Origin of the sequence: Streptomyces liangshanensis, assembly GCF_011694815.1 — a bacterium.
Taxonomy (GTDB): Bacteria; Actinomycetota; Actinomycetes; order Streptomycetales; family Streptomycetaceae; genus Streptomyces; species Streptomyces liangshanensis.
Map to the genome: position 1 here is coordinate 4822098 of NZ_CP050177.1, position 57671 is coordinate 4879768.

Annotated in this window: 46 protein-coding genes, 1 tRNA gene and 1 pseudogene (2 of these 48 cut by a window edge); 29 read left to right on the forward strand and 19 right to left on the reverse strand. The window is 72.5% G+C overall.

Features of this window, described 5'->3' with window-relative positions:
• Positions 1–365, forward strand: the end of a protein-coding gene (locus HA039_RS20915; protein ID WP_167032271.1) for a trans-aconitate 2-methyltransferase. Its footprint begins 547 nt before the window's first position; the window shows 365 of its 912 coding nt (coding positions 548–912); the start codon falls outside the window, past its left edge; it ends in the stop codon at positions 363–365.
• Here HA039_RS20915 and HA039_RS33625 read toward each other — a convergent pair.
• The 3 genes from HA039_RS33625 to HA039_RS20930 form a co-directional block, all read right to left on the reverse strand.
• The gene (locus tag HA039_RS33625) at positions 341–613 is read right to left on the reverse strand and encodes a hypothetical protein (RefSeq protein WP_208298670.1); all 273 of its coding nucleotides are present in this window, start codon (positions 611–613) and stop codon (positions 341–343) included. The two genes, HA039_RS20915 and HA039_RS33625, sit on opposite strands and share 25 nt — an antisense overlap.
• 122 nt (positions 614–735) lie before the next feature.
• Positions 736–1431 (reverse strand): TetR/AcrR family transcriptional regulator, encoded by a 696-nt coding sequence (locus HA039_RS20925; protein WP_167037244.1) that lies wholly within the window; start codon positions 1429–1431, stop codon positions 736–738.
• Positions 1431–2438 carry an acyl-CoA desaturase gene (locus tag HA039_RS20930; protein ID WP_167032274.1) on the reverse strand — a complete coding sequence of 336 codons (1008 nt, stop codon included), beginning with the start codon at positions 2436–2438 and terminating at the stop codon, positions 1431–1433. Before HA039_RS20930 ends, HA039_RS20925 begins: the two co-directional genes overlap by 1 nt.
• 241 nt (positions 2439–2679) lie before the next feature.
• Between HA039_RS20930 and ppc the strand changes: the two genes are divergently transcribed.
• Positions 2680–5409, forward strand: a complete 2730-nt coding sequence (ppc, locus tag HA039_RS20935; RefSeq protein ID WP_167032277.1) for a phosphoenolpyruvate carboxylase — start codon at positions 2680–2682, stop codon at positions 5407–5409.
• A gap of 102 nt (positions 5410–5511) precedes the next feature.
• Here ppc and HA039_RS20940 read toward each other — a convergent pair whose 3' ends face one another.
• The 7 genes from HA039_RS20940 to HA039_RS20970 form a co-directional block, all read right to left on the reverse strand.
• On the reverse strand, positions 5512–5982 hold the full coding sequence (locus HA039_RS20940) for a hypothetical protein (protein WP_167032281.1): 471 nt from the start codon (positions 5980–5982) through the stop codon (positions 5512–5514).
• Between the two features lie 52 nt (positions 5983–6034).
• The gene (gene pth / locus HA039_RS20945) at positions 6035–6631 is read right to left on the reverse strand and encodes an aminoacyl-tRNA hydrolase (RefSeq protein WP_167032283.1); all 597 of its coding nucleotides are present in this window, start codon (positions 6629–6631) and stop codon (positions 6035–6037) included.
• A gap of 92 nt (positions 6632–6723) precedes the next feature.
• Complete coding sequence (locus HA039_RS20950; protein ID WP_167032286.1) at positions 6724–7317, reverse strand: 50S ribosomal protein L25/general stress protein Ctc; 594 nt, start codon at positions 7315–7317, stop codon at positions 6724–6726.
• 212 nt (positions 7318–7529) lie between these two features.
• Positions 7530–8507, reverse strand: coding sequence for a ribose-phosphate diphosphokinase (locus HA039_RS20955; RefSeq protein ID WP_167032289.1), 978 nt, complete (start codon positions 8505–8507; stop codon positions 7530–7532).
• 139 nt (positions 8508–8646) lie between these two features.
• Positions 8647–10116: a bifunctional UDP-N-acetylglucosamine diphosphorylase/glucosamine-1-phosphate N-acetyltransferase GlmU gene (gene glmU / locus HA039_RS20960; protein ID WP_167032292.1), complete on the reverse strand. Its 1470-nt coding sequence runs from the start codon at positions 10114–10116 to the stop codon at positions 8647–8649.
• A gap of 104 nt (positions 10117–10220) precedes the next feature.
• Positions 10221–10294, reverse strand: a tRNA-Gln gene (locus tag HA039_RS20965).
• Between the two features lie 6 nt (positions 10295–10300).
• Positions 10301–11170 carry a hypothetical protein gene (locus tag HA039_RS20970; protein WP_167032294.1) on the reverse strand — a complete coding sequence of 290 codons (870 nt, stop codon included), beginning with the start codon at positions 11168–11170 and terminating at the stop codon, positions 10301–10303.
• Between the two features lie 156 nt (positions 11171–11326).
• Here HA039_RS20970 and HA039_RS20975 point away from each other — a divergent pair, with 156 nt between their 5' ends.
• Positions 11327–12661: a sensor histidine kinase gene (locus HA039_RS20975; RefSeq protein WP_167032296.1), complete on the forward strand. Its 1335-nt coding sequence runs from the start codon at positions 11327–11329 to the stop codon at positions 12659–12661.
• A gap of 94 nt (positions 12662–12755) precedes the next feature.
• Here the strand turns inward: HA039_RS20975 and HA039_RS20980 are convergent, their stop codons facing one another.
• Both HA039_RS20980 and HA039_RS20985 read right to left on the reverse strand, forming a co-directional pair.
• Positions 12756–13247, reverse strand: a complete 492-nt coding sequence (locus HA039_RS20980) for an SUKH-3 domain-containing protein (protein WP_167032299.1) — start codon at positions 13245–13247, stop codon at positions 12756–12758.
• An 8-nt stretch (positions 13248–13255) separates the two neighbouring features.
• Positions 13256–13756, reverse strand: coding sequence for a YwqJ-related putative deaminase (locus tag HA039_RS20985; protein ID WP_167032302.1), 501 nt, complete (start codon positions 13754–13756; stop codon positions 13256–13258).
• A 320-nt stretch (positions 13757–14076) separates the two neighbouring features.
• On the opposite strand from HA039_RS20985, the gene HA039_RS20990 reads away from it, so the two are divergent.
• The 3 genes from HA039_RS20990 to HA039_RS21000 all read left to right on the forward strand — a co-directional run bounded on the left by HA039_RS20990 (position 14077) and on the right by HA039_RS21000 (position 18908).
• Positions 14077–15054 carry an SMI1/KNR4 family protein gene (locus tag HA039_RS20990; protein ID WP_167032304.1) on the forward strand — a complete coding sequence of 326 codons (978 nt, stop codon included), beginning with the start codon at positions 14077–14079 and terminating at the stop codon, positions 15052–15054.
• 5 nt (positions 15055–15059) lie between these two features.
• Positions 15060–17780: an SUKH-4 family immunity protein gene (locus tag HA039_RS20995; RefSeq protein WP_167037247.1), complete on the forward strand. Its 2721-nt coding sequence runs from the start codon at positions 15060–15062 to the stop codon at positions 17778–17780.
• Between the two features lie 228 nt (positions 17781–18008).
• Complete coding sequence (locus tag HA039_RS21000; RefSeq protein ID WP_167032307.1) at positions 18009–18908, forward strand: cellulose-binding protein; 900 nt, start codon at positions 18009–18011, stop codon at positions 18906–18908.
• Between the two features lie 68 nt (positions 18909–18976).
• Here HA039_RS21000 and HA039_RS21005 read toward each other — a convergent pair whose 3' ends face one another.
• Positions 18977–20311 carry an aspartate aminotransferase family protein gene (locus HA039_RS21005; protein ID WP_167032309.1) on the reverse strand — a complete coding sequence of 445 codons (1335 nt, stop codon included), beginning with the start codon at positions 20309–20311 and terminating at the stop codon, positions 18977–18979.
• Between the two features lie 92 nt (positions 20312–20403).
• On the opposite strand from HA039_RS21005, the gene HA039_RS21010 reads away from it, so the two are divergent.
• Positions 20404–21150 carry an SDR family oxidoreductase gene (locus tag HA039_RS21010; RefSeq protein WP_167032312.1) on the forward strand — a complete coding sequence of 249 codons (747 nt, stop codon included), beginning with the start codon at positions 20404–20406 and terminating at the stop codon, positions 21148–21150.
• 54 nt (positions 21151–21204) lie between these two features.
• Here HA039_RS21010 and HA039_RS34125 read toward each other — a convergent pair.
• The 3 genes and pseudogenes from HA039_RS34125 to HA039_RS21025 all read right to left on the reverse strand — a co-directional run.
• A pseudogene (locus tag HA039_RS34125) lies at positions 21205–21810 on the reverse strand (DUF6309 family protein); the annotation flags it as partial.
• Entirely contained in the window at positions 21741–22547 is an 807-nt protein-coding gene (locus HA039_RS21020) for a phytanoyl-CoA dioxygenase family protein (protein WP_208298672.1), read from the reverse strand. The gene HA039_RS21020 and the pseudogene HA039_RS34125, both read right to left, overlap by 70 nt.
• A gap of 119 nt (positions 22548–22666) precedes the next feature.
• A complete protein-coding gene (locus HA039_RS21025) occupies positions 22667–24253 on the reverse strand; it encodes an MFS transporter (protein WP_243869630.1) in 1587 nt (528 codons plus the stop codon).
• Positions 24254–24602: 349 nt separating this feature from the next.
• Here HA039_RS21025 and HA039_RS21030 point away from each other — a divergent pair, with 349 nt between their 5' ends.
• From HA039_RS21030 to HA039_RS21085, 12 genes are all read left to right on the forward strand, one after another.
• Positions 24603–25391, forward strand: coding sequence for an ABC transporter ATP-binding protein (locus HA039_RS21030; RefSeq protein ID WP_167032315.1), 789 nt, complete (start codon positions 24603–24605; stop codon positions 25389–25391).
• Positions 25388–27970, forward strand: coding sequence for an ABC transporter permease (locus HA039_RS21035; RefSeq protein WP_167032318.1), 2583 nt, complete (start codon positions 25388–25390; stop codon positions 27968–27970). Before HA039_RS21030 ends, HA039_RS21035 begins: the two co-directional genes overlap by 4 nt.
• 185 nt (positions 27971–28155) lie before the next feature.
• Positions 28156–28800: an HAD family hydrolase gene (locus tag HA039_RS21040; RefSeq protein WP_167032321.1), complete on the forward strand. Its 645-nt coding sequence runs from the start codon at positions 28156–28158 to the stop codon at positions 28798–28800.
• A gap of 47 nt (positions 28801–28847) precedes the next feature.
• Positions 28848–29969 (forward strand): monodechloroaminopyrrolnitrin synthase PrnB family protein, encoded by a 1122-nt coding sequence (locus HA039_RS21045; protein ID WP_167032324.1) that lies wholly within the window; start codon positions 28848–28850, stop codon positions 29967–29969.
• 1 nt (position 29970) lies between these two features.
• Positions 29971–31125 (forward strand): GHMP family kinase ATP-binding protein, encoded by a 1155-nt coding sequence (locus tag HA039_RS21050; protein ID WP_167032327.1) that lies wholly within the window; start codon positions 29971–29973, stop codon positions 31123–31125.
• Positions 31122–31850, forward strand: a complete 729-nt coding sequence (locus HA039_RS21055; RefSeq protein ID WP_167032330.1) for a class I SAM-dependent methyltransferase — start codon at positions 31122–31124, stop codon at positions 31848–31850. Before HA039_RS21050 ends, HA039_RS21055 begins: the two co-directional genes overlap by 4 nt.
• Position 31851: 1 nt before the next feature.
• A complete protein-coding gene (locus tag HA039_RS21060) occupies positions 31852–34521 on the forward strand; it encodes a pyridoxal-dependent decarboxylase (protein WP_167032333.1) in 2670 nt (889 codons plus the stop codon).
• Positions 34518–36122 (forward strand): hypothetical protein, encoded by a 1605-nt coding sequence (locus tag HA039_RS21065; RefSeq protein WP_167032336.1) that lies wholly within the window; start codon positions 34518–34520, stop codon positions 36120–36122. The genes HA039_RS21060 and HA039_RS21065 overlap by 4 nt, the downstream gene beginning before the upstream one ends.
• Before the next feature lie 4 nt (positions 36123–36126).
• Positions 36127–37440 (forward strand): hypothetical protein, encoded by a 1314-nt coding sequence (locus tag HA039_RS21070; RefSeq protein ID WP_208298673.1) that lies wholly within the window; start codon positions 36127–36129, stop codon positions 37438–37440.
• Positions 37437–38504, forward strand: a complete 1068-nt coding sequence (locus tag HA039_RS21075; protein ID WP_208298674.1) for an ABC transporter ATP-binding protein — start codon at positions 37437–37439, stop codon at positions 38502–38504. The genes HA039_RS21070 and HA039_RS21075 overlap by 4 nt, the downstream gene beginning before the upstream one ends.
• On the forward strand, positions 38501–39397 hold the full coding sequence (locus HA039_RS21080; RefSeq protein ID WP_167032339.1) for an ABC transporter permease: 897 nt from the start codon (positions 38501–38503) through the stop codon (positions 39395–39397). Before HA039_RS21075 ends, HA039_RS21080 begins: the two co-directional genes overlap by 4 nt.
• A 4-nt stretch (positions 39398–39401) precedes the next feature.
• On the forward strand, positions 39402–40256 hold the full coding sequence (locus HA039_RS21085) for an ABC transporter permease (RefSeq protein WP_167032342.1): 855 nt from the start codon (positions 39402–39404) through the stop codon (positions 40254–40256).
• A 1858-nt stretch (positions 40257–42114) separates the two neighbouring features.
• On the opposite strand, the gene HA039_RS21090 is transcribed toward HA039_RS21085, so the two are convergent.
• Positions 42115–42300, reverse strand: coding sequence for a hypothetical protein (locus tag HA039_RS21090; protein WP_167032345.1), 186 nt, complete (start codon positions 42298–42300; stop codon positions 42115–42117).
• A 213-nt stretch (positions 42301–42513) separates the two neighbouring features.
• On the opposite strand from HA039_RS21090, the gene mfd reads away from it, so the two are divergent.
• On the forward strand, positions 42514–46074 hold the full coding sequence (gene mfd, locus HA039_RS21095; RefSeq protein WP_167032348.1) for a transcription-repair coupling factor: 3561 nt from the start codon (positions 42514–42516) through the stop codon (positions 46072–46074).
• Positions 46075–46185: 111 nt separating this feature from the next.
• Positions 46186–46992: an HNH endonuclease family protein gene (locus HA039_RS21100; RefSeq protein ID WP_243869632.1), complete on the forward strand. Its 807-nt coding sequence runs from the start codon at positions 46186–46188 to the stop codon at positions 46990–46992.
• A 68-nt stretch (positions 46993–47060) separates the two neighbouring features.
• On the opposite strand, the gene HA039_RS21105 is transcribed toward HA039_RS21100, so the two are convergent.
• Both HA039_RS21105 and HA039_RS21110 read right to left on the reverse strand, forming a co-directional pair.
• The gene (locus tag HA039_RS21105; RefSeq protein ID WP_167032351.1) at positions 47061–47843 is read right to left on the reverse strand and encodes a hypothetical protein; all 783 of its coding nucleotides are present in this window, start codon (positions 47841–47843) and stop codon (positions 47061–47063) included.
• A gap of 119 nt (positions 47844–47962) precedes the next feature.
• Complete coding sequence (locus HA039_RS21110) at positions 47963–48763, reverse strand: DUF4190 domain-containing protein (RefSeq protein ID WP_167032354.1); 801 nt, start codon at positions 48761–48763, stop codon at positions 47963–47965.
• Positions 48764–48939: 176 nt separating this feature from the next.
• Between HA039_RS21110 and HA039_RS21115 the strand changes: the two genes are divergently transcribed.
• The 8 genes from HA039_RS21115 to HA039_RS21150 form a co-directional block, all read left to right on the forward strand.
• Positions 48940–51042: an N-6 DNA methylase gene (locus HA039_RS21115; RefSeq protein WP_167032357.1), complete on the forward strand. Its 2103-nt coding sequence runs from the start codon at positions 48940–48942 to the stop codon at positions 51040–51042.
• 176 nt (positions 51043–51218) lie between these two features.
• Positions 51219–51923 (forward strand): hypothetical protein, encoded by a 705-nt coding sequence (locus HA039_RS21120; RefSeq protein ID WP_208298675.1) that lies wholly within the window; start codon positions 51219–51221, stop codon positions 51921–51923.
• Positions 51920–53449 (forward strand): serine/threonine-protein kinase, encoded by a 1530-nt coding sequence (locus HA039_RS21125; protein WP_167032360.1) that lies wholly within the window; start codon positions 51920–51922, stop codon positions 53447–53449. The genes HA039_RS21120 and HA039_RS21125 overlap by 4 nt, the downstream gene beginning before the upstream one ends.
• Before the next feature lie 91 nt (positions 53450–53540).
• Entirely contained in the window at positions 53541–53960 is a 420-nt protein-coding gene (locus HA039_RS21130; RefSeq protein WP_167032363.1) for a GtrA family protein, read from the forward strand.
• Positions 53961–54058: 98 nt separating this feature from the next.
• Positions 54059–54715 carry a SurA N-terminal domain-containing protein gene (locus HA039_RS21135; RefSeq protein ID WP_167032366.1) on the forward strand — a complete coding sequence of 219 codons (657 nt, stop codon included), beginning with the start codon at positions 54059–54061 and terminating at the stop codon, positions 54713–54715.
• A 270-nt stretch (positions 54716–54985) separates the two neighbouring features.
• A complete protein-coding gene (locus HA039_RS21140) occupies positions 54986–55975 on the forward strand; it encodes a nucleoside triphosphate pyrophosphohydrolase (protein WP_167032369.1) in 990 nt (329 codons plus the stop codon).
• Positions 55976–56099: 124 nt separating this feature from the next.
• Entirely contained in the window at positions 56100–57338 is a 1239-nt protein-coding gene (locus HA039_RS21145; protein ID WP_167032372.1) for a cytochrome P450 family protein, read from the forward strand.
• Between the two features lie 159 nt (positions 57339–57497).
• A protein-coding gene (locus HA039_RS21150; protein WP_167032375.1) for a LysM peptidoglycan-binding domain-containing protein crosses the window boundary here: on the forward strand, positions 57498–57671 show its beginning. Its footprint extends 828 nt past the window's final position; 174 of the gene's 1002 nt are visible here — the first part of the coding sequence; its start codon is at positions 57498–57500; its stop codon lies off the right edge, out of view.

Below are 57671 nucleotides of genomic sequence, written 5' to 3' on the forward strand. Positions count from 1 at the left end.
ACAGCCCCGCCTGGCGCGACCGCCTGGCCGGCCGGGCCCGCCGCGACGCCCGCGTCCTGGAGCCCGCCGACTACCTGACGCTCCTGGAGGACCTCGGCTGCGAGGCGGACGTCTGGGACACCACGTACCTGCAACTCCTCACCGGCGAGGACGCGGTCCTGGACTGGACGAAGGGGACGGCCCTGCGCCCGGTGCTCACCGCCCTGGAGGGCGACCAGCAGGCGATCGACGCCTTCACCACCCAGTACCGCGACGCCCTGCGCGAGGCATACCCCCCGGGCCCGCACGGCACGGTCTTCCCGTTCCGCCGCATCTTCGCGGCGGCCCGCAAGCCGGTGGCTCAGCGCCGGTTGAGCGCGGCGTAACTCAGGTCAGCGGGCCGTGTGCGGCGTAGACCCGTCCCCAGCAGGTCGGTCATGACGCTGTGGAAAGTCTGCTGAGGGCTCGCGAAGACGAACTCCCCGTCGATCAGCTCCGTACGCCGCGGCAGATCCGGCAGCGTGAGGAGGTCGTCCACGGTCCAGCCGCCCGGTGGGCGGGCCGGCAGGTCGTACTCGTACGGCAGGTCCCACCTGTACGTATCCGCGGGCACGCCGCTCGAAGTTCCTCCCATGGGAGCCATCCTCGGCGGCCCGCCGCGGGCACGTGGCCGAAGTCCCGGAGGTCATCACAACGAGTGACCGCGCGCCCTCCGGGCTGACCTCCCGGAGAGCGCCGCGTCAAGCGAGGACCGCCTCAGGACCGCCGGTGCCCGATCAGCCGCGGCTTCGGCGCGAGACCCTCCAGGCCGTGCCACGCCAGGTTGACCAGGTGCGCCGCCACCTCGGACTTCTTCGGGCGGCGCGCGTCCACCCACCACTGGCCCGTCAGCGCCACCATGCCCACCAGCGCCTGCGCGTACAGCGGCGCCAGCTTGGGGTCGAAGCCGCGGTTCTTGAACTCCGTGCCGAGGATGTCCTCGACCTGGACCGCGATGTCGCTGATCAGGGACGCGAACGTGCCCGTGGACTGGGCGACCGGCGAGTCGCGGACCAGGATCCGGAAACCGTCCGTGTACCGCTCGATGTAGTCGAGCAGCGCGAACGCGGCCTGTTCCAGCAGCTCACGCGGGTGGCCGGCGGTCAGCGCGCTGGTCACCATGTCCATCAGCTGACGCATCTCGCGGTCCACGACCACCGCGTACAGCCCTTCCTTGCCGCCGAAGTGTTCGTACACGACGGGCTTGGAGACCCCGGCCTTCGCCGCGATCTCCTCGACCGACGTGGCTTCGAAACCCTTCTCGGCGAACACGGTCCTGCCGATGTCGAGCAACTGTTCGCGGCGCTCCGCACCGGTCATACGGACGCGGCGAGCACGCCGGCCCGCGGGGGGCCGGGCCTTCTCCGTGCTGCCCTTGCTGTCCGTACTGCCGTCGATCGCCACGATGCCCATCATGCCGCGTTGGAGGATGCGCCCTGGCGCCGGGAGTCCACGCGGTCGGCGCTCGGCCAGCGGACGTCGGACGCCCAGCCGAGCTGCTCGAACCAGCGGATGATGCGGGCGCTGGAATCGACCTGGCCCCGGAGCACGCCGTGCCGCGCGCTGGTCGGGTCCGCGTGATGCAGGTTGTGCCACGACTCGCCGCACGAGAGCACGGCCAGCCACCACACGTTGCCCGAGCGGTCGCGGGACTTGAACGGACGCTTGCCGACCGCATGGCAGATCGAATTGATCGACCAGGTGACGTGGTGCAGAAGAGCCACCCGAACCAGTGAACCCCAGAAGAACGCCGTGAAGGCACCCCACCAGGACATCGTTACCAGACCGCCTACCAACGGGGGGATCGCCAGCGACACGACGGTCCACAGCGCGAACTGCCGGGACACCGCGCGCAGGGCCGGGTCCTTGATCAGGTCGGGCGCGTACTTCTCCTGCGGGGTCTGCTCCTCGTCGAAGAGCCACCCGATGTGCGCCCACCACAGGCCCTTCATCAGGGCCGGCAGCGTCTCGCCGAAGCGCCACGGCGAGTGCGGGTCGCCCTCGGCGTCGGAGAACTTGTGGTGCTTGCGGTGGTCGGCCACCCAGCGCACCAGCGGGCCTTCCACGGCCATCGACCCGGCCACCGCCAGCGCGATCCGCAACGGCCGCCTGGCCTTGAACGAGCCGTGCGTGAAGTACCGGTGGAAGCCGATCGTGATGCCGTGGCACCCGAGGTAGTACATGAACACCATCAGGCCCAGGTCGAGCCAGCTGACGCCGCCCCACGCGAAGGCGAGCGGCACGGCCGCCACCAGGGCGACGAACGGGACGGCGATGAAGAGCAGGAGAGCGACCTGCTCGATCGTCCCCTTGCTGTCCGCGCCGAGAGTCGCGGAGGGGAGCGGGGCGCCGCCGTCGGACGGCGCGGGGACGGAGTGAGGGGGAGTGGATTCTTCGATCACATCGGGGGTTGTGGTCATTGGGGAGCCCCTGGGGTGAGATGCGGCAGATGCCCGGATACGGGTGCGTAACCTACGGCATCGTAAGTATGGCAGCGCCCAACGCCGCGACAAGAGGCCTGTGGATAACGTCGAACGAACGACACCTATCCTTGGTGTGGTCGGACAGCGCGGTCCGCCGGGCCCGCCGCTCGAACACCAGGCCGGTCCGAATGCCCCCAGACCCTCCAGACGTGCTTGAACACTGCAAGGAGCCGCACCTGTGAGCAGTGCCGACCAGACCCCGTCCGCCAGCGCGGAACTGCGCTCCGACATCCGCCGACTCGGTGACCTGCTGGGCGAGACCCTCGTCCGCCAGGAAGGCCCCGAACTCCTCGACCTCGTCGAGCGTGTCCGCGCCCTCACCCGCGAGGACGGCGAGGCCGCCGCCGAGCTGCTCGGCGACACCGACCTGGAGACCGCCGCCAAGCTCGTACGCGCGTTCTCCACCTACTTCCATCTGGCGAACGTCACCGAACAGGTCCACCGCGGACGCGAGATGCGCGAACGGCGCGCCGCCGAGGGCGGGCTCCTCGCCCGCACCGCGGACCGGCTCAAGGACGCCGACCCCGAGCACCTGCGCGAGACCGTCAAGAACCTGAACGTCCGCCCCGTGTTCACCGCGCACCCCACCGAGGCCGCCCGCCGCTCGGTCCTGAACAAGCTGCGCCGCATCGCCGAGTTGCTCGAAATGCCCGTCATCGCCTCCGACCGGCGCCGCCACGACCTGCGGCTCGCCGAGTCCATCGACCTGATCTGGCAGACCGACGAACTGCGCGTCGTCCGGCCCGAGCCCGCCGACGAGGCCCGCAACGCCATCTACTACCTCGACGAACTGCACGCCGGAGCCGTCGGCGACGTCCTCGAGGACCTCGTCGCCGAGCTGGAGCGCGTCGGCGTCGAGCTGCCCGCCGGCACCCGGCCCCTCACCTTCGGCACCTGGATCGGCGGCGACCGCGACGGGAACCCGAACGTGACCCCCGAGGTCACCCGCGAGGTGCTGATCCTCCAGCACGAACACGGCATCACCGACGCCCTCGAACAGATCGACTACCTGCGCGGACTGCTCTCCAACTCCATCCGCTACACCGGCGCCACCGACGAGCTGCTCGACTCCCTCCAGAACGACCTCGCCCGGCTCCCCGAGATCAGCCCCCGCTACAAGCGCCTCAACGCCGAGGAGCCGTACCGCCTCAAGGCGACCTGCGTCCGCCAGAAGCTCGTCAACACCCGCGAGCGCCTCGCCAGGAACACCCCGCACGAGGAAGGCCGCGACTACCTCGGCACGTCCGAGCTGCTCGCCGACCTCACGCTCATCCAGACCTCCCTGCGCGAGCACCGCGGCGGCCTCTTCGCCGACGGCCGCATGGACCGCACGATCCGCACCCTCGCGGCCTTCGGCCTCCAGCTCGCCACCATGGACGTCCGGGAACACGCCGACGCCCACCACCACGCCCTCGGCCAGCTCTTCGACCGGCTCGGCGAGGAGTCCTGGCGCTACAGCGACATGCCCCGCGAGTACCGGCAGAAGCTCCTCGCCAAGGAACTGCGCTCCCGCCGCCCCCTCGCGCCCACCCCGGCCCCGCTGGACGCCGCCGGCGAGAAGACCCTCGGCGTGTTCCACACCGTCCGCCAGGCCTTCGAACGCTTCGGGCCCGAGGTCATCGAGTCGTACATCATCTCGATGTGCCAGGGCGCCGACGACGTCTTCGCCGCCGCCGTCCTCGCCCGCGAGGCCGGCCTCCTCGACCTCCACGGCGGCTGGGCGAAGATCGGCATCGTGCCGCTCCTGGAGACCACCGACGAGCTGCGCGCCGCCGACGTCATCCTCGACGAGATGCTCGCCGACCCCTCGTACCGCCGGCTCGTCTCCCTGCGCGGCGACGTCCAGGAGGTCATGCTCGGCTACTCGGACTCGTCCAAGTTCGGCGGCATCACCACCTCCCAGTGGGAGATCCACCGCGCCCAGCGCCGGCTGCGCGACGTCGCGCACCGGTACGGCGTACGGCTGCGGCTCTTCCACGGCCGCGGCGGCACCGTCGGCCGCGGCGGCGGCCCCTCGCACACCGCGATCCTCGCCCAGCCCTGGGGCACCCTGGAGGGCGAGATCAAGGTGACCGAGCAGGGCGAGGTCATCTCCGACAAGTACCTGATCCCGTCCCTGGCCAGGGAGAACCTGGAACTGACCGTCGCCGCCACCCTCCAGGCCTCCGCGCTGCACACCGCGCCCCGCCAGTCCGACGAGGCCCTGGCCCGCTGGGACGCGGCCATGGACACCGTCTCCGACGCCGCGCACGCCGCCTACCGCGGCCTGGTCGAGGACCCGGACCTGCCCGCGTACTTCTTCGCCTCCACCCCCGTCGACCAGCTCGCCGACCTCCACCTGGGCTCCCGCCCCTCCCGCCGCCCCGACTCGGGCGCCGGACTCGACGGCCTGCGGGCCATCCCGTGGGTCTTCGGCTGGACCCAGTCACGGCAGATCGTGCCCGGCTGGTACGGCGTCGGCTCCGGCCTCAAGGCACTGCGCGAGGCCGGCCTCGACACCGTCCTCGACGAGATGTACGGCCAGTGGCACTTCTTCCAGAACTTCCTCTCGAACGTCGAGATGACCCTGGCCAAGACCGATCTGCGGATCGCCCGCCACTACGTCGACACCCTCGTCCCCGAGAACCTCAAGCACGTCTTCGCGAACATCGAGGCCGAACACGCGCTGACCGTGCGGGAGGTCCTGCGCATCACGGGCGGTGAGAAGCTCCTCGACTCCGACCCGGTGCTCCAGCAGACGTTCTCCATCCGGGACGCCTACCTCGACCCGATCTCGTACCTCCAGGTCTCGCTGCTGGCCCGCCAGCGCGCGGCGGCGGAACGCCACGAGACAGCGGACCCGCTGCTCGCCCGGGCCCTGCTCCTGACGGTCAACGGCGTCGCGGCGGGCCTGCGCAACACCGGCTGACCCGTCCGGAAACGGACATCTGTTCCCAGGGGTACTTCCGCGCCACCCCGGCGCGGAGGTACCCCTTCCGGGTGACAGGGGCGGGAACGCGGCGCGACGCCCTCACAGCGCCAGGAACACCGCCACCAGCACCCCCAGGCCCGCCAGACCCGTCACCCACGCCGTACGCGTCATCCGCAGGCCCGCCCCGATCAGCGGGGACGCCAGCAGCAGCGCGCCGCCGAACGGCAGCCACGCGTGCAGCTGGCCACCCAGCCCCGTCCGCACCACCTCGTGCGTGTCCGGCTTCACCACCACCGGGATGCGCTCGCCCTTCCGGACCGCCACCGACCGCTCCGCGGTCATCCCCGCCCGCGGCCCCGCCGGACCGTCCGGGTCGTACGACCCCGTGCACGACGACGCCGAACACCTGGTCACCGTCAGCGTCCCGTGCTCCCGGCCCTTCGCCAGCACCACGTGCTGCGCCGTCCCCCACGACGACCAGAAACCGGCGGCGAGCAACAGGACGGCCACCCCGCCCAACGCCGTACGGCGGCCGAGGAGGAACAAGCGGTCCGAGGAGCTGGCCTTCATGGGCCGCGATCCTTGGCCATGGCATGGCACGGGGTCAAGTCGGCCCGCGGACTCAGGAGTTGTACGCGCCCTGCGCCCGCTCCAGGCCCTGCGTCACCAACGCCTCCACCGCGTCCGCCGTACGGTCCACCAGGTAGTCCAGCTCCTTGCGCTCCACCGACGAGAAGTCCTTCAGCACGAAGTCCGCCACCTGCATCCGCCCCGGCGGCCGGCCGATCCCGAACCGCGCCCGGTGGTAGTCGGGCCCCATCGCCTTCGTCATCGACTTGAGCCCGTTGTGCCCGTTGTCCCCGCCGCCCAGCTTCAGCCGCAACGCCCCGAAGTCGAGATCCAGCTCGTCATGGATCGCGACGATGTTCGCCGTCCCCACCTTGTAGAAGTCCCGCAGCCCGGCCACCGGACCACCGGACAGATTCATGTACGAGGACGGCTTCGCCAGCACCACCCGGCGGCCCGTCGGCCCCGGAGCGCCGAGCCGGCCCTCGATGACCAGCGCCTGCGCCTTCTGCGCGCGCTTGAACGAACCGCCGATACGTTCCGCCAGCAGATCCGCCACCATGAACCCGACGTTGTGCCGGTTGGCCGCGTACCCCGGACCCGGGTTGCCCAGGCCCACGATCAGCCAGGGGGCGTTGGCATCTGTTGTCATCGGCGCCGCGTCTCCTCGTTGTCTGCCGGTCGTACAGCCGAAAGGGGTGGCCGGCCCGCAGGCCCGCCACCCCGTCACACCTCAGGCCTGGATCAGGCCTCGGCGCCCGCGGTCTCGCCCTCGGCGGTCTCCGCGGCCGGCTCCTCGGCCTGCGCCGACACGACCTGGAGGACGGCGGCCTCGCCGTCGATCGACAGCGTCGTACCCGTCGGCAGCGGGATGTCCTGCGCGAGCACGGTGGCGCCCGAGTCCAGGCCCTCGATGGAGACCGTCACCGACGTCGGGATGTTCGTGGCCTCGGCCTCGACGGTGATCGTGTTGAGGACGTACTCCAGCAGGTTCCCGCCCGGGGCCAGCTCGCCCTCGACGTGCACGGCCACCTCGACGATGACCTTCTCGCCGCGCTTCACCGCGAGGAGGTCGACGTGCTCGATGTCGCCCTTGATCGCGTTGCGCTGGATCGCCTTCGGGATGACCAGCTCGCTGCGACCGTCGATGTCCAGGTCGAGCAGCGCGTTCGCGGTACGCAGCGCCATCTGGAGCTGGTGGGCCGGCAGCGACACGTGCACCGTGTCGGCACCGTGGCCGTAGATGACCGCGGGGACCTTCTGCTCACGGCGGGCACGGCGCGCGGCGCCCTTGCCGAACTCGTTGCGTACCTCGGCGGTGATCTTCAGTTCGGACATGACTGCACTCCTCGTAGATTCTGACAAAAGATGACGGAAAGATGCCGTCACCCGGCCACGACAGGCCTGCTACGAAGAGCGCGTCGATAACGGACCAACCGCACACAGGTGCGGCCTCCCTCGCCGAGCAACTCGGTGAGTCTACCCGGCGGGGAGGCCGCCCCAGAAATCGATCTCCGACCGCGGGCCCGCGGGCCCTCAGACGGTGACCGTCACGCCTGCTCCTCGAAGAGGCTCGTCACCGAACCGTCCTCGAACACCTCACGCACCGCACGCGCGATCGTCGGCGCGATCGACAGCACCGTGATCTTGTCGACCTCCAGGTCACCCGGATCCGGCAGGCTGTTCGTGAAGATGAACTCACTGACCTGCGAGTTCTTCAACCGGTCCGCCGCCGGGCCCGACAGCACCCCGTGCGTCGCCGTCACGATGACATCCTCCGCGCCGTGCGCGAACAACGCGTCCGCCGCCGCACAGATCGTGCCACCCGTGTCGATCATGTCGTCCACCAGCACACACACCCGGCCCGCGACATTGCCCACGACCTCGTGGACCGTCACCTGGTTCGCCACGTCCTTGTCACGCCGCTTGTGCACGATCGCCAGCGGCGCGCCCAGCCGGTCGCACCAGCGGTCCGCCACCCGCACCCGGCCCGCGTCCGGGGAGACCACCGTCAGCTTCGACCGGTCGACCTTCCCCGCCACGTAGTCCGCGAGGACCGGCAGCGCGAACAGGTGGTCCACCGGGCCGTCGAAGAACCCCTGGATCTGATCCGTGTGCAGATCCACCGTCAGGATCCGGTCCGCGCCGGCCGTCTTCATCAGGTCCGCCACCAGACGCGCCGAGATCGGCTCCCGCCCGCGGTGCTTCTTGTCCTGCCGCGCGTACCCGTAGAACGGCACGATCACCGTGATGCTCCGGGCCGACGCCCGCTTCAGAGCGTCGATCATGATCAACTGCTCCATGATCCACTTGTTGATCGGAGCGGTATGGCTCTGGATCAGGAAGCAATCCGCGCCACGCGCCGACTCCTGGTAGCGGACGTAGATCTCACCGTTGGCGAAATCGAACGCCTTGGTCGGAACGATCCCGACACCCAGTTGATCGGCGACCTCTTCGGCCAGCTCGGGGTGGGCGCGGCCGGAGAAGAGCATCAGCTTCTTCTCGCCGGTCGTCTTGATCCCGGTCACAGCACTGTCTCCTCAGACGTGTTGACTGCCGCTGCACCCGCGTGACGCTGCGAGCCAGCCGAATCGTGCAGTTATGCGATGTGCGATAAGCGGATGGGTCGATATCACGGTACGCCGAGATCAGCGCCCCTGTTTCCGGTCAGCTTTCGCCCCCGGCCCCTCCACCCGCCCCGGCGGCCCCCGGACCCGCCGCCTCGGCCGCCCTCGCCGCCGCACTTCCCGGACGCTTCCGCGCCACCCAACCGTCGATATTCCTTTGCTGGCCACGGGCCACGGCCAACGAACCCGCCGGTACGTCCTTCGTGATGACCGACCCCGCGGCGGTGTACGCCCCGTCGCCAATGGTGACCGGCGCCACAAACATGTTGTCCGAGCCCGTCTTGCAATGTGAACCGACGGTCGTGTGGTGCTTGGCCTCACCGTCGTAGTTCACGAACACACTCGCCGCGCCGATGTTCGAGTACTCCCCGATCGTCGCGTCCCCCACGTACGACAGATGCGGCACCTTCGTCCCCTCACCGATCGTCGCGTTCTTCATCTCCACGTACGTACCGGCCTTCGCCTTCGCGCCCAGCCGCGTCCCCGGCCGCAGATACGCGTACGGGCCCACCGTCGCCGACGCCCCCACCTCCGCGCCGTCCGCCACCGTGTTGTCCACCCGCGCGCCCGCGCCCACCAGCGTGTCCTTCAGCCGCGAGTTGGGCCCGACCTCCGCCCCCTCACCCAGATGCGTCGTCCCCAGCAACTGCGTCCCCGGGTGGATCACCGCGTCCTGCTCGAACGTCACGTCCACGTCCACGAACACCGACGCCGGATCCACCACCGTCACCCCGGCCGTCATCGCCCGCTCCAGCAGCCGCGCGTTCAGCAGCCGGCGCGCCTCCGCCAACTGGATCCGGTTGTTGATGCCCAGGATCTCCCGGTGGTCCGCGGCGACCGCCGCGCCGACCCGGTGACCCGCCTCCCGCAGGATGCCGAGGACGTCCGTCAGGTACTCCTCGCCCTGGCTGTTGTCCGTACGGACCTTCCCCAGCGCGTCCGCCAGGAGCTGCCCGTCGAACGCGAACACCCCGGAGTTGATCTCACGGATCGCGCGCTGCGCGTCCGAGGCGTCCTTGTGCTCCACGATCGCGGTGACCGCGCCGCTCGCGCCGTCCCGCACGATCCGCCCGTACCCGGTGGAGTCGGGGACCTCGGCGGTCAGGACGGTGACGGCGTTGCCGTCGGCCGCGTGGGTGGCGGCGAGCGTGTTCAGCGTGTCGCCGGAGAGCAGCGGGGTGTCGCCGCAGACGACGACCACGGTCCCGTCCGGGACGCTGCCCAGCTCCTGGAGGGCGGTGCGGACGGCGTGTCCGGTGCCGTTCTGCTGGGCCTGGAAGGCGGTGCGGACGCCGTCGTACGCCTCGGCCAGGTGCGACTCGACCTGCTCACGGGCGTGTCCGACGACCACGACGAGATGCTCGGGCCCGAGCTCACGGGCGGCGGCCACGACATGTCCGACGAGCGAACGCCCGCAGATCTCATGCAGGACCTTGGGGGTGCGCGACTTCATGCGGGTGCCTTCACCCGCTGCGAGGACGACGACGGCTGCCGGGCGGTTGGCGCTCACGGGAATGCCCTTCGGCTTCGGGTGGTGGACCACCGCAGGATACCGGGGGGTTTCGTGGCGGACATGAGGACGGGTCCTGACCTGGGAGGTCAGGACCCGAACTGTGGCTCCCGGGGAAGGACTCGAACCCTCATGATCAGATCCAAAATCTGACGTCTTGCCCTTAGACGACCCGGGATTACCGCTATGTCCGATTTCGAGGATCGGCTGCGGATGCAGAGTTTACTATGCCGCACCACCACCCCTCGATGCGACGGTACAAGTCGGCTCCCTGGGCTACTCGGACGACGAGGCAACCGCGGTAGCTGTCCCCGACGTTCTTCCTCACGGTCTTCGGGTTGTGCCGCTTGAGGGTGGTCCTCTTGAACGTCTTCACGTCGACGTCGAGCTGGTCCGCCCAGTACTGTTCCGCAGCCGTCACGTCGGCCGACTCATGGATCATTACGCGATAGGAAAGGTGCTCAGGCGCTACTCCGACCAGGTTGAGCCAGGACAGGAAGACGCGAATCACCCCGAGGTCGCTGTTGACGAAGATGACCGTCTCCCGGCGGTCGTAAGGCTTGTCCTTCGTGCCCTCGGCCCAATAGAGGGCGACGCCGGTCATGAACAGTTCTCGGTCGGACAGGGTGCCTATCTCGGCTGTCGCTCGGCTCTTGGTTTCCTGACGCTCCACCTCACGCCGCGCGAGCGTTACCTCCCAGCCCCGCCGCGCGATCGCCGACGCCTCCTCGCGGGTGCGCCTCGGCGGCTTCGGCAGGTCTCGGACCCATAAGGAGATGGAACCCTTCGAGCACCCCAGCTCCACCTGGATCTGGTCGTACGTGAGCCCCTGTAGGCGCAGCTCGCGCGCCTTCTCGCGCAGGTCGTCCTTCGCTCGCGGTCGCTTCGTCCATTCCGGGGCCGGTTCGCCCTCCAGGAGGCGGTTGAGGAGGTCGTTGTTGTCGACGTAGAGCCGGTCGCGGATCTGGCGGCGGCTCAACCCCTCCCGTCGCAGCGCCACCGCCCGCTCCCGGAGTCCCTCGAAGTCGGCATATTTGTTGCTCATCGCTGTCATGGGACAGATCGTCGTACGGAATCCGGACTTCCGGCTCGAATGTACGGGCGATTCACCAGTTCGAGTGATCGCTCTCCCTCTGCTGTGTCCCTCGTCCCGTCCCGCGCGATCCAGGACACAAGAAATTGGGTCGCGCCCGCCCGTAGGCTGGGAGACATGACCACAACGGGGGCACATCAGGACGCCGCGGGCCCGACCGCCCGCGGCTACTGGTGGTGGGAGCGTCGGCGGAGTGTTGTTCTGGACGTGGGGCTGGCCGGTGTGTCGGCCCTGGAGTGCGGGCTGGAGGGGGTCCGGTTCGCGGACACCGCCGTGCTGCCCGTACCGGTGGGGGTGGTCTTCGGCCTGCTGGCCGGTTCCGTACTGCTCCTGCGGCGGCGGTGGCCCGCCAGCGTGGTGCTCGTCTCGATCGCCGTGACCCCGGCGGAGATGGGCTTCCTGATGGCGGTCGTCGGGCTCTACACCCTCGCCGCCTCCGAGCTGCCGCGCCGCGTCATCGCCGCGCTGGCCGGGATGCAGCTGGCGGGGACGCTGATCGTCACGTTCGTCAGGACCCGGCAGAGCGTGTCGCAGGGGGACTTCGACACCTCCCGGTGGTACGTGCCGCTCATCGCGCTCATGATGTCCGTCGGCCTGACCGCCCCGCCCGTGCTCTTCGGGCTGTACGTCGGGGCGCGGCGCCGGCTGATGGAGAGCCTGCGGGAGCGGGCCGACAGCCTGGAGCAGGAGCTGTCGCTGCTGGCGGACCGGGCGGAGCAGCGGGCCGAGTGGGCGCGGACGGAGGAGCGGACGCGGATCGCGCGGGAGATGCACGACGTGGTGGCGCACCGGGTGAGTCTGATGGTGGTGCACGCGGCGGCGTTGCAGGCGGTGGCGCTGAAGGATCCGCCGAAGGCGGTGAAGAACGCGGCGTTGGTGGGCGACATGGGGCGTCAGGCGTTGACGGAGTTGCGCGAGATGCTCGGGGTGTTGCGGGCGGGGGAGCAGGTCGCGGCGCGCAAGGCCTCGGACGCGGGGCCGTCGCTGACGGTGCCGTTGGCGGCGGTGGGGCTGGCGGCGGCGGCCGCGGCGGCCGCGGCGGCGGAGGACGGTCCGGGGATGGGGGACATCGAGGCGCTGGTGGGGCAGTCGCGGGAGACGGGCATGGTCGTGGAGTTGGCGGTGCACGGTGAGTCGCGCGCGTATGCCCCCGAGGTGGAGCAGACGGCGTACCGGGTGGTGCAGGAGGCGTTGACGAACGTGTTGAAGCACGCGTCGGGCGCGAAGGTGGTCGTGCGGTTGGCGCATCGCGAGGCGGAGGTGGCGATGCAGGTGGAGAACGGTCCGTCGGACCGTGCGGCGCAGGACGCGGGTCTGGGGCTGCCGAGCGGCGGTAACGGTCTGGTGGGGATGCGGGAGCGGGTGACGGCGCTGGGCGGGGTGTTCGTCTCGGGTGAGACGGACGCGGGGGGTTTCCGGGTGTCGGCGGTGTTGCCGTACCGGGCTGCCTGAGTGCGGGTGCGGGTGCGAGGTGCGGGGTGCGTGCCGGGCTGCCTGGGTGCCGGTGCGGCCTCGGTGGAGGGTCGCGGTCGGCGTCCGCCCGGGGTCAGGCTTCCGTCTCGGTCAGCCGGGTCGGGAGTTTGCCGGTGATCAGGGTGCCCAGTGCCTGGTCGATGTCAGGGCCGAGGAACCAGTCGCCGGTGTGGTCGATGCTGTAGACGGCCCCGGTGTCGTCGATCGCGAGGATTCCCTGTCCGTCGTCCTCGCCGAGGGGGCTCATCCCGGTTTCGAGGGAGCGCCCGAGGTCGGAGAGGGTGCGGGCGAGGTGGATGCCGGCCAGCGGGTCGATGCGGAACGCGACGGGCGCTATCTGGCGGCCGGGTCCTGGCGCGGTGACGCGCAGCCCGCCGAACTCCGCCCAGGCCTCGACGGCGGCGGGGAACACGGCGTGGGTGTGGCCGGCGGGGGTGATGTGGGCGCGGAGGGTGTCCGCCCATTCCTCGGCCTGCTTTATGTCCCATCGTCCGGGCTGCCAGCCGGCGTCGCGGAGCGCGGCGTCGATGGGCACGGGGAAGCGGGTGGTGGAGAGGTCGGGCATGGCGCGGCTCAGTTCTTCTCGGTGGGGTCGACCGCCTGCACGCCGAAGTGGGCGAGCATGGCCGTACAGGACCGGCACGGCGGCGCGTAGCTGCCGTGGAGGGGGTCGCCGTCCTCGCGGATGCGGCGGGCGGTCAGTTTGGCCTGCTTGAGGGAGCGGCGTGCCTCGCCGTGGGTGAGGGGTTTGCGCCGGGCGCGCTTGGAGCGGTTCTCCTCGGTGGCGGTGAGGTGGCGGGAGAGCAGGATCGCTTCGGGGCAGCGGCCGGTGAACCGTTCCCTCTGGGCGCTGCCGAGCGTGTCGAGGAAGTCCTGGACGAGGGGGTGCAGCGTCGGCGGCCGGTCGGCCTTGCCCGCGGTGCAGGTGAGGGTTTCGCCGCGTACGGTGAGCGCCGCCGCGACGGCGGGCAGGATGCCGTCGCGGCGTTGCCGGAGGGCGGGTGCCCGGTGCGGTTCGGTGCTGCTCCAGCTGAGGCGTGGGTCGCCGGACGTGTCGGTCGGTGCTGTGTGCAAGGTGCTGTCCCTCCCGTGCCCGCGGCGGGAAGCCGCTGGTGTCACGCCCCCGTGTTGAGGGGACAGCCTGCCAAATGTGACGGGCCGTGGGAAAGCTGGGGCATGAATCGGGCGCTCCGGGGCATGAATCGGGGGTTTCTGTCGGCTCTGGGTCACCTCGCTGTGACCGTTGGTCACGAGGTGGGGGCGGGTGTGGCGGGGAGTGCGGCGGGGGGTGTGCGGGGGGTGCGGAGCGTCTGGGTCGCCTCTTGCCCCACGGCATAGGCTGTCCTGAACCAGGGCTGTGCTGAACCAGCCGGAAGCAGCAGGGGGCAACCGCCATGACGACAGGTCGGCTCGGGCAGCAAGCCGCGCCACCGAACGCGGCCTACGCCGGGCAGGTCGTGCATTTCCCGGACCCGGTCCGGGCGTCCCGCCACCCGGGGGGTGTGCGGGTGGACGATGACGGCCGTCCGGACTTCGTGCCGTACGCGCGTGCCGCCGCGGAGATAGCGGACCCCCCGGAGGGGTTCGGGGTGGACGAACTGCGGCTCACGGACTATGTGTCGGCGAATGCCGCGCTGGCCGCCGCGGGGCACGAGTTGTGGGACACGATCCCGGCGGTGGCGACGCCGCACGGCTGGACGTGGCATCACGCGCCGGGTTCGCGCCGGCTGGTGCTGGTGCCGGTCGAGGTGAAGGCGCTGTTGCGGCATCACGGTGGTCTGGCGGCGGCGCGGGTGGATCACGCGAAGCGCGGGACGCGGCCGCTCCAGGAGACGAGGCCGGGTCATTTCGGGCTGCCCAAGGGGGCGGTGTCGGTGACCGAGCAGCAGGTGCTGGGGGTCGAGGAGGATCTCGGCTACCGGTTGCCGGGGGCGTACCGCTCGTTCCTGAAGGCGGCGGGGGGCTGTGCGCCGGTGGGGGTGGCGCTCGACGCGGAGTTGGGGCTGCTGGTGGACCAGCCGTTCTTCACGGTGCGTGACGAGGCGGCGTTCAACGACCTGGTGTACGTGAACAAGTGCCTGCGGGACCACCTGACGAAGGACTACCTGGCGGTGGGCTTCGTCCAGGGCGGCATTCTGGCGGTCAAGGTGAAGGGCGACCGGATCGGTTCGGTCTGGTTCTGCGCGTACGACGACGCCCGTGACCAGGACGGCTGGAGTGTCCAGGAGCGGGTGGAGCGGCTGTTGCTGCCGTGCGGGGACGACTTCGACGCCTTCCTGCTCCGTCTGGCGGGCAGTCCGCCGGAGTTGGAGACGGTGGCGAACCTGATGGTGGACGGCGGCTTCGCGCGCGCCGTCCCGGTGGGGGGATGACCGCGATGGTGACCTTCGCGCAGGCGCAGGAGCGCGCCGAGGAGTGGATCAACGGCGAGCTGCCCGGTTATCAGCATCGTGAGGTGCGGGTGCGGGAGTTCGAGCTGGGCTTCGTGGTCTGGGCGGAGGACCGCGAGGGCGGTCCGATCTCGGACGGCGGGCGGCACCGGCTGGTGATCGCGAGGGACAGCGGGGACGCGTCGCTGTGGCCGGCGTTGCCGGTGGGTGAGGTGATCCGGCGGTACGAGGAGCAGTACGGGGCGCCTTCGGACGCCGTGCCCGCGCCGGAGCCGCCGCAGCGCATCGACCTGAACCAGACGTCGTTCCTGTTGACGCCGCCGGAGTGGCTCCAGGAGGCGGCGGACCGGCTGGGCATCCCGGACCGCCGGGAGGGCCAGTCGCCGTCCTCGCCACAGGTGCCGGTGCCGTCCCCGTCGCCGGAGGACGCGCCGACCGATCTTGTACGGGGGTACGGGGACGGCGCGCCCGGCAACGGGTCGCTGGGCGGCAACGGCTCGCTCGGCGGCGGCTCGTTGGCCGGTGCGGCGCCGCTCGCGGCGGGCGGGGGGTACGCGCCCTCGGACGCGGCTCCCGCTCCCGCTCCTGCGGACGCGGCTCCCGTGCCCGCTCCTGCGGACGCCTTCCCGGCGGACGCCGCTCCCACCGACGTGTTGCCCGCCACCGCGGCCCGTACCGAAGTGGCTCCCGCCGACGCCGTGCCGACCGCCCCGCCGTCGTCCGTGCCGATCGGGGCGACGCCGTGGGCCGGGACGGACACGAACGCGGCGCCGGCCGACGGTTCCGTACCGCTGCCGGAGACGGTCTTCGCACCGGCGCTCTCCGGCGCGGATGACGAGGACACTCCCCCGCCGGGCCTGGGCGCTGACGCCCCGACGGCCCTGATGTCGAGCGGTAGCGGGCTGCCGAGGACCACGATCGCGCCGGCTCCGGCGTTCGACGGCGCGGGGGGCGGTCCGGCCGCGGGTCCTGGCGGTGCTCCGGGCGCGACGCCCGCGCCCCCCGGCGGTCCCGCCCCGCCCCCCGGCGCCGGTTCCGGCGTCGGTCCCGCCCCCAGCGCCGGTGACATCGCCGACGCCGCGACCAGCAAGGCGTACGCGCCGCCGCGCGGCGGACGCGGGGGCGGTTCCGCCCCGCCTCCGCCGCCGAGCCCGCCCGGTGTCCCCGGGGCGCCCGGCGGGACACCGCCGACGTCCGGCCCGGGTGCGCCCGGCGTACCGGCGGGCGGCTACCTGCCGACCCAACTCGTCCCGCAGCAGGGCTCCGACGCCCCGAGACCGCCCGGTCCGCCGGGTGTCCCCGGTACGCCCCCGGGCGGGGTGCACCACGCCGCGACGATGCTCGCGGGTCCCAACCCGGTCGGCCCGCCGTCCGGTCCGCCGCAGCCCCCGGGCCCGCCCGGCGCCCCCGGCGCGGGCGCCCCCCAGCCTCCCGGCCCGCCCGGCGTCCCCGGCGCGGGCGGCCCGCAGCAGCCGGGCACGCCCCCGGGCGGGGTCCACCACGCCGCGACGATGCTCGCGGGTCCCAACCCGGTGGGTCCGCCATCCGGTCCGCCGCAGCCCCCGGGTCCCCCCGGCGTGCCGGGCGGCGGCCACGGTCCCGTACCGCCGGGCCCGGTACCGTACGCCCCCGGTCCCGTCCCGCACGGCATGGCACCCCAGGGCCCCGGTCCGGTGCCTCAGGCGCCGGCGCCCGTGCCCCCGCCGTACGGCTACCCGCAGCAGCCCTACGGTCTGCCGACGGTCGGCCCCGGCTACCAGGCCGTCCTGCGCTACCGCGCGCCCGACGGTTCCGAGGCGCAGCTGATCCGCCGCTCGGCGCCCGGCACGCCGCATCCCGAGTGGCAGATCCTGCACGAGCTGCGGGCGATGAACGTGCCGCCGCAGCAGGTCCTCGAACTCCACACGGAGTTGGAGTCCTGCGAGCTGCCGGGCGCGTACTGCGCGCGGATGATCCGGGAGAGCTGGCCGCAGGTGCGGATCACCAGCGTCGCGCCGTACGGGCAGGACCACGCGAGCCGGCAGCAGGGGATGCGGCATCTGCTGACCCACCAGGGCGAGTTGCACCAGGTAGCCGACGGTCCGGCACGCCCCGCGCCGGTGCGGGCGCCGCTGCCGCAGATCCCGCCCGCGCCGCCGATCCCGCCCGAGGGCGTCGCGCAGGAGCTGCTGGGGGCGTTCGGCCCGCAGGGCATCTGCCGGTTCGACCAGCGGGCGGTGTCCCGGCAGGGGGTGCCCGACCTGGTGGCGCGCACGCTCGTGTGGGCGGGGCTGCCGGCCGACTTCGGGCCGTTCTTCTGGGCGCAGCCGGCCCACCCGGTGGTGCCGACGCTGGCGGAGCTGGCGGCGCAGCGGCAGATCCAGCCGGCCGCCGACGCGGGGTCGTACCTGGTGATGGGCAGTGACTTCGGGCGGGCGATCTGTGTCCAGTACGGGACGGCGCACATCATGGCCGTGCCGGTCGAGCCGGGTCCGGGCGGGCAGTCGGTGCCGCCGCAGTTCGTGAACACGGGGCTGCCGGAGTTCACGCGTTCGCTGGCGTTGCTGGGGCGGATGTGGCGGCTGCGGTACGGGCTGACGCCGGAGCAGGCGGGGCGCTGGACGGTCGACTTCCAGGCGCAGCTGGCGGCGCTCGACCCGGCGGCGCTGTCGTCGCCGGAGAGCTGGTGGTCGGTGCTGCTGGAGCAGATGTGGGACGGGCTGCTCTGAAGCCTTCCGGCGTGCTGTACGGATGACCTGGGCGCCCTCCGCGTGATGCGGGGGGCGCCCAGGTCTGTTTGCGGCGCGGCTCCCTCTTGAGCAGCGGATTCAGGCATTCCGCGTAGCGTGCCGCATCCTTGGGCAGGACAGATGGGCGGAGTGTCGCATTATGCGCATTTCGCTTCGATCCAGCAGGATGTGCGCCGGATCGCGTTGTGTGCCGGAAGGGGCTTCCCGATGAGTGCTGCTCAGCCGTCTGTTCACGGTTTCGTGCCCACGCGGGGGCGCGGGTACCACCCGGAGCAGGTGGACCACCAGGTCGCCGCGCTGTCCCAGGGCCGTGACGACGCGTGGGAACGCGCGGCCCGGCTCACCGTCCTCGCCAAGCGCATGGAGGGCGAGGCGGCGCTGCTGCGGGAGCGGCTGGAGGAGGTGCGGGCGCGGGGGCCGCAGACGTACGAGTCGCTCGGCGGCCGGGCCCCGCAGATCATGACGCTGACCGCCGACGAGGGCGACCGGGTGCGGGCCGAGGCCCGCGAGGAGGCCAGGGCGCTCCTCGACACGGCGAGGGCGGAGGGCCGGGAGGCCAAGGAGGCGGCGCGGGAGGCGTCGGAGGCGGTACGGGCGGAGGCGGAGGCGTACGTACGGGACGTGGTCGGCGCGGCCCGGGCGGTGGCGGACGCCGAGCGCGCCGAGGCGCGGGGCGAGGCGAAGGGATGGCGCGGGGAGGCGCTGGAGGAACTGCGGGAGATGCGCCGCCGGACCCAGGCGGTGCTGGAGGGCCTGGAGAAGGGCCACGCGGAGCGGCTCGCGGCGACGGAGCGGGAGATCGCGTCGCGCGAGGCCGAGTGGGAGGTCCGTACCGCGGAACTGTCCGCGTACGCGCAGGCGGAGCTGACGGAGGCGCAGCGCGCGTTCTCCGAGGCGGGCGAGCGGGCCCGGCACGGCCAGGAGGACGCTCAGGCCCGCGCGGCGGAACTGCTGGCGGCGGCGGGCGCGTCGGCGGACCGCGTCCTGCGCGACGCGGAGGGCGCGGCCCGGGCGCACGAGGCGGCGGGGGAGGAGGTGCGGGCCCACATGACCTCGGTCCGCAACGCCCTGGCGGCCCTGACGGGCCGGGCACCCGCGGAGGGCTGAGCGTCCCCACCCCGTCACCCTTGCCCGGCCCCGCCGAGCCCGTCCGGCGGCAGGCGTCGCGGCACGCGTCACAGGGCCTTGAACGCCTCCGTGACCGCCGCGCAGGTGGCCGCGAGGTCGTCGTCGGTGACCGTGGAGGAGACGAACCAGCAGGCCATGGGGAAGGCGTTGGCGTGGACCCCGCGTTTGAGGAGTTCGTGGCGGAAGGTGTGGGACCGGGCCTGGTCGACGTCCAGCAGGTCGCGGTAGTCGCGGGTGGGGCGGCCCTCGGGGGTGAAGACGGTCTGGAACATGGCGCCGACGCCTTGCACGGAGCAGGGGATGCCCTGGTCGTGCGCCGCCTTCCGGGCCGTCTCCATGATCTGGCGGCCGGTGTCGTCGATCCGTCGGACGACGGCGGGATCGCCGAGTTGCCGCAGGGTCTCCAGCGCGGCCGTCGCGCACAGCGGCGAGGCGTTGTACGTGCCGCCGTGCTTGACGCGTCCCGAGGCGAGCGCGTCCATGATCTCCCGGCGCCCGGCGAAGGCGGCGATGGGCAGACCGCCCCCGAGCGCCTTGGAGAACACGGCCAGGTCGGGTTCCACGCCGAAGAGGGCCTGGGCGCCGCCGGGGCCGGTGCGGAATCCGGTGCAGACCTCGTCGAAGATCAGCACGATGTTGCGGGCGGTGCACTCCTCGCGCAGCGCCTCCAGGTATCCCGGCTCGGGCATGGTGCAGGCGTTGTTGGCGACGATCGGCTCACAGATGACGGCGGCGAGTTCCCCGGCGTGGGCGTTGAGCGCCGCGCGCAGCGCGGTCAGGTCGTTCCAGGGGCAGACCACCACGTCCTCCACGACACCCGCGGGGATGCCCGGGGAGTGCGGGACGGACCGTGGTGTGGCGGCGGGACCGGCCTCGGCCTCCGTGGGGCGGTTGGAGATCGCCAGGGTGTCGGACCAGCCGTGGTAGTGCCCTTCGAACTTCAGGATCCGGGAGCGCCCGGTGTGGCCGCGGGCGGCCCGTACGGCACCCTGCACGGCCTCGCTCCCGGAGTTCGCGAAGCGGACGAGTTCCGCGCAGGGCACCATCCGGCAGATCGTCTCGGCCAGTTCCACCTCCGGGACGTTGCAGGTGCCGAACATCGTGCCGGTGTGCAGGACCTGGGTGAGGGCTTCCGTCAGCACGGGCGGGGCGTGGCCGAGAACGGCGCTTCCGTAGGAGATGAGGTAGTCGATGTACTCGTTGCCGTCGACGTCGCGAATCCGGGAGCCGGACCCGCTGGTGATGTAGAGGGGGTAGGGGTGCGGCCCGGTGGAGGTGAGCCGGGAGGACGAGCTGATCCCGCCCGCGAGGGAGTGCCGCGCGCGCTCGAACCACGTCCTGCTGCCGTCCGTGCCGTGCAGGGCCTGTAAGCGGTCATTCATGGTCACTCCTGTTTGCTGGGGTACGGCCGGGGACACGCTTCCGGGTGGTCCGGAACGGCGCCGTGGGGTGTGGCACGAAGGGGTGGTGCGGTGTGGTGAGGACGGCTCTGGTCACGGGAGCGGGCAGCGGGATCGGGCGGGCCTGCGCCCTGGGCCTGCTGGCCGACGGCTGGAGGGTCGTGCTGACCGGCCGGCGCGAGGAGCGGCTGCGGGAGTCGGCGGACCTGGCCGGCGCGGGTGACCGCGAGCGGGCGGTGGTGCTGGCCTCGGACGTCACCGACGCGCGGTCCGTGGACGCGCTGTTCTCGGCCGTGGTGGAGCGGTACGGACGGCTGGACCTCCTGTTCAACAACGCCGCCGACCTCATGCCGTACACGCCCACCGAGGACGTGGAGGTGGCGGACTGGCACCGGGTCATGGACTCGGTCGCCACCGGAACCTTCCTCTGCTCCCGGGCCGCCTTCCGGGTCATGAAGGCGCAGACCCCGAAGGGCGGACGGATCATCAACAACGGGGCCCCTTCCGCCCAGATGCCGCGACCGGACTCGATCGCCTTCACCGCGGCCAAGCACGCCGTGGCCGGCCTCACCCGCTCGCTCTCGCTCGACGGGCGCCGCCACGACATCTCCTGCGGCCAGATCGACATCGGCAACGTGACGCCGGACGACCGCCCGCAGCCGGCCGTCCGGCAGCCCGACGGGTCACTGCGGGTGGAACCCACCATGGACATCCGGCACGTGGTCGACATGGTCCGGGCCATGGCCGCTCTTCCGGCCGGGGTGAACATCCAGTCCGTCCTGGTCATGCCGAGCGCCATGCCGTACGTCGGCCGGGGATAGCCCGTCCCGTACGTCGGCGGGGGACAGACCCTCCCGTACGTCGGCCGGGGACACCGCCTCCCGTACGTCGGCCGGGGAGAGCCCCGCCACGTACGCCTCCAGCAGCCGTCCGGGCGCCGGCCACCCGACCCGCTCCCAGGCCAGCATCCGGTGGAGCCCGTCGAGGTGGATCAGTCCTTCCCGGACGGACAGCCCCTCGTAGTCCGGTCCTTCCACCGCCCTGGTGCTCAGGAACACCGCCGAGGGCTCGGCGTCGGCCTGGCGGCCCAGCTTGCGGGCACACAGGGGATTGGACGCGGTGTACGTGTCCCCGAGGGCGGCCAGCCGGCCGGCGGCGGCCCGCACGGTGAGGCCCGTCCGCGGGATCAGCTCGACCTCCCCGTCCTCGCCCAGATGCCAGGGCAGCACCACCTCGCGGACCTCGGGGACCTCCAGCAGCACGTGGTGCCAGCGGCCGTCCGCGAGGGTCTGCGCGCGGCGGATGTGGGTCTCCGCCTCGTCGTTGGAGTTGGCCGGGTCCCCGGGGTGGTAGGGGTGGTGCAGCGCGAAGTGGTCCAGGACCCGGTCGAAGGACACCTCCCGCAGGACCCTCACGCGGCCCGCCCCGCCCGGTCCGGCTCGTACGCGCCGAAGTGGCGTTCCTCGAACAGCTCCGCCCATCGCCCGTGTCCCAGGCGCCGTTCCCGGCCGGCCGCGAGGATCCGCCGCCAGTACGGCTTGACCGGCGGCCACGGTTCGCCCGTACGGCAGTACGAGGCGTCGATCATGTACCGGCCGGAATCCACGGTCGCGGACGTGTCCCCGGTGCGCCGGGTGTGGAACAGCGCGGAGTGGAGGACGACCACGGAGCCCGGGGGCAGTTCGGTGATCACGACCTCTCCCGGCAGGACGTCCGTGCCCAGGTGCGCGCGGGCGTTCTTCTCCGCGACCTCGTGGTGCGAGCCGGGCAGTACGGCGAGCGGCCCCATGCCCGGCCGCAGGCCGTGGAGGTAGTGGAGCACGTGGACCATCGGGAGCCGCCGGTGGCGCTGGGGCCGTTGCTCGTAGTCGTGGTGCCAAGGCTTGCCCGGGGCCCCGGAGGGGCGGCGGTCGCTGTGGAGGTGGTGGAACACGAAGGCGGGGCCGAGCAGGTTCGTGTCCTCCAGCAGCTCCAGAAGCGGCGGGAACACGACCAGTTCCCCGTGTGCCGTCATCTCCAGCTCGACGGTCTCCGGTAACGGGGACCGCTCGGGGCGTAAGCAGGCGTCGATGGAGCGCTGCCGCAGCCCGGAATCGACCCAGTGGTCGACCTCCCGGGTCAGGCGCTCGACAAAGGGGGCCGGCAGCAGGCCGGGAAGCACCAGGAAGCCGTTCTTGTCGAACTCCCCGATCTGGGCTGCGACATCCGAAGCGATCACGCGGCTGAACCTCCAGTGTTCACCGGTTGGTCGGCCTACTCGGGTAGACCGGGTCCCGCCATCCCTGTCCAGAGCGCTCCGGAGTCATGCGGTGACGCTACGAGTTGGCCGGTCCCCGCCTACTCGTCCGGCAGCACCGGGAACTCGCGCGGCGCCACGAACAGCAGGACCAGGACGCACAGCACCGCCGCCCCCGCCGCGCCCACGAACACGTGGTCCACCGCCGCGTCCACCGCCCGGCGCAGGTACTCCTCCGAGGACGCGCTCAGCGCACCGGGGTGGCTCAGCGCCGAGGACACCGCGTCCAGGTCCCCGGGCAGCCCGGCCTCGGCCGCCGAACCCGCCGAACCCGCCGCCCCGGAGCCCGCCCCGGCCCCCGCCCCCGCCGCCAGGCGCGACGCCAGGACGCCGTTCGCCACCGCCCCGAACACCGCCGCGCCCACGCTCTGCCCGATCTGGCGGTTGAAGAGGATCGACGCGGTCGCCGTACCCCGCTCCGCCCAGCCCACGGACGACTGGACCCCGATGATCAGGGGGAGTTGGAACAGCCCCAGCCCCGCCCCGAGGACCAGCATGATCAGCGCCGGCTGCCACGCCTCCCCGGGGAAGGGCAGCAGCGGGAACGCCAGGAGGACCGCCAGCGCGACGCACATCCCGGTGATCGCGGTCCTGCGGAAGCCGATCCGGTTGTACACGCGGTTGGACAGCGCCGCGCTCACCGGCCAGCTCAGCGTCATCGCGGACAGCACGAAGCCCGCCGCGATCGGCCCGAGGCCGAGGACGGACTGCGCGTACGTCGGCAGGAAGACGGTCGGCGCGACGATCAGCAGCCCGAGCGCGCCCAGCGCGAGGTTGACCGCCGCGATCGTCCGGCGCTTCCACACCCAGCCGGGGATGATCGGGTCGGCGGCCCGGCGTTCGATCAGCACGGTCAGGCAGGCCAGTGCCGCGCTCCCCGCGAGAAGTCCCAGGGAGGGTACGGAGAGCCAGGGCCACGCCACCCCGCCCTGCACGAGCGCGGTGAGCAGCAGCGTCGCGGTGGCGAAGACCGCGAGCGAGCCGGCCCAGTCGACCCGGGGGCGCGGTCCCGCGCCGGGCCTGGCCGGTTCGTGCAGGTGGCGGACGACGAGCCAGAGCGCCACCGCGCCGACGGGCAGGTTGACGAGGAAGATCCACCGCCAGTCCGCGTACCCCGCGAACAGCCCGCCGACCAGCGGCCCCGCGACCGAGGCGCTCGCCCAGACGGTGGACAACTTCGCCTGGATCCTGGGGCGTTCCTTCAGGGGGTACAGGTCCGCGGCGATGGTCTGCACCGTGCCCTGGAGCGCGCCGCCGCCGAGGCCCTGGACGACGCGGAAGGCGATGAGGGCGGCCATGTTCCAGGCGCTCGCGCAGAGGACGGACCCGATGAGGAAGATGACGATGCCGGCGATCAGGACGGGCTTGCGGCCGAGGGTGTCGGAGAGTTTCCCGTACACGGGCAGGGTGACCGTCACGGCGAGCAGGTAGCCGGAGAACAGCCAGGAGAAGACGGAGAATCCGCCGAGGTCGCCGACGATCTGCGGGACGGCCGTGGCGACGATGGTGCCGTCGAGGGCGGCGAGCGCCATGCCCAGCATGAGCGCCGCGACGACGGGGCCGCGCCCGCGCGGAGGGGCGGGAGCGGCGCCGGCTATCGCTTCGGTGTCCTCGGTGCCGCCGCCCACAAGATTCCTTCCCCCTGCACGTATCTGCCGGGGACACCCTCTCACCCCCACCCCCCGCGGCTCCTCCTCCGGGAGGAATCCCCTAGGGGCTTCTCCTTACTTCTGTCCAGGGGCCTGTCCTTCGGGTGGAGGACGCGTAGAGACGGCCGTGGTCTTTAGCTTGGACATACGGCAACGGCGGTCGCCGGTACGGGGGGCGACCGCACCCGGGGGGTGGGGAAAGCCCCCTGGTGAAGACACCGCCGCGCACCAGGGTGCGGGCGGGCGTCGGCCGACAGACTCGGAGCACATCAAGGGGACCCCGTCGCGGCGGACGCGGCGGGGGAACGACTCACTGAGGAGAATGACCGTGACAACGGCTGCAACCATCCCCAGGCACGGGGGCACTGGAGGGCGTACGGCCGTCGCGGCGCGAGCGCGGCAGGTCGTCAAGGCGTACGGGGCGGGCGAGACCCGCGTCGTGGCACTCGACCACGTCGACGTGGACGTCGCCCGGGGGGAGTTCACAGCGATCATGGGGCCCTCGGGCTCCGGCAAGTCGACGCTGATGCACTGCCTCGCCGGGCTCGACACGGTGACGTCGGGGGAGATCCACCTCGACGAGACCGAGATAACGAAGCTCAAGGACAAGCGCCTGACGCAGCTGCGCCGGGACCGGATCGGCTTCATCTTCCAGGCGTTCAACCTCCTGCCGACGCTCAACGCGCTGGAGAACATCACGCTGCCGATGGACATCGCCGGCCGTAAGCCGGACGCCGAGTGGCTGCGGAAGGTGGTGGAGACGGTGGGCCTGGCCGACCGGCTCAAGCACCGGCCGACGCAGCTGTCCGGCGGCCAGCAGCAGCGGGTCGCGGTGGCCAGGGCGCTCGCCGCCCGCCCCGAGATCATCTTCGGTGACGAGCCGACGGGGAACCTGGACTCGCGGGCCGGCGCCGAGGTGTTGGGCTTCCTGCGCCGGTCCGTCGACGACCTGGGCCAGACGATCGTGATGGTCACGCACGACCCGGTCGCCGCGTCCTACGCGGACCGGGTGCTGTACCTCGCGGACGGCCGGATCGTGGACGAGATGTTCCGGCCGACGGCCGAAGCCGTACTCGACCGGATGAAGGACTTCGACGCGCGGGGGCGGACGTCGTGACCGTGGTCAAGACCTCGATGCGCAACTTCTTCGCGCACAAGGGGCGGATGGCGCTGTCCGCCGTCGCGGTCCTGCTGTCGGTGGCGTTCGTCTCCGGCACGCTCGTCTTCACCGACACGATGAACACGACGTTCGACAAGCTCTTCGCCATCACCTCCCCGGACGTGACGGTGAGCCCCAAGTCGTCGGGCGGGGAGGGCGGCCAGCAGTCGGGGACCGGCAAGCCCGAGACCCTGCCCGCCTCGGCCCTCGAACGGGTCGGCGCGGTGGCCGGGGTGAAGTCCGTCGAGGGCGCGGTCAGCAGCGAGAGTGTGACCGTCGTCAACGCGGAGAACAAGAACGTGGGCGCCACGACCGGCGCCCCCACGTTCGTCGGCAACTGGACGCGCAACGACCTGCGTTCGATGGAGATCGCCTCCGGCCACGCGCCGCGCGGTCCCACCGAGGCGATGATCGACGCCGACACCGCCGACAAGCACCACATCAAGATCGGTGACGAGCTGCGCGCGATCGCCGTCACCGGGACCTTCACCAAGAAGATCACCGGCATCGCCGCCTTCAAGGTCACCAACCCCGGCGCGACGGTCCTCTACCTGGACACCGCGACGGCCCAGCGCGAACTGCTCGGCGGCCCCGGCCGGTTCACCCAGCTGCACGTCACCGCCGACGCGGGTGTCAGCGACACGAAGCTCAAGCAGGACGTGACGGCGGCCCTCGGCACGGGGACGTACAAGATCCAGACGCAGAAGGAGGCCGCCGACGCGAACCGTTCCGACGTCGGGTCCTTCCTGGACGTGATGAAGTACGCGATGCTCGGCTTCGCCGGGATCGCCTTCCTCGTCGGCATCTTCCTCATCGTCAACACCTTCTCGATGCTGGTCGCCCAGCGCACCCGGGAGATCGGGCTGATGCGGGCGCTCGGCTCCAGCCGCGGCCAGATCAACCGCTCGGTGCTCTTCGAGGCGGTCCTGCTCGGGGTGTTCGGCTCGGTCGCCGGAGTGGCGGCCGGGGTGGGGCTCGCGGTCGGGCTGATGAAGCTCATGTCGGCCACCGGCCTCGAACTGTCCACCGAGGACCTGACCGTGCGGTGGACGACCCCGGTCATCGGGCTCGTGCTCGGCGTGCTGGTCACCGTCGTCTCCGCCTACATCCCCGCCCGGCGCGCCGCGCGGATCTCCCCGATGGCCGCGCTGCGCGACGCCGGGACCCCCGCGGACGGGCGGGCCGGCCTGCTCAGGGCCGTCCTCGGGCTGCTGCTCACGGCGGCGGGCGGCCTCTCCCTCCTGGTGGCGACGCGCGCCGACGAGGCGGCGGCGGGTTCGCTGTTCCTCGGCGTGGGCGTGGTCTTCACGCTCATCGGGTTCGTCGTGATCGGCCCGCTGCTGGCGGGCGGTCTGGTCCGGGTGCTCAGCGCCGTGCTGCTGCGGGTGTTCGGCCCGGTCGGCCGGCTCGCGGAGCGCAACGCGCTGCGCAATCCGCGCCGTACGGGAGCCACCGGCGCCGCGCTGATGATCGGCCTCGCGCTGGTGGCGTGCCTCTCGGTGGTGGGCTCCTCGATGGTCGCGTCGGCCACCGACGAGCTGGACAAGTCGGTCGGGGCGGACTTCATCGTCCAGCCGTCCGTACCGAACACGCCGATCGTGCCGAAGGCGCAGGAAGCGCTGGAGAGCACGCCGGGCATCGCGCACGTCACCCAGTACCGCATGGTCGACGCCAAGCTGACCTCGCCGGACGGCAAGGCGGAGGACGAGGGCGTCATCGCCGCCGACCCGACGTACGCGCAGGACCTGCGCCGCGAGACCGTCGCGGGGGAGCTGTCGGCGGCGTACGGCAAGGACGCCATGTCCGTCGGGGACGCGTACGCCAAGGACCACGGCGTCAAGGTCGGGGACACGATCAAGGTCGCGTTCAAGGCCGGCGGGACGGCGGAGCTCAAGGTCGCGGCGATCACGTCGGACGACACGAGCATCGACAAGGGCGCGATGTACATCAACCTCACGACCGCCGAGCGGTACGTGCCGGCCGCCAAGATGCCCAAGAACATGATCATGTTCGCGGCGGCGCAGGACGGCAAGGAGAAGGAGGCGTACGCGGCCCTCAAGAAGTCGCTCGCGCCGTACCCGCAGTACAAGGTGCAGGACCAGACCGACTTCAAGCAGGACCTCAAGGACCAGGTCAGCCAGCTGCTCAACATCGTGTACGGGCTGCTGGGCCTCGCGATCGTGGTCGCGGTGCTGGGCGTGGTCAACACCCTGGCCCTGTCGGTGGTCGAACGGACCCGCGAGATCGGCCTCCTGAGGGCGATCGGCCTCTCGCGGCGCCAACTGCGCCGCATGATCCGCCTGGAGTCGGTGGTCATCGCCGTCTTCGGCGCCCTGCTCGGCCTGGGCCTGGGCCTCGGCTGGGGCACGGCGGCCCAGAAGCTCCTGGCCCTGGAGGGCCTGGGGGTCCTGGAGATCCCGTGGCCGACGATCGCGGGCGTCTTCGTGGCCTCGGCCTTCGTGGGACTGTTCGCGGCCCTGGTCCCGGCGTTCCGGGCGGGCCGGATGAACGTACTGAACGCGATCGCGAGCGACTGAGGCCGCCGCGCGGCCCGGAATACGTCATCGTGCGCAAGGCCCGGGAGGGGAGAAGCACCCCCTTCCGGGCCTTGCGCACGACCGGCCCGGGGAATCCCGGGAAGAAAGGGGTTGCACTGCCGGACGGGCAGTGGGTAGGTTCTGGTGTAGACCAATCACGGGGGTGGTTATGCATGGGGGCGACCGTGCGGTTGGCAAAACCGCGGCTTATCGTTCTCGACTTCGACGGAGTTCTCCTCGACACCGAACGCATCGCGGTCGAGGAATGGCAAAGGATTCTTCACCGGGAAAGGGTTGACCTCCCTGCCCCGCTGCCTGTCAGAACCGACGCCACACTGGATCGCGGCGCGCTGGGCGCCCGCCTGATCTCCCTTCTCGGAAAACGGCGCTCCGACGGGCTGTGGGAGGAATTCGAGCGGGAGAACCGCCGCCGCGCCGACGAGGAACCACTGCTGCCCGGCGTGGCCGCGTTCCTCGACGCCTGCCGCCGTGAGGGGCGGGTGCTGGCCCTGGCCTCCGGGAACTCCCGGGACTGGGTCGAGGGCCACCTGGACCGCCTCGGCGTGCGGGAGCACTTCGCCGCCGTGACCTGCGCGGGTCCGGACATCGCCGCCAAACCGGCGCCCGACGCCTACCGTGCCGTGCTGCGTGAGTGCGGCGCCGCGCCCGGGACCGCACTGGCCGTGGAGGACTCCTTCGCGGGTCTCCTCGCCGCGCGGGCCGCCGGCCTGCCCGTCGTCTGGGTCACCTCGTGCCCCCCGGGCGTCCCCGCTCCGACCGAGGTCGAGAGCCGTGTCCGGGACCTGGGAGAACTGGCCTTCGCCGCCTGAAATCTTTCTCCTGTACCGCCTTTCTGAGTCGCAGAAGGATGGAACTAGTGAGCCTCGCTGTCCGCATGGACGCGCTCGACCGAACCATTTCCGATCTGGATCCCCTCGAATTCGTCCGTCATGTCGACCACCTGACGGAACTCAACGCGCACGCCGACCGGGCCGGTCTCGAACGACTGGCCGACGACATGCTCGCGCGCGTATGGAACAACGTGTCCGATCTGCCGACCGCGGGCGCCGCTCTACGCGACCTCGGATTTGTTCTGGCCTCGCTGGAACGGCACGGCGTGGACCACCGCACCATCAGCGGCGCGGAGGAAACACTGTTGAAGCTCGGGGACATCACGGATGAAATCCCGAGGGACAGCGTCTACACCTACGCTTTACGCAATCCCCGCTCCGGGACCCGATTCTTCACCGGAATACCCGAGGAAATCCTTTTCATCGACCAGGTGCGCATCGCGGGCACCGCCCTGCGCCCGGCCGTCGACGATCTCGTCGCCACGCTCACGCTGCCGCTCCGCGACCCGGAGCTGACCGAGCGGCTCGCCCGGGCCGTCGCCGGGTTCAGGACGTTCGCCGAGGCGCTGCTCGCCGTCAAACGACAGGTGACACCCGAGGTCTTCTCGCACCGGATGCGCCCCTACTTCCCGCCGATGACGGTGGGAGGGACGGTCCTGTACGCGCCGGGCGGCGCCCAGATGACCCCGCTGCTGGTGGACATCGCGCTGCTGCGCCCGGAGCCGGGCGAGCCGGAGGCGGGGTGGTACCCCCGGTACCTGGACGAGAACCTGCCGTACCTCCCCGCCGCCTACCGCGAGGCGGCGGACGCGATCCAGCGGCACCGACCCCTGCTTCCCCGCCTCCTGGACGAGGCGGCGCGGGCCGGCAGCGCGCTCCGCGACGCGGGGCGGGAGGAGCCGGGCCTGCGCCAACTGCGGTTGCTGATGCGGGAAGTGCTGCGCTTCCGGCTGCCCCACCTCCAGCTGGCGCGGGCCAACATGGCCATCCGGGTGCCCGGTTCGCTGGGCAGCGGCGGATACACCACCAGTTCGCTCGACCAACTGGCCGAGCTGACGACCCGGCGCCACCACCAGCTCACCGACGCCCTGTCCGACGGGCCGCCGGCCGTACGGTCCACCGCACCCCCGACGCCCGAGGCGGGATGAGATGTTCGCTTCGTTCACCCCAGGGACCATCCACCACCCCTTCACCGGCCCGGTCGGCGCGGGCAAGGCGCTCGACCGGACCGCCGTCCGCTACCCGACCCGGCTCAACGCGATGGCCCTCCAGCCGGCCGCCGTCGCGGGCGACCACAACCTCCTCTACGACGCGGGCGAACTGGTCTTCTCCGTCGCGCGTTTCCACCGGGTGCGGGTACGCAGGCTCCCGCGCGGCCAGGACCTCCGCCTGGACCCCGGCATCCGCCGCCCCCTCCTCGTGGAGCACGCCGTCCGGGTCATGTGCGCCGCCCTCGGGGCGGACACGGCGCTCGAAGTGGCCGTGGACAGCGACCCGCTCCCGGTGCACGCCGGGTTCGGCTCCAGCAGCAGCCTGACGGCGGCCGTCGCGACGGCCGTCAACCACCTGTACGGCAGCCCGGTGGACCGGGCCGACCTCCTGCCGTACCTCACCAGCAACCACGGGGAGGAGCACGGCGAGGAGCCCGGCCGACTGATGCCCGTGCAGTGCATCGGCGGGTCGGCGGCCTCCGGCCTCCACCCCGGCGGAGTCCAGGTCGTGGCGGGCCGCAGCACGGTCGTCCTGACCGCGCCCGTGCCCGACGGCCTCTCGTTCGTCATCGCGGTGCCGCCGCCCGTGCCCGAGCGCTCCACGCAGGAGCTGATGGCCGCCGAGATCGCGCAGTTCGACCGCTTCCGCGCCACCGGCGAGCTGCACGCGCCGACCATCGCGTTCCGGATGCTGCACGAGGCGATGCCCGCCCTGGTGCGCGGCGACCTGGGGCCGCTCGGCGACCTGGTCTTCGACTACCGCTTCCGCATGGGCAGCATCGAGAACTGCTCCTTCTCCTACCCCGGGCTGACCGAACTCGCCCGCCGGCTGGAGCCGTTGAAGACCAGCGGCGCGGCGACCGTGCTCGCCCTGTCCTCGGTCGGCCCGGCGTTCTTCGCTCTCACGGACGACCCGGACCACTGCGAGGCGTTCTTCGCCGCGCAGGGCATGAGCACGCTCCGGGCCCGCCCGCACAACGGCACGTACGAGGAGATCCCGTACGACGGTACGGACGGGACGGAGCCGCACCACGGCATCGACGGGACAGACCCGCAGCACGGCACCGACGAGGAAAGCGAGATCACCCCGTGAACGGACCGAGCGCCCCCGAGGCGGCCCACGAGCGCGCCGCGGCCTACTGGAACGCGCCCGGTACGGTCGCCGAGTTCGCCTCCCTGACACCCCGCCCCTACCTCGTCGAACTGCTCGCCGCGTTCACGGGCACGGAGGCGGACCCGGCGGGCGGGACGCACGGGGCCGGCGCCCCGGGCGACCCGGGGCTCGCCCTGGACCTCGGGTGCGGGGGAGGGCGCAACACCCGGGCCCTCCTCGACCACGGGTTCCGCGTGGTCGCCATGGACCTGCACGAGGCGATGGTCGAGGCGACCCGGTCCGCGGTCGCCGGCTACCCCGCCGAGCGGGTCACCGTACGCGGGGGCGCGGCGCACGCCGTCCCCGCCGAGTCCGGGACCTTCGCGTTCGTCGTCTGCTACGGCGTCCTGCACAACGCCGTCGACGTCGCCCAGTGGCGTTCCTGCGTCACGGAACTGGCCCGGGTCCTGCGCCCGGGCGGGACGCTGGCCTTCAACTGCTTCACCTCCGACTCCCTCGATCCCCGGTTGCGCCCCGGCGGGGAGACCGGCCGCCACCTCCTGCCGGACGGCGTCCCCATGGTGCTGCTGCCGTCCGAGGAGATCGTCGACGCGTTCGCGCGCGCCGGGCTGGCCCTGGCCGGGCCGCCGCACACGTACGTACGCGACCTGGACGTCGGCCCCAGGGCCGTCCTGCGCTGCGAGTTCCGCAAGGAGGTGCGCTGACGTGCCCGACCTGCCCGACGGCTCGACCGAGACCGACCCCTTTCCGCGGACCGCGCTGTCCGCGGCCGAACTGGACGCCGCGCTCACGGCGCGGCTCGCCGAGATCCCCTCGTGGGACGACCCGGACGGTCCGGTACGGCTGGGCTTCGCCATGACCGAGCCGCACCGGCTCGCGCTCGACGCCGCCCAGCGGTTCCTCGCGCGCAACCCCAACAACGTGGGAACGCACACCCGCTTCGGGCAGGGCACGACCGGTACCCGCAGACTGGAGCGGGAAGCCGTGCTGGCACTGGGGGGTCTGATGCGTGCCGCCGCCGTGGACGGCTATCTCACCAGTGGGGCCAACGAGGGCACGCTCGCCGGACTGCGCGTCGGGCGCAACGCGCTGCGCGCGGCGGGCTGCCGCAGGATCGTCGTCCTCGGGCTGACCCTGACCCACCACTCGGTCGGCAAGGCGGCGGAGATCCTCGGCGTGGAGCACCGGGCGCTCACGCCCGGGCCGGACTGGGTGCTCGGACCGGCCCTGCTGGAAGAGGCGTTCGACGCGCTGGAGGCGGAGGCGGAGAGCCCGGACGGGGCCCTGGACGGGGTCGGCGCGGCGGGCGGTGCGGAGGGCGGCGCTGCGGGCGGCGCGCCCGTCGGCGTCATCGTCGTCTCCACGGCGGGCTACTACAACACCGGGCTGGTCGACCCCGTGGACCGCATCAGCGCCCTCCTCGGCCGGCGCACGGCCCGGCCGGGCGGGCTGCGCTTCTTCCACCACGTGGACGCGGCGCACGGCGGCATGATCCTCCCGTTCACCGACCCCGGCGTCCCCTTCGACTTCCGCAACCGGTACGTCCACTCCATGGTGCTCGACCCCCACAAGTCGGGTCTCATGCCGTACAGCTGCGGGGTGTTCCTCTGCCGCAAGGGCCTGCTCGGTCACGGCGCCGTCCAGGCACCCATGTCCGGGTTCGTGGACGAGACGGTGACCGGGTCGCGCTCGGGCGCCATGGCCGCCGCGCTGTGGTCGCTGGTCTTCGGCCTGGCGGCCGACGGTTACGTCCGGCTGTTCCGCGACTGCCTGCGCGTCCGGGACGAGTTGGCCGCGGCCGTCCTGCGGGCCGACCCCGATGCGGTGGTCCTGCCGTCCCCGGGCAACACCGTCCTCGTGGTGGGGTTCTCCTTCGACGAGGGCAGGCTTCCGGCCGGGCTGAGGGAGAAGTACCGGCTGGTCGGCAACCGGCTCCCGTGGACCGGGCCCGACGGGCGTACCACCGACCGCCTGTTCCACCACTTCTACGCCATGCCGCACATCACCCCGGCCCACATCGGGCAGTTCGAGGAACACCTCGCGGGGGCGGCGGCACTTGCCCGTACGGGAGGAACCACCGCCCTGCCGGAAGCCCCGCACGCGAAGCCCGGAACGGAATCGTCCCCCGGGACCGTCCCGTCCCCCGGCCCCGGGACCGTCCCGTCCGCGCTGAAGGGGCTGCGCGGCAGCAGCGCCTGCCTGCGCCACCTCGTCGTCCACCCTCCGGGCCGCCGCGACCCCGACGACCACCCGCACGCCTACTCGTTCCACACGTTCCAGAACCGCGCGGAGCTGGGCGAGCAGTTCCGGACCCGGCGCTGGGGGACGTCCGCCGCCACCGGGGGCGAGCTGCTGGTCTACGCGCCCGACCTCGACCGCCCCTTCGAGAACGAGCTGTTCGGGGTGGTGTCGCCGGACGCGTTCTCGCTGGAGGTGCTGGACCGCCACCAGCAGAAGCTCTCCCTCGTCGGGGCCGCGCACTTCTCCCTCTTCGAGGGCACCGGCCCCGGCTCACCGCTGCCGGTGGTCCTCGTCAACTTCCACGCCGACGGGCGCTTCCGGTCGGCGGAGTTCAAGTACGGGGACCGGTGGTACACCGACGAGATCCAGGTCTTCCGGGACACGATCGTCGTCAAGGTCGGCAAGGACGCGCGGAGCATCCGCCGCTCCGGCGACGACTACTCGTTCTCCCTCGACACCTCGCTGGAGCTGCGCGTCACGCTCGTCGACGGGGACGCGCCCCCGCACGCGGTGCGGTGGTCGGAGCACTGCGACCCCGCGCTGCCGCGCCGCCGCCATCTGCTGCGCGGCCAGTACAGCCGCTTCCCCAACCGTTTCTTCGACGTGATCGCCGAGCTCACCGTCGGCCGTGACTTCCGGGGGGCCGTACCGGCGGAGGAGCTTCTACGGGACGCCGCCCAGGGCAGTCCGCCGCTGGCGCGCTCCGCCGAGCTGGATCTCGTACGGGTCCTGCCGGGGTTCGCGGCGGGGCGCCTGGTGACCGCGCTGACCTCGGTCGCGGACGGCCGCGAGGCCGAACTGACCGTGGGCCTCGGATTCGGCACGGACCTGGCCACCACCCTGACCGGCCCGCCGGTCGGATCACCGGAACAACTCACGCCCGAAACAGTGGTCGACTGGGCCGAACGCCTGTACCCCCTGGTACGAACCCTCCGCGCCCCGGACACGGCAACGGCAGCCGCGCCCGCCGCCCCGACAGAACCCACGAGCGACACCGCCACCCGCGAGGGGGTCCGCCGCCGGGGCCCATCCACGGCCCCACGCCCATCAGCCCAGGCCCAGGCCCCGGACGCGTGGCTGGACGCTGACGCCGGCACCGGCGCCCGGTCCGGCTTGGGCGGGGGTGCGGCGTGACGGTTGCCGCGCTCGTCATGCTCTGGGGGGTGCTCGCCTGGGGGGTCCTGCTCACCACCCGAGCGTGGCTGACCGCCCGCACCCTGGACCACGAGCGCCGATCCACCCCCGCCGCGTCTGGTCCCACCCCCGCCCCCGCGCCCCCCGGGACGGAACCCCCGCATGTGGTTCTCCTCATCCCCGCCCTGCGCGAGCAGGACCTTCTGCCCGAAGTCGTCCGGGCCGTTGCCGCGCTCGACCACCCGGCCGGCCGGGCCCACGTGGTGGTCGTCACCACCGAGCGCGAGGAGGAGGCCAGGCGCCGCGACCTCGGCCGGGTGGGCGACCTGGTTGCGCGCCTCACGTCGGCCCCCGACACCCGTGCCGCCGCCGCGCACCTCGCGGGCGTCGTGCCCTCCACCCGCGCGCCCGCGCTCGCCGAGCGGGTCCGCGCCGCCGAGGACCCCGTCCGTACCCTCCGTACCGAACTGACCGCCCTCCCCACCACCCGGGACGTGGCGGTCGCACTCCTGCCCGCCCTCGCCGCCGAGTTCCCCGGGGTGTCCCTGCGCCACCTCCACCACGTGTCCACCGCCGGCGCCAAGAGCGGCCAGCTCGTCCACGCCGTCGAGCGGCTCCCCGGCATCCTGCCCGCCGACGCCGACCCGGCCCGTACGTACATCGGGGTCTACGACGCCGACTCCCAGCCCGACCGCACCACCCTCACCCACCTCTCGCGCGTCGTGGCGGCCGCCCACCGCCGCCAGGGCGAGGGCCCCGCGCTCGTCCAGCAACTCCCCCTCCAGCTGCGCCGGCCCTACGCCGCCCGCCCCGGCCCCGCCGACCTGCTGCTGCGCGCCCACGCGGCGGCGGACCTGCGCCGCCGGATGGGCGTCGAGGCGTACCGCATCCACGCCCAGGCCCGGCTGCGCCGACACCGGTGGCTCCCCGACCGGCTGCGGACCGTGCTGGAGCCGGTGGTGTACGGCATCGGCGCCGGCCTGTTCGTCCGGCACGACGTCCTGCTGTCCATCGGGATGTACGAGGAGCCGGTGGACGACCTCCTCGTCGGCTACAAGCTCTCCTCGGCGGGCGCCAGTACGGCCGTCCTGCCCGTCTTCAACCTGGTGGACCGGTACGCGCGCGTCGGCGCGCTCGGCCGCGCGTACAGCCTGGTGGCCCTCGGCAGCGCGGCGGGCTGCGCCCGGCTGGCCAGGGACCCGGTCCTGCGCGCGTTCGGGCGGCGCAACACCGTGGTCCTCGTCAAGGAGGGCCTGGACACGGTGTGGTGGTTCGCCGGGCCGCCGTGCGTCGCCGGGGCCGCCGCCTGGCTGCTCGTCGCGGGCGCCCCGGGCGCGCTGGCCTGGTGGGCCGGGGCGGCCGTCGCCTACCTGCTCGTGCACGCCCGGGTCAGCCTGCGCGCGGCGGACCGGTTCGTCGCCCACCACGAGGGCGCCAGGGCGCGCGCCGAACCCTCCGGGCCCGGGGGGTACGCGCGGCTGCTGCCCGCCTTCGTCGCCCAGCCCCTGCTGCACTGGCTCGGACCGCTGCGGCTGGCCGCCGCCCGGACGACGGCGGTGCTCACCCAACAGCCCCTGACCATGGGCAAGACCGAGCGATGATCACATGACCCACCCCCACCCTCACCCGCACCCCGACCTCGACCCCGACCCCCGCTCCGACCCCAACCCCCCGCCCCAGAAGGACGAACACCTCGTGCCCCTCGCACCCCACGTCACCGCGACCGCCCCCGCCGTCCAGCTGTCCACCGTCGTCATGGCCCACCCGAGCCGTGCCGCCGCCGCCCAGCTGCTCTGCGACAGCCATCCCGCCCTGGAGGCACGGGTCGTGACCGACCCGGAGCCGGACGGCCCCCCGTCCGCGCTGCGGACCGCCCGCCTCGCCTGGCGGTCCGTCGCGCCCGGCGCCACACACCACCTCGTCCTCCAGGACGACGCGATCCTCGCGCCGGACTTCGCCGAGCGCGTCACGGCGCTCGTGAGCGCCCGCCCCGAGGCCGCGGTGAGCCTGTTCACCGAGTGGGGTTCGCGGACTGCCAACGCCGTACGGATCGCCGCCCTGCTCGGGCACGCGTGGGCCCCGGTCGTGGACGACTACCTGCCGTCGGTCGCGCTGGTGCTGCCGGCCGGGCTGGCGCGGGGATTCGAGGAGTACGCGCTCACCAAGGCCGCCGGGGAGGACACGGACGACGTGGCGCTGCTCGGCTACCTGGCCGGCACAGAGACGCTGGTCCCGGTGGCCAACCCCGTCGACCACGCGAACCCGGCCAGCCTGGTGGGCAACGACGTGATGGGCCCGCGCAGTTCGGCCTGCTTCCCGGCGGCCGTCCAGGCCGCCGTCCCGCCGGGCGCCGCCGGTTCCGGCCGGCTGGGGGACCTCGCCACCGTCCCGTACTACTGCTGGTGGGAACAGCTCGCGGTGGCCTACGTCCAGGACCCCACGGCCCCCGACGGCTGGCGCCGGGTCCCCGCCGAGGACGTCCTCCTGGAGCGGGGCATCACCCGGCACGACGTGGTGACCGCCCTGCGCGAGACGCTGGAGGCGCTCCCGCTCCGGGAGTTCGTCCGGGACCGGGTGAGCGACGTGCTGCTCGCCGAGGTGTGGACGACCGCCTTCTGCCTGGGGGTGGTGACCCACGAGGCGGGTGGTGAGGCCGACCTCGCGGCGCCCCTGGCCCGTACCGCCCTGGACACGCTCGCGCCGGGAGCGCTGCGCCGGGTGATCCCCGTGCGCTGGCTGGGCGCCGTCGGCGAACTGCTCGCGCCGCTCGTGCGCGAGGGCGTCGCCCGGGGGATGGGCGCGCGGGCGGCGGCCGGGGCCAGGGTCGCGAATACCGCACCGGCCGGGCTCGGCGGGAACGCGGGCGCCGGGGCCGGCGGGAACGCGGGCGTCGGGGCGGAGAGGGAACCGGCCGTATGAGCGAGGTACATCCCGCGATCCGGGTCGCGGGCGTCACCAAGACGTTCCGCACCTACGACACGGGCGAGGCGCGCCGGTTCACCCTCCGCCCGTGGAAGCGGCCGGCGGCCGGCCGGACCGAGGCGCTCGCCGACGTCGATCTCACCGTGGAGGAGGGGGAGTTCATCGGGCTGCTGGGGCAGAACGGCGCGGGCAAGTCCACGCTCATCAAGGTGATGACCGGGCTGCTGCTCCCCGAGGCGGGCACGGCCAGGCTGTTCGGGCTCGACCCGTACGCGGACCGGACCGACAACGCCCGGAACATGGGCGTCACCTTCGGGCAGCGCACCCAGCTCTGGTGGGACCTGCCGGCCCGGGACTCCTTCGGCATCCTGCGGGACATCTACGGGTTGCGCGACGACGACTTCCACCGGACCCTCGCGGAGCTGGACGACGTCCTGGCCCTCTCCGGCTTCTGGGACACGCCCGTGCGTTTCCTCTCCCTCGGCCAGCGGGTGCGCTGCGACCTCGCGGCGGCACTGCTGCACCGGCCGCCGATCCTGTTCCTGGACGAGCCGACCATCGGGCTCGACGTGCTGGTCAAGGACCAGGTGCGGACCCTGCTCGGCAATCTGGCCGCGACCGGTGACCACTCGATCGTCCTGACGACCCACGACATGACCGAGGTGGAGGCCCTGTGCCGCCGCCTCGTGGTGATCGACCGGGGCCGCGTCGTCTTCGACGGCGACCGCGACGTCCTCACCGGCTCGGCGGCAGGCCCGGTCACGGTCCTGGTCGAGTTCGCCGCCCCGCCGGGCGCCCTCACCCTGGAGTCCGCGGCGGTGGAGTCCGTCGAGGGCACGTCCGTACGGCTGCGACCGCACCCCGGCACGGACCAACGCGCCCTCGCGCGCGAGCTGTTGTCGGGCCATCAGGTCCGCTCCATCGTCTTCGACGGTACGAAGGTGGAGGACGTGCTGCGCGCCCTGTACGCGCGCCCGGCGACCCGGGCCGACGACCCCGCGGACCCCGCGGACCCCGAGGACCTCGGCGCCGTCGGGGCGGCCGGGAGGGCGGGGGCGTGAGCGTCCGTACCGAAGGGCGGGGCTCCGGGACCGAAGGGCGGGGCCCCGGGTCCCGTACGGCCGGACCGGTCCCGGCCCCCCGGGCCACCGGCCGGCCCCGCGTCCACCGGCTGGCGGCGCTCGTGCCCCGTACCGAATGGGCGTACCGGCCGAGGATCGCGGCGACCGCGTTTGTCGTCGGCACGCAGGTGTTCCTGTACGTCGTCCTCTGGCGCGCCCTGTACGGGGAGGGCACCGGCCGGGTCGCCGGCATGGACGCCGACCAGGCCGTCAGCTACTCGGTGCTGGCCACCCTGATGGGGACGGGCCGGGTCATCCTGGAGGGGGCTTCGCAGGAGACGGCCCAGAGCAAGATCAGGGACGGGTCGGTCGTCTTCTGGTTCACCCGGCCCGTCTCCGCCCGCCGTTACTGCGCCTGGCGGGGGTTCGGGGAGAGCCTGTACGCCACGGCGTGGCTGCTCACCGGGCTGGCCGTGGGCGTGGCGACCGGTCTGGTCGAGGCCGCGCCGACGTTCGCCGCCGGGGCGACCGCCGCGCTCTCGTACGTCCTCGGCCAGGTCGTCTTCTATCAGATCGGCCTGCTGGTCGACCTGACCAGCTTCTGGACGATCACGAGTTACGGGGTGACCCGCCTCGCCGCGTTCGCGCAGGTGCTCCTGTCCGGTGCGCTGATCCCGCTCTGGTTCTTCCCCGGGTGGTTGGAGGCCGGCGCGAGTCATCTGCCGTTCGCCGCCACCGTCCATGTGCCCGTGTCGCTGTTCACCGGCCGGATCCCGGTGGCCGACGCGGTGCCGTACCTCGCCGAGCAGTTCGCCTGGTGCCTGGTGCTCGCCCTGCTCAGCCGGCTGATGTGGCGCCGCGCCGCGCGCCGTCTCCTCGTCCTGGGTGGTTGATCACATGACCTCGTCCCCGATGCCGTCCCCCTCCGCGGGGCTTACCGGCGGCGCCGCGCCCGTCGGCCGGCTGCGCCTCGCCACGGTGATTCTCCGGGCGGGCCTGCGCAGCCAGTTGGCGAACCGCGCGGACTTCGCGATGGCCGTGGCGAACGGCGTCACGTACCAGATCACGGTGCTGCTCTTCGCGACCGTCATCTTCACCCGGTTCCCCTCCCTCGACGGCTGGGGCGTCGGGGCGATTCTCCTCATCAGCAGCATCCGCATGCTGGGGCACGGGTTGTACATGCTGTTCTTCGGCAACCTGGGCCTCGTACCGCACCTACTGCGCGAGGGCCGCTTCGACGCGTTCCGCGTCCGCCCGGTCCCGGTGTTCCTCCAGGTGTGCACGTACGAGGCGCCGATCAACGCCCTCGGCGACCTGACGGTGGCGGCCGCCTCGCTGGCGGTCTGCCTGTCGATGCTGTCGGTGGACTGGACGGTGGCGGCCGTCACGTTCCTGCTGCTGGCGATCCTCGCGGCGATGGTGATCGAGCTGGGCCTGAACCTGCACATCGCGGCGCTGGTCCTGCGCTTCCGGGGCAGCGAGTCGCTGTTCTTCTGGCTGGACAACACGGCGGCGAACTTCGGCAACTACCCGCTGACGATCTTCCCTTCGGTGCTCCAGGGCGCGTTCACCTTCGCCGTCCCGATCGCGTTCGCGGGCTACTACCCGGCAGCCTGGCTGACAGGCCACGCGGACACGGTCCCCTTCACCCCGGTCTTGGTCTTCCTGGCCCCGGCGATCGCGGCCCTGTCCCTCCTGACCGGCACGTGGAGCTGGCGCCGGGGGTTGGCGTATTACGCGCGGAATTGCTGAGGGTTGGGTGCGGGTTCAGACGAAAACGTAGTCGGGGTCACGGTTCTTGCATTGATCAACCTGGGGGCCGCCCCTTGCTGTTGAGTGTCGCGGTTTCGGGTCGGGCGTCAAGGGCGCTCCTTCGTCGCGTCGGCAAGCCGATGACCTTCGGTCACCCTTGACCCCCGCCCCGAAACCGCAAGTGAAGGTGGAGGGGGGCGGCCCGGGGAGGGGTCCCCCGGGAAGGCAGGGGAGTTGCTGGGGCTTGTTCCCGGGCTGCGGCTCCGGTTGCGGGTTTGCGCACCACTTGAATGGGGCGGCAGGCCCCGGCTCAGCGGCTGGAAGGCGGACTGTTGGCGGGTGTACAAGCACCGTGTCTGAGATCCGTGACCAACTGCGGGCTGAGGTGAGGGACATCCCATCCGGCGACCAAGACACCCCACTAGCCCAGGCGTGGGAGTTCCCTGGCGGCCTCTCCTCCCCAGCCTTGCGTCCTGCGTTCCGTTGACCGGTACCCAGAGCGCACAACCCGCCAGCTAAGGGCCGGGGGAAGGCCGGACAGCGCCTGCGGGCAGCCTCACTCACCCCACCAACCCCACCCGCCACCCGGCCCGAGCTTGCTGTCCACATGCGGGCCGGTGGACGGCAACCGACGGCTGAGACCGCCCCACCACCCACCCCAGCCAGGCCACATGCCCTCCGGCGGCCCTTCCTCCCCGGTCTTGCGTGCCGTGTTCGGCTCATGCGCACCCAGCACACACAACCCGCCGAATGGGTTGGGGAAGGGCCGGATGGGGTCTGTGGGCCACCGCATCCACCCCATCAGCCTCCCGGCGGGGGTGTGCTGTCTGCGCGTGGGCCGGGGCGAGCCGACAGCCGAGGCCGGCCCACCACCACACCCACCTGGGCCTATGTCTAATGGGCCCGGCCTCGGGGGTCCCTGAGGTCGGTCTTGTGTCCTGCGTTCGACTTAACCGCACTCAGGGCACAAAGCCCGCCGAACTGGGCGGGGGAGAGGTGGCACGGGAGCTGCGGGCCACCTCTCCTGCCGCACCCGCCCCACCAACCTCCGGGCGCGGGCGTGGTGTCCGTATGCGGCTGGGTGGGTGGCGGCCGATCGTCAAGGCCACCCCTCTGCCCGCGTCAACCAGGTCGCGTGCCCCATTTGTCCAGCTTCGGGAGTCCCCTGGCGGCCCTTCCTCCCCGGTCTTGCGTGCTGTGTTCGGTTGCTGCGCATCCAGGGCACATCACCGGCCGGAAGGGGGGAGACTGCCCGCCTGTCCCCTTCCACCCACCCAGCTCAGACACGGTGCTTGTACGCCCGCCAACAGACGGCCGGCTAGCCGCTGAGCCGAGTCGTCACCGCCCCATTCAAGTGGTGCGCAAACCACGGCCGGATCCGCAGCCCGCGACGAAAGCCCGGCAACGAACAGGCCCCTCGGGGACCCCTCCCCCGGGCCGCCCCCCCTCGGCCTTCACTTGCGGTTTCGGGGCGGGGGTCAAGGGTGGAGCGAAGCGGAATCGGCGGAGCCGACGCGACGAAGGAGCGCCCTTGACGCCCGACCCGAAACCGCGACACTCAACAGCAAGGGGCGGCCCCCAGGTTGATCAATGCAAGAACGATGACCCCGACTACGTCTTCGTCTGAACCCGCACCCAACCCCACCCCATTGCCGGGTCTCCGCACCACACGTACTGGCCGTCAGGTCCCACGGTCATGCCGTAGTCGTACAGGCTGGGCCTGCCCATGCTTGCTCATGCCCACCCACGCGTCCCGCGCCCCCTCCCGCTCATCGGCCAGGCGCCGCAGGCCGCCCTGATGTGCCACCGTGCCATCCCCCGGTCGTCGAACGGGCCCACCGGCGGGCCCACCGGCCCGCTACAGCGCGTTCCGGGTCAGCCACTCGTCGTGGTTGTACGAGTCCCTCGACGGGTCCGGGTGGGTGGCTGGGACGGACTGGAGCGTGTCCTCCAGGCGGATGCGCTCCGGGAGGGTGCCGAAGCGGGTGTGGCGGGTCGTCGCGGCCTGGTCCTGGCGGTCCTGGGGGGTCTTCGCATCGGGCATGTCGACGCCTCCTTCGTTGCGACGGGAAACCTCCCGCCCGCGGCGGCTATTCCTCCGTTGCCCGGGGGCCGCCGCCCCGTTTCGTCCGGCGTCGTACTCTGGAAGCACCCCCGGCCCGTACGACGTGTCGGGTCCTTCGCGTTGTCCTGCTCAACAGCCGCGCGCAACCGCGTCACCCCCCTGCTCGACGGATCTGGACGGAAACCACCCTTCATGAGCCTGCACGGTCTGCTCGACGCCGTCATCAAGGACCCGGCGCTCGCCGAAGCGGTGAAGGCCGCCGCCGACGGTCACCGCACGCACGTCGACCTGGTCGGGCCGCCCGCCGCGCGGCCCTTCGCCGTCGCCGCCCTCGCGCGGGAGTCGGGGCGGCCGGTGCTGGCCGTGACGGCGACCGGGCGGGAGGCCGAGGACCTCGCGGCGGCGCTGCGTACGCTGCTGGACCCGGACACCGTCGTGGAGTACCCGTCGTGGGAGACGCTCCCGCACGAGCGCCTCTCGCCCCGGTCCGACACCGTCGGCCGCCGCATCGCCGTCCTGCGCCGCCTCGCCCACCCCGCCAAGGACGACCCCTCCGCCGGGCCGGTCAGCGTGGTCGTCTCGCCCATCCGGTCCGTCCTCCAGCCGCAGGTCAAGGGGCTGGGCGAGCTGGAGCCCGTCGCCCTGAGGAGCGGGCAGAGCGCCGACCTGAACGAGGTCACCGAGGCCCTCGCCGCCGCTGCCTACGCGCGCGTGGAGCTGGTCGAGAAGCGCGGCGAGTTCGCCGTACGCGGCGGGATCCTGGACGTGTTCCCGCCCACCGAGGAGCACCCCCTGCGGGTGGAGTTCTGGGGCGACGACGTCGAGGAGATCCGTTACTTCAAGGTCGCCGACCAGCGGTCGCTGGAGGTCGCCGAGCACGGCCTGTGGGCGCCGCCCTGCCGGGAGCTGCTGCTGACGCCGCAGGTACGGGAGCGGGCCGCCGCGCTCGCCGAGGTCCACCCGGAGCTGGGCGAGCTGCTCGGCAAGATCGCCGAGGGGATCGCCGTCGAGGGCATGGAGTCCCTCGCCCCGGTCCTCGTGGACGACATGGAGCTGCTGCTCGACGTCCTGCCCGAGGGGTCCATGGCCCTGGTGTGCGAACCGGAGCGGGTACGGACCAGGGCGGCCGACCTCGTCGCGACCAGCCAGGAGTTCCTCCAGGCGTCCTGGGCGGCCAGCGCCGAGGGCGGGAAGGCCCCCATCGACGTGGGCGCGGCCTCGCTGTGGGGCATCGCGGACGTCCGGGACCGGGCGCGCGAGCTGGGCATGATGTGGTGGTCGGTGTCGCCGTTCGCGGCGGACTCCGAGGCCGACGACATGTCGGCCGAGACGATCCGGCTCGGGATGCGCGCCCCGGAGTCGTACCGCGGCGACACCTCCCGCGCCCTCGCCGACACCAAGGGCTGGCTGGCCGACGGCTGGCGCACGGTGTACGTCACGGAGGGCCAGGGCACCGCCTCCCGTACCGTCGAGGTGCTGGGCGGCGAGGGCATCGCGGCCCGCCTCGACACCCCGGAGGCCGGGAACGGCCGCGGCCTCGTGGACATCTCGCCGAACGTCGTGCACGTCGCCCGCGGCTCGATCGACTGGGGCTTCGTCGATCCCGCGCTCAAGCTCGCCGTCCTCACCGAGACCGACCTCTCCGGCCAGAAGGCCGCCGGCAAGGACGGCCAGCGCCTGCCCACCAAGCGCCGCAAGACCATCGACCCCCTCACGCTGGAGCCGGGCGACTTCATCGTCCACGAGCAGCACGGCGTGGGCCGGTACGTGGAGATGGTGCAGCGCACGGTCCAGGGCGCGACCCGCGAGTACCTGCTGGTCGAGTACGCCGCCGCCAAGCGCGGGCAGCCCGGCGACCGGCTGTACATCCCGACCGACCAGCTGGAGCAGGTGACCAAGTACGTCGGCGGCGAGGCGCCCACCCTGCACCGCCTCGGCGGCGCCGACTGGACGAAGACCAAGCAGCGCGCGAAGAAGGCCGTCAAGGAGATCGCCGCCGACCTGATCAAGCTCTACTCGGCGCGCATGGCGGCCCCCGGCCACGCCTTCGGCCCCGACACCCCCTGGCAGCGGGAGCTGGAGGACGCCTTCCCGTACGTGGAGACGCCGGACCAGCTCTCCACGATCGCCGAGGTCAAGGAGGACATGGAGAAGACGGTCCCGATGGACCGGCTGGTGTGCGGCGACGTCGGGTACGGCAAGACGGAGATCGCGGTACGGGCCGCCTTCAAGGCCGTCCAGGACGGCAAGCAGGTCGCGGTGCTCGTACCGACGACGCTGCTGGTGCAGCAGCACTTCGGTACGTTCTCCGAGCGGTACGCGCAGTTCCCCGTCTCCGTGAAGGCGCTCTCCCGCTTCCAGTCGGACGCCGAGGCCAAGGCGACGCTTCAGGGGCTGCGCGAGGGCGCGGTCGACATCGTCATCGGTACGCACCGGCTGTTCTCGTCCGAGACGAAGTTCAAGGACCTCGGCCTGGTCATCGTGGACGAGGAGCAGCGCTTCGGCGTCGAGCACAAGGAGCAGCTCAAGAAGCTCCGCGCCAACGTCGACGTCCTCACGATGTCCGCGACGCCGATCCCCCGCACGCTGGAGATGGCCGTCACCGGCATCCGCGAGATGTCGACCATCACCACCCCGCCGGAGGAGCGCCACCCGGTGCTGACCTTCGTGGGCCCGTACGAGCAGAAGCAGATCGGCGCGGCCGTGCGCCGTGAACTCCTGCGCGAGGGCCAGGTGTTCTACATCCACAACCGGGTGGAGTCGATCGACCGGGCCGCGGCGCGGCTGCGCGAGATCGTGCCCGAGGCGCGGATCGCCACGGCGCACGGCCAGATGGGCGAGAGCGCCCTCGAACAGGTCGTGGTCGACTTCTGGGAGAAGAAGTTCGACGTGCTGGTCTCCACGACGATCGTCGAGTCCGGCATCGACATCTCGAACGCCAACACCCTGATCGTGGAGCGCGGCGACAACTTCGGCCTGTCCCAACTGCACCAGTTGCGCGGCCGGGTGGGCCGTGGGCGGGACCGCGGGTACGCGTACTTCCTCTACCCGCCCGAGAAGCCGCTGACGGAGACCGCGCACGAACGGCTCGCGACGATCGCCCAGCACACCGAGATGGGCGCGGGCATGTACGTGGCCATGAAGGACCTGGAGATCCGCGGCGCGGGCAACCTGCTCGGCGGTGAGCAGTCCGGCCACATCGCGGGGGTGGGCTTCGACCTGTACGTCCGCATGGTCGGCGAGGCGGTCGCGGACTACCGGGCCGCCGTGGACGGCACGGTGGAGGAGGTCGCGCCGCTGGAGGTCAAGATCGAGCTGCCGGTCGACGCGCACGTTCCGCACGAGTACGCGCCGGGCGAGCGGCTGCGCCTCCAGGCGTACCGCGCGATCGCCTCCGCGAACACGGAGGACGACATCAAGGCGGTACGCGAGGAACTGACCGACCGCTACGGCAAGTTGCCCGAGCCGGTGGAGAACCTGCTGCTGGTCGCGGGCCTGCGGATGCTGGCGCGGGCGTGCGGGGTGGGCGAGATCGTGCTCCAGGGCCCGAACATCCGCTTCGCGCCGGTGGAGTTGAGGGAGTCGCAGGAGCTGCGGCTCAAGCGGCTGCATCCCCGTACGGTCATCAAGCCGGCGGCGCACCAGATCCTGGTGCCGCGTCCGACGGCGGGGAAGATCGGCGGGAAGCCGGTGGTGGGACGCGAACTGCTGTCGTGGACCGGGGAGTTCCTGGCGACGATCCTGGGGTCCTGAGGGCGCCGCGCCCCGCTTGTCCGCCGGGGCCCGGAACGCCGGGCCTCAGGAGGGGGATCGGGGGCACACGTCTCCTGCCGGGCCGGCCGGCGGGAAGCGTAGGGTGCGGGCGTGAACGGACGTGGGGTGCGCAGGGCGCGGGCAGTGGCGCGCGGTGGGGCCGTGGTGCTGGCGGTCGCCGTCCTCGGCGGGTGCGAGGGCGGGCTCGGGGTCGACCCGGCGCCCGCCGCGTCGGCCGGGGCGGCGGATCCGGGCTCCGGCGCGGATCCGGGCCAGGGCGGCGGTTCCGGCGCGGGGCCGCTGAAGAACCCCGACGGGACGAAGCCGGGCCTCGCGCCGCTCACGTCGGAGGCGGACCGGAGCGCGGGCCGCAAGCTCATCGACCGGGTGAGGACGAAGGGGCGCGGCCCTAAGACGGGGTACGACCGCGACAAGTTCGGCTACGCCTGGCTGGACTCCGCCGACGGGGTGCCGTTCGCGCACAACGGGTGCGACACCAGGAACGACCTGCTCGCCCGGGACGGCGAGCGGGTGAAGTACCGGTCGGGCTCCGATTGCGTCGTCGTCTCGATGACGCTGCGCGACCCGTACACGGGCAGGACGATCGAGTGGCGCAAGCAGTCGGCGTCGAAGGTGCAGATCGACCACGTGATGCCGCTGTCGTACGACTGGCAGATGGGCGCGGCCCGTTGGGACGAGGCCAAGCGGAAGCAGATCGCCAACGACCCGCTCAACCTCATCCCGGTGGACGGCCCCACGAACGGCGCCAAGTCGGACTCGGGCCCCGCGTCCTGGCTCCCGCCGGACAAGCGGATCCGGTGTTCGTACGTGGTGCGGTTCGCCCAGGTCTCGCTGAAGTACGACCTGCCGGTGACGACGGCGGACAAGAAGGTGATGCTGACGCAGTGCGGCGGCTGAGGTCGCCGAGCCCCGAGCCACCGAGCCGCCGAGCCGCTGGGGCGGGTCGGGCGGCGTGCTCGCCGGGCTCAGTTCGCCAGCAGGCTCACGTCGACCATGTCCTTCTTGGCGGGCGCCTTCGCCGGGACCGGCTTGTCGAAGTCGGAGAAGGCCGTCGTGCCGGGGTCCTTCTTCGTCTTCTCGACGTACTTCAGCAGGTACGGCTTGCCCTGGGTGGCGACGTACATCGTGTACGTGCCCTCGGTGTCGGACTCGGTCAGGGTGATGGCCGGTACGCCGTCCACCGTCGTGACCGGCCCCTTCTGGGCCAGGGACCCCGCGCCCTGGAAGGAGGACAGCAGGCTGTGGAGATCACAGAAGTCGGCGTTCTGCTTGGCTTCTTCGGGGCTGTCCTTGGTCCAGAGGTCGGCGAGGACCTTCACCGCGTTGTCCACCTCCTCCTTGGGCTGACCCTTGTTGTCGGCGCGTACGAGCTCCTCGTCCAGCATCTGGTACGAGTCCCCGCCGACCCGGGTGAGGGTGAGGACGCCTCCGTCGTTGATCGTCTGCGTTCCGGTGCAGTCGCCCTGCCGGCTCATCGCCACGGTGAAGACGGTGTGGTCGCCGTCGGCTCGGGAGTCGGAGTGGACGGTCATGGACGAGGCGGCGAGGTTCGCGGCGACCGCCTTCTTGGCTATCTCCGGGCCGGAGAGGCCTGCGAACGGGGCGGACTTGTCCTCCGTAGGCTTGTCCTTGCCTCCCGAGGTGTCCCCGTCGAGGATGCCGCAGGCGGAGAGGGTGAGGACGGCGACGGCGCACACGGCGCCGAGCGCGCTGCGGCGGAGGCTGTGGGTGGTGCGGGTGGCAGACATGGGGATCTCCAGGAGGGGACGGACGGCAGCGGAAGGGAGCCGGCGGGGCGGAACGAACGGGGCGGACAACAGAGCGGAACGAACCGGGAGCACAGAGGTCGGGGCGGGAGTTCAGAGCGTCACAGCGGCAGGTCCCACCTGGTCCTGCCGTACGTGAGACCCGGGTCGAGTTCGACGGTGAGGGTCTTGGCGGCCGGAGGGGTGTCGAACGCGACCTGTACGGTGACCGTCCTGCCGGGCCCGACCGTTCCGGTGAAGCCCTCGCCGACCGCCCCGCTCTTGCCGTCGACGATCTTCCCGGCGGGGGTGTCCTTCGCGCCGACCCACGCCTTGACTCCGATGTCGCCCGTGTCGAACGCCTTCTTCCGGGCGTTCTCCAGTACCAGCGTGACCTGGTAGGCCTTGTCGCCCGGCTTGTGGCCGGTCGCGGCGGATCCCGGTGTGTACGCCACGGGCGCGGACACCGTGAGCGTCAGTCCGTCCTCGTAGACGGCCGAGTCGCGCGGCGCGAGGGCCTTGGCCGAGTCGGCGCTCGCGGAGATGTCCTTCACCACCTCGGTCGCGACCTTGTAGGTGAGCACGCCGCCGACCACGGAGAGGACCAGCGCGAGCGCGCCCAGGACGGCGCCGGTCGTGGCCACGCCCTTGTTCGTCGCCTCGGCCCGCCGGACGCGTCCGCGCCCCTTCAGACCGAAGATCAGCGCGAGCAGGCCCAGGATGGCGCCGACCCAGAAGACGAAGGGGATCGGACTCGACAGGAAGCCGAGGATCCCGAGGACCAGCGCGGCGACGCCGAGGCCGTTACGGGCCGCGGCCGCGGGGGCGGGTGATGCCGGGTACGGGGTCTGGCCCGGAGCGCCCGGAAACGCTCCGGGGGTCGACTGGGGCCACTGGGGCGACGGCGGGGTGGGTCGAGACATGACAGACGCTCTCCGGGGATCCGCAAGTGAGTGAGGACGCAATTACAACAGGGCCTGTGAACCGAGTCAACATGGATTAAGTGAACTCAGTGGATATGGATCGTGAACCGGTTCGAGGCGCCGACGCCGCTATGCTCGGCGACACATGACGTCGTGCCCTGCAAGGAGGCAGCCAGGTGCCGGAGAACGCAGCGGAGGTCACGGCCGCCGGGATCGCCCGGCTCGCCGGGGTGGGCAGGGCCGCCGTCAGCAACTGGCGCCGCCGCCACGCCGACTTCCCCCAGCCCGTCGGAGGCACCGAGACCAGCCCCTCCTTCGCCCTCGGCGAGGTCGAGCGATGGCTCCGTGACCAGGGGAAACTCGCCGAGGTCCCGCTGCGCGAACGCGTCTGGCAGGAAGTCTCCGGTGACCCCGCGGGAGCCGCGTCCGCCCTGATCCGTACGGGCTGCGCCCTCCTCCTCGTCCACGAGCGGCCCATGGTCTGGCTGGAGCTCGCCGCGGCCGGTGACGTGCGGTTCGCCGAGCTGCTCCCCGCCGCCCTCGACGACGTCCTCACCGCCCGCCTCGGCGAACCCGGTGACAGACCGGTTCACACCCCTGGCAGCCGAGAGCTCCGTCCGCGCGTCCCGCTGCTGCGGGCGGTCGCCGAGCTGGCCGCCGACCTCGGCGCGCGCCAGGCGTTCGAGTTCCTGCTCGGCCGCTACCTCGACGCCAACCCCCGTCAGTACACGCTCACCCCGCCCGACGCCGCCGCCCTCATGGCGGCCCTGGCCGGCGCCACGGCCGAGGGCGTGAGCGTCCTCGACCCCGCCGCGGGCACCGGCACGCTGCTGCGCGCCGTCCCGCACCCCGGCGCCCTGCACGCCCAGGAGAACGTCCCCGAGCCGGCCGCGCTCGGCGCGCTGCGCCTCGCCCTCCACACGGACGCCGACGTGCGCGTCCACGCCGGCGACACCCTGCGCGCCGACGCGTTCCCCCGGCTCGCGGCCGACGCGGTCCTCTGCCACCCGCCGTTCAACGAGCGCAACTGGGGCCACGACGAGCTGGCCTACGACACGCGCTGGGAGTACGGCTTCCCGGCCCGTACGGAATCCGAACTGGCCTGGGTCCAGCACGCGCTGGCCCGCCTGCGCCCCGGCGGCACCGCCGTCCTGCTGATGCCCCCCGCCGCCGCCTCCCGCCGCTCCGGCCGCCGGATCCGCGCCGACCTCCTGCGGCGCGGCGCCCTGCGCGCCGTCGTCGCCCTGCCGGCCGGCGCGGCGCCCCCGTACGGCATCCCGCTGCACCTCTGGGTCCTGCGCAGGCCCGCCGCCGGCGACCGGCCCCCGCCCGAGCTGCTCCTCGTCGACACGGCGGCCCTGGCGGCCCCCGGCGGCGGCCGCGACACCGTCGACTGGCCCGCCGTCCACGGCACCGTCCTGGACGCCTGGGCGGCCTTCGAGCGGCAGGGCACGGTCGAGGAGCGGCCCGGGGTCAGCGGCGCCGTGTCCGTCATCGAACTCCTCGACGACGACGTGGACCTGGCCCCCGCCCGCCACCTCCCGCCCCCGGCCGCCGCGAGCGGCACCGCCGAACTCGCCCGCGTACGGGACCGGCTGACGGACACCCTGCGGCTCACCCACGACCTGGTCCCGACGGCCGTCCAGGCGGCCGGCCCGGACGATCCCGGCGCCCCGGCCCCCGCCCGCCTGCCCGCCGTCACCGTCACCGTCGGCGAACTGGCCCGCGCCGGCGCCCTGGTGCTCCACGCGGGCGGCACCGGCACCGCCGCGCCCGTCCCCCCGGCGCACCCGGCGCCCCCCACCCCCGTCCTCACCGAACAGGACGTGCTCGCCGGCCGCGCCCCCTCCGGCGCGCTCCCCGAGGGCCCGCCCGAGGAGCCCGTACGGACCCAGGAGGGGGACGTCGTCGTCCCCGTCCTCGGCGGCGGCTCCCTCGTGCGGGTCGTCGACGCCGCCACGGCCGGTGCCGCGCTCGGCCGCAACCTCCAGCTGCTGCGCCCGGATCCCGCCGCCCTCGACCCGTGGTTCCTCGCCGGGTTCCTGCGCGGCACGGCCAACAACCGCCGGGCGAGCAGCTACGCCTCCACCGCCACCCGCCTCGACGTCCGGCGTCTGCGGCTGCCCAGACTCCCGCTCGCCGACCAGCGGCGGTACGGTGAACGCTTCCGCGCGCTGGCCGCCTTCGAGGATGCGGTGAGGCTCGCGGGACAGTTGGGGGAGCAGTTGGTACGCGGGCTTCACGACGGCCTGACGGACGGCAGCGTCGACCCCGGCTGACCGACGGGCCCCGGATCCGTTCCGCGGCCGGTACGGGGCCTTCACGGCCCGGTGGGGGAGGAGTTGCCGATGCGTTACCGGATCCGCGCAACCCGGGGGCGGTGTGTCGTAGTGGCTGTATACGCTCGTCCCCGTACCGCGGGGTTCGCCTCGTCCCCAGGCCTCCGGGAGCACTGATGCACGGCCACGGCTACGTGCCGCCGCAGCGACCGCGAGACGGCTCCGCCGTCATCGTGCTGCGCGTGGTCTTCGCGCTGGCCGCCGTCCTCAGCTGCGGGTTCCTCGCCTGGGTGCCGATGCTGCGGCTCGCGATCCTCACCCGCAAGGCCCGGGACAGCGTGCTGCTGGCCGTCACCATCGGGTTGATCGTCCTCTCCGTCGTGATGATCGGCACGGACAACACCGAGGACCTGACGGCCGCCCGGTCGGACATCGGCGTCGCGCTGCTCCTGCTGACGGCGGTCGCCGTCCTCGGCTACTACCTGTACGCGGAGATCACGCACTTCCACCGCCGCGACGCACCGGCGGCCCACCCGCGGCCGGTGCCGTTCCCCGTCCCGCCCCAGCCCGGCTACGGCTACCCGCGTCCCGGGACGGCCACCCCGCCGCCCGCCCCGCGCCCGCACGTCCCGCCGCCCCCGGCCGTACCCCCGGCGCACTACCCCGCGAACACCGCCCGCGCGGACACCCCGCACCCGGACAGGCCGGCCACCGGCGCCCCCCGCACCGACCACTCCCGCACCACCGACCACCCCCGCATCGACCAGGTGCGCGCCGAACTGGACGAGTTGAGCGACTTCCTGCGCAACAGCAGCGGCAACAGCAACAGCAACAGCAGCGGCAACAACAACAGCACCGACAAGGGCCAGGACGGCCGGTGAACGGACGTGTCATCGCCGACCGTTACGAGCTCTCCACGGTCATAGGCCAGGGCGGCATGGGCCAGGTCTGGACCGCGTACGACCAGCGGCTCGACCGCCGCGTCGCCGTGAAGCTGCTGCGCCCCGACCGGATGACCGCGGCCAGCGGCGCCGACGAGATGCGCCGCCGCTTCGTCCGCGAGTGCCGGGTCACCGCCCAGGTCGACCACCCCGGCCTGGTGACCGTCCACGACGCGGGCGGTGACGACGACGACCTGTACCTGGTCATGCAGTACGTGGAGGGCGCGGACCTCGCCGACCACCTCGCCGAGCACGACCCGTACCCCTGGCCCTGGGCCGTCGCGATCGCCGCGCAGCTCTGCTCCGTCCTCGGCGCCGTGCACGCGGTGCCCATCGTCCACCGCGACCTCAAGCCGCGGAACGTGATGGTGCGGCCCGACGGCACGGTCACCGTCCTCGACCTCGGCGTCGCCTCCGTCCTGGACACCGACACCACCCGCCTCACCCACACCGGCTCGCCCATCGGCAGCCCCGCCTACATGGCGCCCGAGCAGGCGATGGGCGGCGCCGTCGGCCCGTACACCGACCTCTACGCCCTCGGCGTGCTCCTCCACGAACTCCTCAGCGGGAACGTGCCGTTCGCCGGCTCCACCGTCCTCGGCGTCCTGCACCGCCACCTGTACGAGGCACCCGTACCGATCCGCCGGATCAGGCCCGAGGTCCCCGAGCAACTGGAGCGGGTCGTGCTGCGGCTGCTCGCCAAGGACCCGCAGCACCGCCCCGCCGGGGCCCAGGAGGTGTACGAACACCTCGTCCCGCTCCTGCCCGCCCGGGGCGGCCCCACCGGACCGCTCGACCCGACCCGCCCCTTCCTGCGCCCGCACGCCCCCTGGCCGGACCGGGCCACCACCGTGCCGTCCCCGCCCGTGACCCAGCAGACGCCGGTCCCGGCGGAACGCCCGGACGTCGCGGCGGCCGTCGACGAGGTCAAGCGGCTGCTCGGGGAGGGCAGCATCACCCAGGCCGTCGACATCCTCGGCGGCATCCTGCCGGCCGCCGCCGCGGAGCACGGCGAGTACTCCCCGGTCGTCCGCATCCTGCGCAAGCAGTACGCGTCGACGCTCCTGGACGACGGCCAGTACCGGCGCGCCCTCCCGGAGTTGCGCCGCCTCGCCGACGACAGGACGGCCGAGGCGGGCGCCGGCGACCCGCAGGCGCTCCAGTTCCGCTACGAGGCCGCGCAGTGCCTCGAACAGCTCGGCGAGACCGCCGCCGCGCTCGCCGAGTACCGCGCGCTGGTGCCGTACTACGACAGCATGCGGCAGCCCGGCGGCGACCCCGGCCGGTCCTTCGAGATCCGCCACCGCATCGGGCACCTGCTGCTCGCGGTCGGCGACCACGCGGGCGCGCGGCAGCAGTTGCAGAGCCTGCTGTGGGACGCCGAGCGCGCCTACGGCCCGTACCACCCGCTCCCGGCGGAACTGCGCCGCGCGCTCGAACACCAACAGCAGTTCCGGGGCGCCTGATCCCCGCCAGGACGCCCGGCACGGGCTGTGCCACACTCGTCCGGGCGCGCGCAGACCGCGCTCTCCGCACAGGCAGGGAGCACGTAAGCAGATGACGGTCCGGGTCCAGTTGGTCAGGTTCGCCCTGGTCGGAGTGGTGAACACCGGGACGTACTACGCCCTTTACCTGCTCCTGCTGACCCGGCTGCCCTATGTCGCCGCGCATGTGAGCGCGTTCACGCTCTCCATGGTCGGCTCGTTCTTCCTCAACAGCCACTTCACGTACCGGACCCGCCCGACCCTGCGGAAGTTCCTGCTCTTCCCGCTCACCAACGCCGCGAACTTCGTGATCACCACCAGCGGGGTGTACGTGCTGGTGGACGTCCTGCGCCTGAGCAGCCGGTACGCGCCGCTGGCCGCCGCGGGCGCGGCCGTCCCGATCACCTTCGTGGTCTCCCGCGCGATCATGCTGCGCCCCGACCGGGCCGCGGGAGCGACTTCTCCGCGGGAGCGCACCCCAATCTCCCGGTGAATCGTTGGTCGAACCAGTGGCCCCTGCCACGCGGACTGCCTAACATCGATCACTGCAAGGCCTTGTGCATCGCCGCACAATCACGCCGGGAGGCTCCTTTGCACCGCCGCCGTCGCACCGCGCTCTCCTTCTCCGTCGCGCTCCTCGCCGCGGCTCCCCTCCTCACCGCCTGCGGCGCCGACGCCCATCCCGGGGCCGCGGCGGTGGTCGGCGGGCAGCGGATCGAGGTGTCCACCGTCCAGGGGGCGGTACGGGACGTCCGCAGCGCCCAGGAGGCGTCGCCCCAGTCGGCCGAGCTCATCAAGAACACCGGCAGGCTCAGCCAGATCAAGCTGAACGGCATGATCTTCGACCGCGTCCTCCAGCGGGCGGCGGACGACGCCGGGGTGACGGTGAGCCGCAAGGAGATCCAGGCGGCCAAGCAGCAGGCGTTCGCGCAGTCCGGCGGCGAGAAGCAGTTCCTCGCGCTGGCCCTCCAGCAGGGCGCGGTCACCCCGGACCAGCTCGACGACGCGATCCGCCGCGACGTCCTGCTGACGAAGGTCGGCGCGGCGCTCGGCGCGGACGCGATGACCCCGCAGGGCCAGCAGAAGCTGGTCACGGGTCTCGCCGCCACGTCCAAGAAGCTCGGCATCGACGTGAACCCGCGCTACGGCAGCTGGGACAACACCAAGGTCCAGCTCGGCGACGCGAAGACCCCGTGGATCACCCAGGTGACCAAAGAGGCCCCCCAACAACAACCGACGGACGCGTAGCCACTCCAAGCCCGTCCGGCGCTTGAGGACACGCCTCCGCGCCGGGCGGCTCCGACCCACCCCGGCCACTTCCAGCCCGTCCGGCGCTTGAGGACACGCCCCCGCGCCGGGCGGCTCCAGCCCACCCCGGCCACTTCCAGCCCGTCCGGCGCTTGAGGACACCACCCACCGACCGCCCCAGGCCACGCGGCCGCATCCCCCAGCCCGTCCGGCGCTTGAGGACACGCCCGCCGGACACCCCCGGCCCGCACCGGAGGTAGGTTCAAAGACGTGACCCAAGAACCTCCCGCTCCCGGCCGCATCGTCCTCCTCACCGCCAGCCACCGCGTAGCCCCCGGCCTCCTCTCCTGGCCCGCCTGGCAGACGCTGCACGCCGCCGACCGCGTCCTCTGCGCCGACCCCGCGCACCCGCAGCTCCCGTACCTCCGCGAGGCCGGCGTGCGGGTCGAGCACGCCGCGCCCTCCGCCCAGGAGCTCGTCGAGGACTGCGCGGGCGGCCGTACCGTCGTCGTCCTCCCCACCGCCGACGGCGACGGCACGGACTCCGCCCTCACCGACGGCCTCGCCCGCCTCGCCGGCTCGGGCCGCGTCCAGATGCCGGACCTGGAGCTGCTCCCCGGCTCGTACGACCTCCCCGGCGCCCGCCTCCTCGACCTCGTCCAGGTCATGGACCGCATCCGCGCCGAGTGCCCGTGGTCCTCGATCCAGACGCACCAGGGCCTCGCCAAGTACGGCATCGAGGAGGCGTACGAACTGGTCGAGGCCATCGAGAACGGCGACGGCGACGAGCTGCGCGAGGAGCTGGGGGACGTCCTGCTCCAGGTGGTCTTCCACGCCCGGATCGCCCAGGACGGCCTGGACGAGGACATCGAGCCGTTCTCCATCGACGACGTGGCCGGCACGCTCGTGGACAAGCTCATCCACCGCCACCCCCACGTCTTCGGCGACGAGACCGCCGAGACCCCCGAGGACGTCAAGGCGCACTGGCTGCGGACCAAGGCGATCGAGAAGCAGCGCGAATCGGTCACCGACGGGGTCCCGCTGGGCCAGCCGGGCCTCGCCCTCGCGGCCAAGCTCGCGGGCCGCGCCCGTACCGCCGGACTGGACGTACGCCCCCCGGCGGGCGAAGGCATCGGCTACGAACTCCTCGCCCTGGCCACAGAGGCCGAGCGCACCGGCACCGACCCCGAAACAGCCCTACGCGCCGCGGCCCGAACCTACCGAGCCGCAATCCGCACCGCAGAGGGCCTCCCCACCTAGCCCCCGGCCCCCCCGACCCCCGGCCCCGACTCCGGCGTCCCCCGGACCGACCCGTACCCGCCCCGAGTCCGCTCCCGAGCCTCCCCCGTACGGCCAGTACACCCCCCCCGATTACTGTCAAGGCATGTCCGCCCACGCCCCCGAGCTCTTCACCTGGGAGTTCGCCACCGACCCCTACCCCGCCTACGCCTGGCTGCGCGAGCACGCGCCCGTGTACCGGACCGAGCTGCCCAGTGGCGTCGAGGCGTGGCTCGTCACGCGGTACGACGACGCCAAGCGGGCGCTCGCCGACCCCCGGCTCTCCAAGAACCCCGTCCACCACGCCGGGTCGGCGCACGCCAAGGGGCGGACGGGCATCCCGGGGGAGCGCAACGCCGAGCTGATGACGCATCTCCTGAACATCGACCCGCCGGACCACACCCGGCTGCGGCGGCTCGTGTCCAAGGCCTTCACCCCGCGACGGGTAGCCCAATTCGCGCCACGCGTGCAGGAGCTGACGGACCGTCTCATCGACGGGTTCGCGGCGAAGGGCGAGGCGGACCTCATCCACGACTTCGCCTTCCCCCTCCCCATCTACGCGATCTGCGACCTCCTCGGGGTCCCGCGCGAGGACCAGGACGACTTCCGGGACTGGGCCGGGATGATGATCCGCCACGGCGGCGGCCCGCGCGGCGGGGTCGCCCGGTCGGTCAAGAAGATGCGGAGCTACCTCGCCGAACTCATCCACCGCAAGCGCGAGAACCCCGGCGACGACCTGATCTCCGACCTGATCCGGTCGAGCGACCACGGCGAGCACCTCACCGAGAACGAGGCCGCCGCGATGGCCTTCATCCTCCTCTTCGCCGGGTTCGAGACCACCGTCAACCTCATCGGCAACGGGATGTACGCGCTGCTGCGCCACCCGGAGCAGCGCGCGCTGCTCCAGACGTCGCTGGACGCGGGGGAGAGCGGCCTGCTGGCGACCGGGATCGAGGAACTGCTGCGCTACGACGGGCCGGTGGAGCTCGCGACGTGGCGGTACGCCACCGAGCCGCTGACGCTCGGCGGGCAGGCGGTCGCGACCGGCGACCCCGTCCTGGTCGTCCTCGCGGCGGCCGACCGCGACCCCGCGCGGTTCGAGGACCCGGAACGGCTGGATCTCGCTCGGCGTGACAATCAGCATCTCGGTTACGGACACGGCATCCACTACTGCGTCGGCGCGCCGCTCGCCCGGCTGGAGGGACAGGCCGCGCTCGGCACGCTGTTGACGCGCCTGCCGGACGTGCGGCTTGCGGCGGATCCGGCCGATTTGCGCTGGCGCGGAGGGCTCATCATGCGTGGATTGCGCACACTTCCGGTGCAGTTCACGCCTTTGCCCGCCTGACGGACCGTCAGGAATGTGACTTTCACGTGATCTCCCCTGCATCGACTTGTGACAAGCGTTCGAGTCCGGCTACCTTCACCGACAGCTCAGCAGCCACACGCTGTAGTCGATTTCACGTGTGACGCCCCCTGCGTCGTACGGCACACGGAAGGCAACCGCATGTCCGCGAACGGCCGACACCGTCGCCCCCGCCAGGCGCCCGCCCTGATCGTCGCCGCGGGGGTGACCGGCTCCGCGATCGCCATCCCGCTGCTCGGCGCCACCTCCGCGAGCGCGGCGGACGCCTCCACCTGGGACCGCGTCGCCGACTGCGAGAGCGGGGGCGCGTGGAGC

Excerpts from the sequence above, each read along its gene's own strand:
- HA039_RS33625 (WP_208298670.1), bottom strand. The coding sequence starts at position 613 with ATGGGAGGAACTTCGAGCGGCGTGCCCGCGGATACGTACAGGTGGGAC.
- HA039_RS20925 (WP_167037244.1), bottom strand. The coding sequence starts at position 1,431 with ATGGGCATCGTGGCGATCGACGGCAGTACGGACAGCAAGGGCAGCACG.
- HA039_RS20930 (WP_167032274.1), bottom strand. The coding sequence starts at position 2,438 with ATGACCACAACCCCCGATGTGATCGAAGAATCCACTCCCCCTCACTCC.
- HA039_RS20940 (WP_167032281.1), bottom strand. The coding sequence starts at position 5,982 with ATGAAGGCCAGCTCCTCGGACCGCTTGTTCCTCCTCGGCCGCCGTACG.
- pth (WP_167032283.1), bottom strand. The coding sequence starts at position 6,631 with ATGACAACAGATGCCAACGCCCCCTGGCTGATCGTGGGCCTGGGCAAC.
- HA039_RS20950 (WP_167032286.1), bottom strand. The coding sequence starts at position 7,317 with ATGTCCGAACTGAAGATCACCGCCGAGGTACGCAACGAGTTCGGCAAG.
- HA039_RS20970 (WP_167032294.1), bottom strand. The coding sequence starts at position 11,170 with ATGACAGCGATGAGCAACAAATATGCCGACTTCGAGGGACTCCGGGAG.
- HA039_RS20975 (WP_167032296.1), top strand. The coding sequence starts at position 11,327 with ATGACCACAACGGGGGCACATCAGGACGCCGCGGGCCCGACCGCCCGC.
- HA039_RS20980 (WP_167032299.1), bottom strand. The coding sequence starts at position 13,247 with ATGCCCGACCTCTCCACCACCCGCTTCCCCGTGCCCATCGACGCCGCG.
- HA039_RS20990 (WP_167032304.1), top strand. The coding sequence starts at position 14,077 with ATGACGACAGGTCGGCTCGGGCAGCAAGCCGCGCCACCGAACGCGGCC.
- HA039_RS20995 (WP_167037247.1), top strand. The coding sequence starts at position 15,060 with ATGGTGACCTTCGCGCAGGCGCAGGAGCGCGCCGAGGAGTGGATCAAC.
- HA039_RS21000 (WP_167032307.1), top strand. The coding sequence starts at position 18,009 with ATGAGTGCTGCTCAGCCGTCTGTTCACGGTTTCGTGCCCACGCGGGGG.
- HA039_RS21005 (WP_167032309.1), bottom strand. The coding sequence starts at position 20,311 with ATGAATGACCGCTTACAGGCCCTGCACGGCACGGACGGCAGCAGGACG.
- HA039_RS21050 (WP_167032327.1), top strand. The coding sequence starts at position 29,971 with ATGTTCGCTTCGTTCACCCCAGGGACCATCCACCACCCCTTCACCGGC.
- HA039_RS21070 (WP_208298673.1), top strand. The coding sequence starts at position 36,127 with ATGACCCACCCCCACCCTCACCCGCACCCCGACCTCGACCCCGACCCC.
- HA039_RS21075 (WP_208298674.1), top strand. The coding sequence starts at position 37,437 with ATGAGCGAGGTACATCCCGCGATCCGGGTCGCGGGCGTCACCAAGACG.
- HA039_RS21085 (WP_167032342.1), top strand. The coding sequence starts at position 39,402 with ATGACCTCGTCCCCGATGCCGTCCCCCTCCGCGGGGCTTACCGGCGGC.
- HA039_RS21090 (WP_167032345.1), bottom strand. The coding sequence starts at position 42,300 with ATGCCCGATGCGAAGACCCCCCAGGACCGCCAGGACCAGGCCGCGACG.
- mfd (WP_167032348.1), top strand. The coding sequence starts at position 42,514 with ATGAGCCTGCACGGTCTGCTCGACGCCGTCATCAAGGACCCGGCGCTC.
- HA039_RS21105 (WP_167032351.1), bottom strand. The coding sequence starts at position 47,843 with ATGTCTGCCACCCGCACCACCCACAGCCTCCGCCGCAGCGCGCTCGGC.
- HA039_RS21110 (WP_167032354.1), bottom strand. The coding sequence starts at position 48,763 with ATGTCTCGACCCACCCCGCCGTCGCCCCAGTGGCCCCAGTCGACCCCC.
- HA039_RS21120 (WP_208298675.1), top strand. The coding sequence starts at position 51,219 with ATGCACGGCCACGGCTACGTGCCGCCGCAGCGACCGCGAGACGGCTCC.
- HA039_RS21130 (WP_167032363.1), top strand. The coding sequence starts at position 53,541 with ATGACGGTCCGGGTCCAGTTGGTCAGGTTCGCCCTGGTCGGAGTGGTG.
- HA039_RS21145 (WP_167032372.1), top strand. The coding sequence starts at position 56,100 with ATGTCCGCCCACGCCCCCGAGCTCTTCACCTGGGAGTTCGCCACCGAC.